Source organism: Rhizobacter koreensis, from assembly GCF_013366375.1.
GTDB lineage: Bacteria > Pseudomonadota > Gammaproteobacteria > Burkholderiales > Burkholderiaceae_C > Schlegelella_A > Schlegelella_A koreensis.
On record NZ_JABWMJ010000003.1, the window covers coordinates 226,396 to 281,646 of the forward strand.

The 55,251-nt window shown below is 70.6% G+C and carries 56 protein-coding genes and 1 tRNA gene (2 of these 57 cut by a window edge); 29 read left to right on the plus strand and 28 right to left on the minus strand.

From position 1 onward, the window contains the following. From HQN59_RS07985 to dusB, 16 genes are all read right to left on the minus strand, one after another. Positions 1 to 231, minus strand: the beginning of a protein-coding gene (locus HQN59_RS07985) for a zinc-ribbon and DUF3426 domain-containing protein (RefSeq protein WP_176068455.1). Its footprint begins 1,590 nt before the window's first position; the window shows 231 of its 1,821 coding nt (coding positions 1–231); its start codon is at positions 229 to 231; its stop codon lies beyond the left edge, outside the window. A 6-nt stretch (positions 232 to 237) separates the two neighbouring features. Further along, positions 238 to 1,164, minus strand: coding sequence for a 50S ribosomal protein L11 methyltransferase (prmA, locus tag HQN59_RS07990; protein WP_176067913.1), 927 nt, complete (start codon positions 1,162 to 1,164; stop codon positions 238 to 240). 14 nt (positions 1,165 to 1,178) lie between these two features. Then, complete coding sequence (gene accC / locus HQN59_RS07995) at positions 1,179 to 2,528, minus strand: acetyl-CoA carboxylase biotin carboxylase subunit (protein ID WP_176067915.1); 1,350 nt, start codon at positions 2,526 to 2,528, stop codon at positions 1,179 to 1,181. Between the two features lie 37 nt (positions 2,529 to 2,565). Continuing rightward, positions 2,566 to 3,051, minus strand: coding sequence for an acetyl-CoA carboxylase biotin carboxyl carrier protein (accB, locus tag HQN59_RS08000; RefSeq protein WP_176067917.1), 486 nt, complete (start codon positions 3,049 to 3,051; stop codon positions 2,566 to 2,568). 163 nt (positions 3,052 to 3,214) lie between these two features. Continuing rightward, positions 3,215 to 3,733, minus strand: a complete 519-nt coding sequence (locus HQN59_RS08005) for a redoxin family protein (protein ID WP_176067919.1) — start codon at positions 3,731 to 3,733, stop codon at positions 3,215 to 3,217. Next, complete coding sequence (locus tag HQN59_RS08010) at positions 3,730 to 4,326, minus strand: hypothetical protein (protein ID WP_176067921.1); 597 nt, start codon at positions 4,324 to 4,326, stop codon at positions 3,730 to 3,732. Before HQN59_RS08010 ends, HQN59_RS08005 begins: the two co-directional genes overlap by 4 nt. Positions 4,327 to 4,348: 22 nt before the next feature. Further along, a complete protein-coding gene (locus HQN59_RS08015; protein WP_176067923.1) occupies positions 4,349 to 5,140 on the minus strand; it encodes a transglycosylase domain-containing protein in 792 nt (263 codons plus the stop codon). Further along, entirely contained in the window at positions 5,137 to 6,003 is an 867-nt protein-coding gene (gene aroE / locus HQN59_RS08020) for a shikimate dehydrogenase (protein ID WP_176067925.1), read from the minus strand. The genes HQN59_RS08015 and aroE overlap by 4 nt, the downstream gene beginning before the upstream one ends. A 109-nt stretch (positions 6,004 to 6,112) precedes the next feature. Further along, positions 6,113 to 6,970, minus strand: a complete 858-nt coding sequence (locus HQN59_RS08025; RefSeq protein ID WP_176067927.1) for an energy transducer TonB — start codon at positions 6,968 to 6,970, stop codon at positions 6,113 to 6,115. Positions 6,971 to 6,979: 9 nt separating this feature from the next. Continuing rightward, the gene (locus HQN59_RS08030; protein WP_176067929.1) at positions 6,980 to 9,169 is read right to left on the minus strand and encodes a ribonuclease catalytic domain-containing protein; all 2,190 of its coding nucleotides are present in this window, start codon (positions 9,167 to 9,169) and stop codon (positions 6,980 to 6,982) included. A gap of 76 nt (positions 9,170 to 9,245) precedes the next feature. Beyond that, on the minus strand, positions 9,246 to 9,803 hold the full coding sequence (gene ruvC / locus HQN59_RS08035; protein ID WP_176067931.1) for a crossover junction endodeoxyribonuclease RuvC: 558 nt from the start codon (positions 9,801 to 9,803) through the stop codon (positions 9,246 to 9,248). Then, entirely contained in the window at positions 9,800 to 10,768 is a 969-nt protein-coding gene (locus HQN59_RS08040) for a phosphatidate cytidylyltransferase (RefSeq protein ID WP_425342697.1), read from the minus strand. The genes ruvC and HQN59_RS08040 overlap by 4 nt, the downstream gene beginning before the upstream one ends. A 124-nt stretch (positions 10,769 to 10,892) precedes the next feature. After that, a complete protein-coding gene (locus tag HQN59_RS08045) occupies positions 10,893 to 11,510 on the minus strand; it encodes a lysophospholipid acyltransferase family protein (protein ID WP_176067933.1) in 618 nt (205 codons plus the stop codon). 117 nt (positions 11,511 to 11,627) lie between these two features. Then, on the minus strand, positions 11,628 to 13,235 hold the full coding sequence (purH, locus tag HQN59_RS08050; protein ID WP_176067935.1) for a bifunctional phosphoribosylaminoimidazolecarboxamide formyltransferase/IMP cyclohydrolase: 1,608 nt from the start codon (positions 13,233 to 13,235) through the stop codon (positions 11,628 to 11,630). After that, on the minus strand, positions 13,232 to 13,474 hold the full coding sequence (locus tag HQN59_RS08055) for a helix-turn-helix domain-containing protein (protein WP_176067938.1): 243 nt from the start codon (positions 13,472 to 13,474) through the stop codon (positions 13,232 to 13,234). The genes purH and HQN59_RS08055 overlap by 4 nt, the downstream gene beginning before the upstream one ends. Positions 13,475 to 13,477: 3 nt before the next feature. Next, the gene (gene dusB, locus HQN59_RS08060; protein WP_176067940.1) at positions 13,478 to 14,509 is read right to left on the minus strand and encodes a tRNA dihydrouridine synthase DusB; all 1,032 of its coding nucleotides are present in this window, start codon (positions 14,507 to 14,509) and stop codon (positions 13,478 to 13,480) included. Between the two features lie 129 nt (positions 14,510 to 14,638). On the opposite strand from dusB, the gene HQN59_RS08065 reads away from it, so the two are divergent. Continuing rightward, entirely contained in the window at positions 14,639 to 15,121 is a 483-nt protein-coding gene (locus HQN59_RS08065; RefSeq protein ID WP_176067942.1) for a YqaA family protein, read from the plus strand. Between the two features lie 16 nt (positions 15,122 to 15,137). On the opposite strand, the gene msrA is transcribed toward HQN59_RS08065, so the two are convergent. Together msrA and HQN59_RS08075 are read right to left on the minus strand one after the other, a co-directional pair. Further along, positions 15,138 to 15,911: a peptide-methionine (S)-S-oxide reductase MsrA gene (gene msrA / locus HQN59_RS08070; protein ID WP_176067944.1), complete on the minus strand. Its 774-nt coding sequence runs from the start codon at positions 15,909 to 15,911 to the stop codon at positions 15,138 to 15,140. A gap of 106 nt (positions 15,912 to 16,017) precedes the next feature. Beyond that, entirely contained in the window at positions 16,018 to 17,391 is a 1,374-nt protein-coding gene (locus HQN59_RS08075; RefSeq protein ID WP_342451156.1) for an FAD-dependent oxidoreductase, read from the minus strand. A 221-nt stretch (positions 17,392 to 17,612) separates the two neighbouring features. Here HQN59_RS08075 and argB point away from each other — a divergent pair, with 221 nt between their 5' ends. The 13 genes from argB (at position 17,613) to tatC (ending at position 25,645) form a co-directional block, all read left to right on the plus strand. Beyond that, positions 17,613 to 18,530 (plus strand): acetylglutamate kinase, encoded by a 918-nt coding sequence (gene argB / locus HQN59_RS08080; protein WP_176067948.1) that lies wholly within the window; start codon positions 17,613 to 17,615, stop codon positions 18,528 to 18,530. Positions 18,531 to 18,597: 67 nt separating this feature from the next. Then, positions 18,598 to 19,335 (plus strand): pyrimidine 5'-nucleotidase, encoded by a 738-nt coding sequence (locus HQN59_RS08085; RefSeq protein WP_176067950.1) that lies wholly within the window; start codon positions 18,598 to 18,600, stop codon positions 19,333 to 19,335. 347 nt (positions 19,336 to 19,682) lie between these two features. Beyond that, positions 19,683 to 20,276, plus strand: coding sequence for a nucleoid occlusion factor SlmA (gene slmA / locus HQN59_RS08090; RefSeq protein ID WP_342451164.1), 594 nt, complete (start codon positions 19,683 to 19,685; stop codon positions 20,274 to 20,276). Between the two features lie 9 nt (positions 20,277 to 20,285). Further along, positions 20,286 to 20,945, plus strand: coding sequence for a ligase-associated DNA damage response endonuclease PdeM (pdeM, locus tag HQN59_RS08095; RefSeq protein WP_176067952.1), 660 nt, complete (start codon positions 20,286 to 20,288; stop codon positions 20,943 to 20,945). A 156-nt stretch (positions 20,946 to 21,101) separates the two neighbouring features. Next, positions 21,102 to 21,980: an ATP-binding protein gene (locus HQN59_RS08100; protein ID WP_176067954.1), complete on the plus strand. Its 879-nt coding sequence runs from the start codon at positions 21,102 to 21,104 to the stop codon at positions 21,978 to 21,980. Then, positions 21,977 to 22,411 carry an NUDIX domain-containing protein gene (locus HQN59_RS08105; protein ID WP_342451157.1) on the plus strand — a complete coding sequence of 145 codons (435 nt, stop codon included), beginning with the start codon at positions 21,977 to 21,979 and terminating at the stop codon, positions 22,409 to 22,411. The genes HQN59_RS08100 and HQN59_RS08105 overlap by 4 nt, the downstream gene beginning before the upstream one ends. 22 nt (positions 22,412 to 22,433) lie before the next feature. Further along, on the plus strand, positions 22,434 to 22,832 hold the full coding sequence (gene hisI / locus HQN59_RS08110; RefSeq protein WP_176067956.1) for a phosphoribosyl-AMP cyclohydrolase: 399 nt from the start codon (positions 22,434 to 22,436) through the stop codon (positions 22,830 to 22,832). Beyond that, on the plus strand, positions 22,829 to 23,182 hold the full coding sequence (locus HQN59_RS08115; protein WP_342451158.1) for a phosphoribosyl-ATP diphosphatase: 354 nt from the start codon (positions 22,829 to 22,831) through the stop codon (positions 23,180 to 23,182). Before hisI ends, HQN59_RS08115 begins: the two co-directional genes overlap by 4 nt. Further along, positions 23,179 to 23,559 carry a DUF4870 family protein gene (locus tag HQN59_RS08120; protein ID WP_176067958.1) on the plus strand — a complete coding sequence of 127 codons (381 nt, stop codon included), beginning with the start codon at positions 23,179 to 23,181 and terminating at the stop codon, positions 23,557 to 23,559. The genes HQN59_RS08115 and HQN59_RS08120 overlap by 4 nt, the downstream gene beginning before the upstream one ends. Next, on the plus strand, positions 23,556 to 23,921 hold the full coding sequence (locus HQN59_RS08125; RefSeq protein WP_176067960.1) for a histidine triad nucleotide-binding protein: 366 nt from the start codon (positions 23,556 to 23,558) through the stop codon (positions 23,919 to 23,921). The genes HQN59_RS08120 and HQN59_RS08125 overlap by 4 nt, the downstream gene beginning before the upstream one ends. A gap of 93 nt (positions 23,922 to 24,014) precedes the next feature. After that, positions 24,015 to 24,263, plus strand: a complete 249-nt coding sequence (tatA, locus tag HQN59_RS08130) for a Sec-independent protein translocase subunit TatA (protein ID WP_176067961.1) — start codon at positions 24,015 to 24,017, stop codon at positions 24,261 to 24,263. Between the two features lie 16 nt (positions 24,264 to 24,279). Continuing rightward, positions 24,280 to 24,765, plus strand: coding sequence for a Sec-independent protein translocase protein TatB (gene tatB / locus HQN59_RS08135; RefSeq protein ID WP_176067963.1), 486 nt, complete (start codon positions 24,280 to 24,282; stop codon positions 24,763 to 24,765). Between the two features lie 88 nt (positions 24,766 to 24,853). Beyond that, entirely contained in the window at positions 24,854 to 25,645 is a 792-nt protein-coding gene (gene tatC, locus HQN59_RS08140) for a twin-arginine translocase subunit TatC (RefSeq protein ID WP_176067965.1), read from the plus strand. A gap of 18 nt (positions 25,646 to 25,663) precedes the next feature. On the opposite strand, the gene HQN59_RS08145 is transcribed toward tatC, so the two are convergent. Then, positions 25,664 to 26,851, minus strand: a complete 1,188-nt coding sequence (locus HQN59_RS08145) for a S1C family serine protease (protein WP_176067967.1) — start codon at positions 26,849 to 26,851, stop codon at positions 25,664 to 25,666. An 83-nt stretch (positions 26,852 to 26,934) separates the two neighbouring features. Here HQN59_RS08145 and pdxA point away from each other — a divergent pair, with 83 nt between their 5' ends. Continuing rightward, positions 26,935 to 27,993: a 4-hydroxythreonine-4-phosphate dehydrogenase PdxA gene (gene pdxA / locus HQN59_RS08150; RefSeq protein ID WP_246294768.1), complete on the plus strand. Its 1,059-nt coding sequence runs from the start codon at positions 26,935 to 26,937 to the stop codon at positions 27,991 to 27,993. A gap of 69 nt (positions 27,994 to 28,062) precedes the next feature. On the opposite strand, the gene HQN59_RS08155 is transcribed toward pdxA, so the two are convergent. Next, positions 28,063 to 30,828, minus strand: a complete 2,766-nt coding sequence (locus HQN59_RS08155; RefSeq protein WP_176067969.1) for a DUF1631 family protein — start codon at positions 30,826 to 30,828, stop codon at positions 28,063 to 28,065. Between the two features lie 308 nt (positions 30,829 to 31,136). Here HQN59_RS08155 and petA point away from each other — a divergent pair, with 308 nt between their 5' ends. From petA to HQN59_RS08185, 6 genes are all read left to right on the plus strand, one after another. Next, positions 31,137 to 31,736, plus strand: coding sequence for a ubiquinol-cytochrome c reductase iron-sulfur subunit (gene petA, locus HQN59_RS08160; protein WP_176067971.1), 600 nt, complete (start codon positions 31,137 to 31,139; stop codon positions 31,734 to 31,736). Between the two features lie 29 nt (positions 31,737 to 31,765). Beyond that, positions 31,766 to 33,223 (plus strand): cytochrome b, encoded by a 1,458-nt coding sequence (locus tag HQN59_RS08165; protein WP_176067973.1) that lies wholly within the window; start codon positions 31,766 to 31,768, stop codon positions 33,221 to 33,223. 22 nt (positions 33,224 to 33,245) lie between these two features. Further along, a complete protein-coding gene (locus HQN59_RS08170) occupies positions 33,246 to 34,019 on the plus strand; it encodes a cytochrome c1 (protein WP_176067975.1) in 774 nt (257 codons plus the stop codon). Between the two features lie 106 nt (positions 34,020 to 34,125). Next, positions 34,126 to 34,737: a glutathione S-transferase N-terminal domain-containing protein gene (locus tag HQN59_RS08175; protein WP_176067977.1), complete on the plus strand. Its 612-nt coding sequence runs from the start codon at positions 34,126 to 34,128 to the stop codon at positions 34,735 to 34,737. A gap of 5 nt (positions 34,738 to 34,742) precedes the next feature. Then, positions 34,743 to 35,264, plus strand: coding sequence for a ClpXP protease specificity-enhancing factor (locus HQN59_RS08180; protein WP_176067978.1), 522 nt, complete (start codon positions 34,743 to 34,745; stop codon positions 35,262 to 35,264). A gap of 54 nt (positions 35,265 to 35,318) precedes the next feature. Further along, positions 35,319 to 35,394: transfer RNA gene (locus tag HQN59_RS08185), tRNA-Thr, on the plus strand. A gap of 132 nt (positions 35,395 to 35,526) precedes the next feature. Here HQN59_RS08185 and HQN59_RS08190 read toward each other — a convergent pair. The 4 genes from HQN59_RS08190 to HQN59_RS08205 form a co-directional block, all read right to left on the minus strand. Next, positions 35,527 to 35,673 (minus strand): hypothetical protein, encoded by a 147-nt coding sequence (locus HQN59_RS08190; protein ID WP_176067980.1) that lies wholly within the window; start codon positions 35,671 to 35,673, stop codon positions 35,527 to 35,529. 69 nt (positions 35,674 to 35,742) lie between these two features. After that, positions 35,743 to 36,267, minus strand: coding sequence for a hypothetical protein (locus tag HQN59_RS08195; RefSeq protein WP_176067982.1), 525 nt, complete (start codon positions 36,265 to 36,267; stop codon positions 35,743 to 35,745). Positions 36,268 to 36,476: 209 nt separating this feature from the next. Beyond that, the gene (gene purU / locus HQN59_RS08200; protein WP_176067984.1) at positions 36,477 to 37,364 is read right to left on the minus strand and encodes a formyltetrahydrofolate deformylase; all 888 of its coding nucleotides are present in this window, start codon (positions 37,362 to 37,364) and stop codon (positions 36,477 to 36,479) included. A 247-nt stretch (positions 37,365 to 37,611) separates the two neighbouring features. Beyond that, entirely contained in the window at positions 37,612 to 38,904 is a 1,293-nt protein-coding gene (locus HQN59_RS08205) for an acetate kinase (protein ID WP_176068467.1), read from the minus strand. 195 nt (positions 38,905 to 39,099) lie between these two features. On the opposite strand from HQN59_RS08205, the gene HQN59_RS08210 reads away from it, so the two are divergent. The 6 genes from HQN59_RS08210 (at position 39,100) to HQN59_RS08235 (ending at position 48,998) form a co-directional block, all read left to right on the plus strand. Beyond that, complete coding sequence (locus tag HQN59_RS08210) at positions 39,100 to 40,446, plus strand: sigma-54 dependent transcriptional regulator (RefSeq protein ID WP_342451159.1); 1,347 nt, start codon at positions 39,100 to 39,102, stop codon at positions 40,444 to 40,446. Continuing rightward, positions 40,443 to 41,444 (plus strand): nicotinate-nucleotide--dimethylbenzimidazole phosphoribosyltransferase, encoded by a 1,002-nt coding sequence (locus HQN59_RS08215; protein WP_176067988.1) that lies wholly within the window; start codon positions 40,443 to 40,445, stop codon positions 41,442 to 41,444. Before HQN59_RS08210 ends, HQN59_RS08215 begins: the two co-directional genes overlap by 4 nt. A 472-nt stretch (positions 41,445 to 41,916) precedes the next feature. Then, positions 41,917 to 45,090 carry a hypothetical protein gene (locus HQN59_RS08220; RefSeq protein WP_176067989.1) on the plus strand — a complete coding sequence of 1,058 codons (3,174 nt, stop codon included), beginning with the start codon at positions 41,917 to 41,919 and terminating at the stop codon, positions 45,088 to 45,090. A gap of 67 nt (positions 45,091 to 45,157) precedes the next feature. Next, the gene (locus HQN59_RS08225) at positions 45,158 to 45,862 is read left to right on the plus strand and encodes a flagellar biosynthesis protein FlhF (protein WP_176067991.1); all 705 of its coding nucleotides are present in this window, start codon (positions 45,158 to 45,160) and stop codon (positions 45,860 to 45,862) included. 12 nt (positions 45,863 to 45,874) lie between these two features. Beyond that, positions 45,875 to 46,564, plus strand: coding sequence for a C39 family peptidase (locus HQN59_RS08230; RefSeq protein WP_176067993.1), 690 nt, complete (start codon positions 45,875 to 45,877; stop codon positions 46,562 to 46,564). Positions 46,565 to 46,598: 34 nt separating this feature from the next. Continuing rightward, positions 46,599 to 48,998 (plus strand): hypothetical protein, encoded by a 2,400-nt coding sequence (locus HQN59_RS08235; RefSeq protein ID WP_176067995.1) that lies wholly within the window; start codon positions 46,599 to 46,601, stop codon positions 48,996 to 48,998. Positions 48,999 to 49,047: 49 nt separating this feature from the next. On the opposite strand, the gene HQN59_RS08240 is transcribed toward HQN59_RS08235, so the two are convergent. Then, positions 49,048 to 49,362: a DciA family protein gene (locus tag HQN59_RS08240; RefSeq protein ID WP_176067997.1), complete on the minus strand. Its 315-nt coding sequence runs from the start codon at positions 49,360 to 49,362 to the stop codon at positions 49,048 to 49,050. A gap of 328 nt (positions 49,363 to 49,690) precedes the next feature. Between HQN59_RS08240 and secA the strand changes: the two genes are divergently transcribed. Beyond that, a complete protein-coding gene (secA, locus tag HQN59_RS08245; RefSeq protein ID WP_176067999.1) occupies positions 49,691 to 52,456 on the plus strand; it encodes a preprotein translocase subunit SecA in 2,766 nt (921 codons plus the stop codon). 75 nt (positions 52,457 to 52,531) lie between these two features. Here the strand turns inward: secA and HQN59_RS08250 are convergent, their stop codons facing one another. Both HQN59_RS08250 and HQN59_RS26025 read right to left on the minus strand, forming a co-directional pair. After that, positions 52,532 to 53,389 (minus strand): helix-turn-helix domain-containing protein, encoded by an 858-nt coding sequence (locus tag HQN59_RS08250; protein ID WP_176068001.1) that lies wholly within the window; start codon positions 53,387 to 53,389, stop codon positions 52,532 to 52,534. Beyond that, entirely contained in the window at positions 53,352 to 53,708 is a 357-nt protein-coding gene (locus tag HQN59_RS26025) for a hypothetical protein (RefSeq protein WP_246294769.1), read from the minus strand. Before HQN59_RS26025 ends, HQN59_RS08250 begins: the two co-directional genes overlap by 38 nt. A gap of 26 nt (positions 53,709 to 53,734) precedes the next feature. Between HQN59_RS26025 and HQN59_RS08255 the strand changes: the two genes are divergently transcribed. Next, a complete protein-coding gene (locus HQN59_RS08255; RefSeq protein WP_246294770.1) occupies positions 53,735 to 54,328 on the plus strand; it encodes a response regulator transcription factor in 594 nt (197 codons plus the stop codon). A 10-nt stretch (positions 54,329 to 54,338) separates the two neighbouring features. Here HQN59_RS08255 and HQN59_RS08260 read toward each other — a convergent pair whose 3' ends face one another. Beyond that, a protein-coding gene (locus tag HQN59_RS08260; RefSeq protein WP_176068002.1) for an ATP-binding response regulator crosses the window boundary here: on the minus strand, positions 54,339 to 55,251 show its 3' portion. Its footprint extends 776 nt past the window's final position; only the last 913 of its 1,689 coding nucleotides appear in the window; its start codon lies beyond the right edge, outside the window — the gene reads right to left on this strand; the stop codon is at positions 54,339 to 54,341.

Below are 55,251 nucleotides of genomic sequence, written 5' to 3' on the forward strand. Positions count from 1 at the left end.
CGGCGACGCTTCCCGGGATTCGGCAACGTCCGGGGTCGGTGCGAACGGGGTTCGGCCCCGCTCTGAAGGATCCGAGGGGAGCGGCTCCGCGCCCAGCTCGATCAGCCCCGCGCGGCCGTTGAAGACCTGGTTGCACTGTCCGCAGCGAACCCAGCCGTCGGAGACCTTGAGCTGGTCCTCGACGACCCGGAATGCCGTTCCGCAGAACGCGCAGCGCGTCGCGAGGCTCATCGCCGCTCAGGCCCGACCGGGCGGGCCGGCGCGCCGGCCGGTCAACAGCACCCAGCCGTCCTCGCGGTCGGCGACGTCGATGTCGAGCCAGGGCGCGTAGGCGGCCTTCAGGGCGTCGGTCTGGCGCTCCAGGATGCCGGCGAGGATCAGGTCGCCGCCGGGCGCGGCGAGGTCCGACAGAAGGGGGGCGAGCAGGGTCAGCGGCGTCGCGAGGATGTTGGCGATCACGAGGTCGTACGGTCCGTTCGCGATCTCGGGCGCGCCGACGTGCACGCGGACGCCGTTCGCCTCGGCGTTGGCACGCGTCGCCTCGAGCGCCGGCGGGTCGATGTCGACCGCGTCGACTGCTCCGGCGCCGCACAGCATCGCGCCGATCGCGAGGATGCCGGAACCGCAGCCGTAGTCGATGACGCGCTGCCAGCGCGCGCCCGGCGCGTCGCCCGGGCCGGCTCGTTCGGCGATCCAGCGCAGGCACATGCGCGTCGTCGGGTGCGTGCCGGTGCCGAACGCCAGCCCGGGGTCGAGCCGGATCACGCGGGTGGCGCCGGCCGGCGGCTCGTGCCAGCTCGGCACGATCCAGAAGTTTTCGGCGACGTGCACCGGCGCGAACTGCGACTGCGTGCGGCGCACCCAGTCGACCTCGTCGACGTCGCGGATCGACTGCACCGCGGCGCCGTCCTCGGCGAACGCGGCCATCACCGCGGCCGCCGCGGCGGTGGCGTGGTCGTCGCTCGCGAACAGCACCTTGACGACGGCGTGCTCCCAGCTCGTGTCGTCGGCGGTGGAGCCGGGCTCGCCGAACAGCGGGCGCTCGTGGTCGGTGCCGGCATCGGCGTCTTCCACCGACACCGACAGCGCGTCGTGGACGTCGAGCAGCAGGTCGGACGCCGCCTCGACGATCGACGCCGGGGCGCTGAAGGTCAGCTCGACCATCGTGCCGCCCGCCCTCAGCGCTTGTGCCGGTCGAGCCAGCCTTCGAGGTAGTGGATGCTGGTTCCGCCCTCGACGAACTTGGTGTCGACCATCAGGTCGCGGTGCAGCGGGATGTTGGTCGAGATGCCTTCGACCACCGTCTCCGACAGCGCGGTGCGCATGCGCGCCAGCGCCTGCTGGCGGGTGTCGCCATGGACGATGATCTTGCCGATCATCGAGTCGTAGTTGGGCGGAACCACGTAATTGGTGTACGCGTGCGAGTCGACCCGCACGCCGGGGCCGCCGGGCGGGTGCCACATGGTCACGCGGCCGGGCGAGGGCGTGAACTTGTACGGGTCCTCGGCGTTCACGCGGCACTCGATGGCATGGCCGCGGCACGGCACGTTGCGCTGCGCGAACGGCAGCTTCTCCCCGGCCGCGATGCGGATCTGCATCTGCACGATGTCGATGCCGGTGACGAGTTCGGTGACCGGGTGCTCGACCTGCACCCGGGTGTTCATCTCGATGAAGAAGAACTCGCCGTTCTCGTAGAGGAACTCGAAGGTGCCGGCGCCGCGGTAGCCGATCTTGCGGCAGGCGGCGGCGCAGCGTTCGCCGATGCGCTCGATCAGGCGCCGCGGCACGCCCGGGGCCGGCGCCTCCTCGATGATCTTCTGGTGGCGGCGCTGCATCGAGCAGTCGCGCTCGCCGAGCCAGACGGCGTTCTTGTGCTGGTCGGCGAGCACCTGGATCTCGATATGGCGCGGGTTCTCGAGGAACTTCTCCATGTAGACCGCGGGGTTCCCGAACGCCGAACCGGCTTCCGCGCGCGTGGTCTGCACCGCCGACAACAGCGCCGCCTCGGTGTGGACGACGCGCATGCCGCGCCCGCCGCCGCCACCGGATGCCTTGATGATCACCGGATAGCCGACTGCGCGCGCCGCCTTGATGACCTCGGAGGGCTCATCGGGCAGGGCGCCGTCGGAACCCGGCACGCACGGCACACCCGACTTGATCATGGCCTGCTTGGCCGAGACCTTGTCGCCCATCAGCCGGATCGACTCGGACGTCGGGCCGATGAAGGTGAAGCCGCTGCGCTCGACGCGCTCGGCGAAGTCGGCGTTCTCGGAGAGGAACCCGTAGCCGGGGTGGATCGCCTCGGCGTCGGTCACCTCGGCGGTCGCGATGATCGCCGGCATGTTCAGGTAGCTCTGCGCCGACGGCGCCGGGCCAATGCAGACGGCTTCGTCGGCGAGCTTGACGTACTTGGCGTCGCGGTCTGCCTCGGAGTAGACGACCACCGACTTCACGTCGAGTTCGCGGCACGCGCGCTGAATGCGCAGCGCGATCTCGCCCCGGTTCGCGATCAGGATTTTCTTGAACATGGATTCTCGGCTCGGCCGCGCGTCGTCCGACGGCGGCTCAGTCGATGATGAGGAGCGGCTGGCCGAACTCGACCGCCTGGCCGTCCTCGCAGAGGATCTCGCGCACCGTACCGGCCTTGTCGGCCTCGATCTCGTTCATGATCTTCATCGCCTCGATGATGCAGATCGGATCGCCGACCTTGACGGCCGCGCCGACCTGCACGAAAGGCGCCGCGCCCGGGCTCGCCGCGCGGTAGAAGGTGCCGACCATCGGCGACTTGACCGGGTGCCCCGGGTCGGGAGCTTCCTCGGCGAGACGGTCGCCGCCCACTGCCGCCGCGCCCGAACCGTTGCCGTTGCCGTTGCCGTTGCCGTTCAGGCCCGCCGGCATGGGTGCCGCGACCCAGGTGCCGGCTGGCGCCGGCGCTGCCGCAGGGCCGGCCTTCACGATGCGCACCTTGCCGTCGGCCTCGACGATCTCGAGTTCGGAGATGTTCGAGTCCGACACGAGATCGATCAGGGTCTTGAGTTTTCGCAGATCCATTCAGCCCGCTCCGCCAGAAAAAGCCGGCGCGAGCGCCGGCTTGAGATCAACACGCCACTGGCCCGTAGAGCCGCAAATCGTTGGCGAAGCGCGAGACTTTACGCCGAATGCTCACCATTCCCGGGCGTTGACAAAGTTTCGTTCGTGCCGCGCGATCACCGTGTCAGACCTCGATCGCCTTCCAGCGTTCGAGGTCGGCGGCCGTCAGCGCCCCGGTCTTTCGCTCGCGCACCCGCCCGTGCGAGTCGAACAGCACGCTGTAAGGCAGGCCGCCGGCGGTGTTGCCGAGCCGACGCGTGAGTTCGACGCCGCCGTAGCCGCCGAGCGCGACCGGCAACGCGAGCGCGTGCTGCTTCACGAACGCGCCGACCGCCTGGGCGTTGTCGATCGCGATCGCGAGCACCTGCCAGCCCTTGGCGCGCTGCTCGGCATGGAAGCGATCGAGCAGCGGCATCTCCTCGACGCAGGGCACGCACCAGGTCGCCCAGAAGTTCACCACCAGCGGGCGGCCGCGCAGGCTGTCGAGCGCGAGCATGCCGGCGTCGCCGGGCCGTTGCAGACTGACCCCGCCGAGGTGTTGCCCGAACTCGTCGGCCGCGCCGGCGCGCCAGACGCCGAAGCCCACGCCGGCGGTGACCGCCCCGCCCGCGAGCGCGCCGGCCAGAAGGCTGCGCCGCTTCACGCGTCGTCGGCCGCGAGCGCGCGCGCCCCGGCCAGGTCGCCGCGCAGCGAGCGGCCGCCCGCGTCGAGCTTGAGCGCGCCGCGCAGATCGTCGTAGTCGAGGATCGTGAAGAGCACCACCACCCGCATGCCGAGCTCCCGGCTCGTCGTCGCGACGCTCAGCACGTCGAGCGTCCTGCCGTTGGGCCCGGTGGTGCTGCCGACCTCGTAGTCGACGTCGAGGTCGAGCAGCGCGAGCTCGGCGGCCTTCGAGTCGTCGCAGAACAGGTCGATGTGGATATCGTTGCGACGGGTCGCCGTGCCGCGCCAGACTGCGCCGGTGAGGTGAGGGCGGAAGCGCTCGAGGCGCTCCATCCAGCGGATCGCGATGCGGCGCAGTTCGGCGAGCTCGGCCGGCTGTGTGTCGGCGCAGAAGAGGGCGATGTACTCGCGCACGTCGTCCTCGACGGCGTCGTTGCCGGGCAGCTCGCTGCTGCGCGGGTTGGCGCCCAGATCGCGCGCCGCGCGACGCTTGGCGGCGCCGTAGTCGAGGCCCTCCTCCACGACGAGGCGGGCCGCGCTCGCGGCGATTTCTTCGGTCAGGCGCGATGGCATCGGGCGATTCTAGGGACCGGCCTCAGGGCAGGTCGACCGCACCCATCCGCGCCGCGATGGTGCCGGCGCGCCCCGTCACGTACGAGGAGCCGGGACGTTTCTCGAAGCGCTTGGGTGCCGGCAGCATCACCGCCAGTTGCGCGGCCTGGCCGGGCGCGAGCTGGCCGGCGCTGCGCCGGAAGTAGTGCCCCGCGGCGGCCTCGGCGCCGAACACGCCTTCGCCCCACTCGACGTTGTTGAGGTAGATCTCGAGGATGCGCGACTTGTCGAGAAAGGCCTCGAGCAGGAAGGTGATCGCGAACTCCTGCGCCTTGCGCGGCAGGTTGCGTTCGCCGCTCAGGAACAGGTTCTTGGCAAGCTGCTGCGTGATGGTCGAGCCGCCGACCACCTTGGGTTCGACGGCTTTGGCCGGCGCCAGCGGCTTGCCGGGGTTGCGTGCGGCCTGTCGTGCGGTGCGCTGCGCCTGGCGCTCGGCGGCGCGCGCGGCGACCTGCTCGGCGCGCTGGTTGCGGCCCCACGCCTTGTCGATCGCGTCCCATTCGACGCCGTCGTGATCGACGAAGCCGGCGTCTTCGGACGCGATCACCGCACGCTTGAGGTGGTTCGAGATCGCCGGGTAGTCGACCCAGCGCTGGCTCCAGCCCGAGCCGGCGCCGGTGGTCGCGAGGCGCCAGGCCTCCGAGCGCTGGAACGCGGTCGACTGCGGGTCCACCACGGCCATCGCGGCGACCCGCAGCGCGAAGTGGATCTGCAGCGCGAGGAAGGCGAGCAGCACCAGCGCCAGCCAACGGCCGAGCGAGGCGCGCAGCGTCATCGCGCGGGTGCCGTGTCGACGCGCTCACGCAGCGCGGCGAGCACCGCGGCGGTGGCGGGGCGCCGCCCGCGCCACATCGCGTACGCCTCGGCGCCCTGCTCGACCAGCATGCCGAGCCCGTCGCGCCCGGTCGCGCCCTGCGCCTCGGCCCACCGCAGGAACCCGTGCGCCGCGGGCCCGTAGGCCATGTCGACCGCGAGCCCGCCGGCTCGCAGCACGCCCTCGGGGAGCGCGAGCGACGCACCTTTGAGGCTGCTCGCGCTCGCGTTGACGACGAGGTCGAAGCCGCTTCCGCAGTCGTCGAGCGGCGCCGCCGCCAGGCGGGTGCGCGATCCCGCCGGCTGCGCATCGACGACCGGCCGGTGACGCTCGACCAGCTCGACCGCGCGCCCGACGCTGCGGTTGGCCACCACCATTTCCGCAGGCCCGGCGCCGAGCAGCGGGCCCAGCGCACCCGCCGCGGCGCCGCCGGCGCCGACCATCAGCACGCGGCGACCGGCGAGCGGCACGCCCGCGTTGCGCTCGATGTCGACGACGAGGCCGATGCCGTCGGTGTTGTCGCCGAGCCAGTCGGCACCGTCGAAGCGCAGCGTGTTGCACGCGCCGGCCAGCCTGGCACGCGGGCTGTGACGCGTCGCCAGCGTGCACGCCTCGAACTTGAACGGCATGGTGACGTTGCAGCCGCGACCGCCGCCGGCCGCGAACGCGCGCACCGCGTCGGCGAAGCCATCGAGCGCGCAGAGCAGGCGACCGTACTCAATGCGCTCGCCGAGCTGCGCGGCGAACGCCTGCTGCATGAACGGCGACTGGCTGTGCTCCACCGGGTTGCCGAGCACCACGTAGCGGTCGACGGCGTCGCTCATCGGCGCGGACCGCTCGCGCGGCCTCGGCTGGGGCAGCAGGCCGCGCGGGGTCCCGGGCACGCGCGCTCGGAAGGAAGGGAAGGGACCGCGGGCGGGATGGAACGTCTCCTCATGACGGTGCACTCAACTTGGCCTCGAAGCCGCCTTCGCGCGAGAAGCGAAAGCGCGAGGTGATGACGAGCTGGTCGGCGCCGCGCCGCATCGCGGGCGTGAAGCGGCCGAACGGCGCCGCGGCGGCGACGATCGCCACGGCCTGGCGATCGAGCACCTTCGACGTCGACGGCCGCACGATCTCGGTCTCCACGAGGCGACCCTCGGCGTCGACGGTGACGTTCATCGTCAGCTCGCCATAGAGCTTCCGGCCGCCGCTCTCGGGAAAGTTGCGCGTGCCCCGGTCCTCGATGCGGCGGCGCAGCGCGTCGTAGTAGAGCGCGTAGACCGCCTCCGTCGTCGCCGGGCTGACGTAGCGCTTGCGCGGCCGCGTGTTCTGCTCGTTGACCTGCTTCTCGATCTCGCCGAGCGTCTGCACGATCTGCCGGTTGCGCTCGTCCTGCTCGCGCTCGGTCGGCGTCGTGACGTCGCGCTGCGGCTCGGCCAGCGGCAGCGTCGCGACCTCGCGGCGCAGCTGCGTCAGGAGCTGCTGCTCGGTCTGCTGCAGCTGCTCGAGCCGGCGCTCGGGCGTGTCCTCGACCGCATCGCCGACCGCGCTGGTCGGCGCCGGCGGCAGGGGCGAGGTCGCGCGCCCTTGTGCGACGTCGCCGCCGCCGGCCAGGTTGGCCTGCGCGATCGCCTGCGCCGTGGTGGGCGCCTCGGCCGAACGCGCGTTGACCAGGATCACCTCGAGCGGCGACTCGCGGAACAGGCGGTCGAAGCGGCCGGGGTCGCCGACGTGAACGCCCAGCAGCGCCGCGTGCGCGCCGATCGAGACGAGCAGCGTCACGTGCAACGTCGACAGGCGCCTGGCCATGGCGGCTCGTCAGGCGGGAACCTGCGGCGACGCCGCAGCGCTGGATGCGGCGCCGGCGGAGTCGCCGATGGAAGCGCCGCGGCTCGCCTCGCGGGCGTCCGGCGAGGCGTCGTCGCTGGCCTCGCCGAGATCGATCGCGATCGCGATCGGGCCCGCGCCTTCGACCGCGTCGTCGGCGTCGTCGGCGATCGCGTCGTCCGGCACCGGGGCGTCGTCGATGCGGCCCACGACGCTCGCGTGCACGTCGAGCGTCAGCAGGTCGGTGCCGCCGATCGCGACGCGCACGTGGGCGCCGCGCGCCAGCGACTCGGCACCGATCGCGCGGAACACCAGCGGCAGGGTGTCGGCACGCACGAGGCCGTCCTTCATGACGACGCCGTCGAGCTGGCGAACGTCGTTCTGCTCGAGGTACTTCAGCGTCCAGTAGCGCTCGAGGCCGGACTGAAACGCGTTGTAGTCCGAGTAGGTCGCATCGAAGTCCGCGATGATCGCGAGCAGCTGCACGTCCTTCGGCTTGAAGGGTGCGGCGAGCGCCGCGGTGCGGCCGTGGCGCGCGCAGGCGATCAGCTGCCACTGGTTCACGAGGTCGACGTAGCGGCGCAGCGGCGACGTCGACCACGCGTACTGGGCGACACCCATGCCGGCGTGCGGCGCCGGCCGCGTGCTCATGCGCACCTTGTTGCCGGGCGCAAGGCTGGCCTGGCTGCGGTAGATGCCGGGCACGCCGCAGGCGGCGAGCCAGCCGCCCCAGGTGCTGTTGGCGAGGATCATCGACTCGGCGACGATCAGGTCGAGCGGCGAGCCGCGCCGGCGCACCGCGATCGCCACGCGTTCGTCGCCGCGGGGCTCGGCGTCGTCGTTGCCTTCGAGGCGGAACGCGTAGTCGGGGCGGTTGAAGAGCTCGGGCTTGCCGCGCACCGCCTCGCGGCCCGCCTTCAGGTGGCGCGCCAGCCGGTAGAGCGTGGTCAGTTCGGCGCGGTACGGGTGCGCGTCGGCGGCGGCCGGCGAGGCGCCGGCTTCGAAGTCGACGGCGGGCTCCTCGTCGCTCGACCGGTCCGATCGGGGGGCGACCGGCGTCGCGGTGCCGGAGAGCGTCTCTTCCGTGATGACGCTGTCGAGCTGGTCGTGGCGCAGATTGGCCGCGATGCGGATGCGCTCGAGGCGGGTTTCGCTCGCGCTCTGTGCGAGCGTCGCCTCGTCGAACGTCACGTAGAGCGACACCACCGGGCACTCGCGGCCCTCGAGCAGCGTGTAGGCGTCGACCACCGCCGGCGGCAGCATGGTGATCTTGTGGCCCGGCATGTAGACCGTCGAGAGGCGCTCGCGTGCGATCGCGTCGACGGGGGTTCCCGGTGCGAGCGCGAGGCCGGGCGCCGCGATGTGGATGCCGAGCGTGAAGCGGCCGCTGCCGATGCCTTGCACCGAGAGCGCGTCGTCGATCTCGGTGGTGGTCGAGTCGTCGATCGAGAACGCCTCGACCGGCGCCAGCGGCAGCTCGCCGTCGACGCCCGGCACGCCGACCGCCGCGAAGCCGGTGCCTTTGGGAAAGTGCTCGAACAGGAACCGGCGCCAGTGGAACTGGTACGGCGAGTCGATCGCGCCGGCATCCTTCAGGATGTCGAGCGGGGCTCGCTGGGCTTGGCGCGAGGCCTCGACCACGGCCTTGTATTCGGGCCCGTTCTTGTCGGGCTTGAAGAGGATCTTGTAGAGCTGCTCGCGGATCGGCGGCGGGCAGTTGCCGGCGACGAGCTCGCCCGCCCAGGCGTCGATCTGCAGCGCGGCCTGGCGCTTGCGTTCGATGCCGAGCAGCGCCGCCTTGACGATCTCCTCCGGCGCTTTCTTGAAGTTGCCCTTGCCGAGGCGCCGGAAATAGTGCGGCGCGTCGAACAGGCCGAACAGCGCGGCGGCCTTCGACTCGATGCCGGCCGACTCGCCGAAGTAGTCGCGCGCGAGGTCGGCGAATCCGAACTCGCCCTCGGGCGCGAATTCCCAGGCCAGGTCGAGGTCCATCTCCTTCGCGAGGCTCTGCGCCTCGGCGATCAGCGCACCGGGCTCGGGCTTGTCGAACTTGAGCAGCACGTTGGCTGCCTTCACCTTGGCGCGCTTGCCGGACTCGAGCTCGACCTGCAGCGAGGCGTCGCTCTCGCTCATCACGCGGCCGGCGTGGAACTTTCCGCTGTCTTCGTAGAGGGCGTACATCGGGGCGGATTGTCGCTTGAAGCCATCCGCCCGGCGCCTGCGCAAGCCTCACGACGCGGGCGGGACGGCGCGGGTTTCATGTCGCGCGGCCCTTGCGATACCGCACCCCCGCGCTCGGGGTGCGGTTCGCGCCGGCTGCGATCGCGCTCAGCGCGCGCGAGGCATGCGCGTGGCAGATCGCCAGGCCGAGCGCGTCCGAGGCGTCGGGGCCCGGCGCGCTCGCGAGGCCGAGCAGCTGCATGACCATGAACTGCACCTGCTCCTTGCGTGCCTGGCCGTGACCGACGATGGCGCGCTTCATCTGCAGCGCCGAATACTCGGCCACCGGGAGCTCGCCGGCGACAAGCGCCGTCACGGCCGCGCCGCGCGCCTGGCCGAGCAGCAGCGTGGACTGCGGGTTGACGTTGACGAAGACGATCTCGACCGCGGCGCAGGTGGGCCGGTAGCGCGCCGACACCTCGCGCACGCCGTCGAAGATGATCTTGAGGCGGGCCGGCAGGTCGAGCGTCGCCGCGGCATCGGTCTTGATGGTGCCGCTCGCGACGTACGCGAGCGCGCTGCCGTCCGACTCGACGACGCCGAAGCCGGTGGTGCGGAGGCCCGGGTCGATGCCGAGGATGCGCGCCGCGGTCATACGCCGAAGTACCAGCGCACGGCATGGAAGAACACCGGCGCGGCGAAGCAGAGCGGGGCGACGCGATCGAGCAGGCCGACCGCGCCCGTGACCGACGCCTTGCCGCTCCACGAGCGCACGCCGGCGTCGCGCTTGAGCGCCTGCATCACGAACTCGCCGAGCAGGCCGGTTCCGCCGGCGATCATGCCCATCGCCACGGCCGGCAGCGGCTTGAACGGCGTCGCCCAGTAGAGCAGGAGGCCCACCACGCCGCCGACGCCGACGCCGGCGAGCCAGCTCTGCCACGAGAACCAGCGGCTGATCGCGCGTGCGACCGGGCGGCGGCGCAGGCGCCGGGCGGTCAGCAGCTGGGCGATGTGCGCGCTCGCGACCACCGCGACGAAGTACAGCACCAGGAATGCGCCGCGCCCTTCGTAGTTCGGCAGGTCGAGCAGCAGCAGTGCCGGTGCGTGGCTCATGCCGTACACGGTGACGGTGATGCCCCACTGGATCTTGGCCGTCCGCTCGAGGAAGCGCTGCGGGTCGTTCGCCAGTGCGCTCAGTACCGGGATCGCGAGGAACACGTAGACCGGGATGAACACCGTGAACAGGTTGAAGAAGCGCGACCCGACGAGCACGTACTGCAGCGGCAGGACGACGAAGAAGGCGAGCAGCAGGCTGCGGTGATCGCCGCGCCGGGTGTGGGTGAGCGTGACGAACTCGCGCAGCGCGAGGAACGAGACGACGCCGAACAGCAGCGTCGAGACGAGCGCGCCCGACGCCCACGCGATCCAGAACAGCACCGCGGTCGCCCACACCGGGCGCAGCTCGCGCCGGAAGCGGTCGAGCGCGGCTTGCCGCTCGGGCGTGCCTTCGCGGAAGGTGCGGCTGAACGCGACGATGGTGACGAGCGAGAGCAGTCCGAACAGGGTGACGAACAGCAGGCCGACCTGCTGGGTCACGGTAAGGGAACGGAGGGCGCCCATCAGGCGGGCTCGTATTCGCCCGCTGCGGCGCGGCGGGGCGCTTGCGCCCCGCCGGCTCGTTCGAGCGCGAGCACGGCGAGCCGCGGGTTGACCCTCAGGGCCGGCTGCGCGTGCATGAGCCCCGTCATGCCACCGCCCGCAGCGCGACCACCGCCGCACGCGCGCGTTCGAGAAAGGCACGGCGCTCCTCGCGGGCGTGCAGTTCGATCGGCGCGCCGAAGGTCACCGAGCAGAGGATCGGCACCGGCACCACTTCGCCCTTGGGCATGACGCGCTGCACGTTGTCGATCCAGGTCGGGATCAGTTGCACCTGTGGAAAGGCCTGCGCGAGCGCGTAGAGCCCCGACTTGAACGGTGCCGGCTCGCCGGTGTGGCCGCGCGTGCCCTCCGGGAAGATCACCAGCGAGTCGCCGTTGCGCAGCGCTTCGAGCAGCGGCTCGAGCGGGTCCTCGTCGGCGCTGCGCTCGCGGCTCACGTAGACCGCGTTGAAGATCTCGCGCGTGATCCAGTGCTTGAGCGGCGTCGCGGTCCAGTAGTCGCGCGCCGCGATCGGGCGCGTCACCGCTCGCAGGTCGCGCGGCAGCGCGGCCCAGAGCAGCACCCAGTCGAAGTGGCTCTGGTGGTTGGCGAAGTAGATGCGCTGCTCGGCCTTGGGCGGGCAGCCGTACCAGTGGCCCTGCGCGCCGGTGATCAGGCGGGCGAGGAACGCCAGGAACAGGCCGGTGGCCTCGGGGAGCTTCATGGGTGGCGCGATTCTCGCCGCCTTCGGCCACGCCCTTGGAGTGCGGCGTGCGAGATGTCCGGCCGAAGACCGGCGCTCGCGTCGGTCCGCGTCTTCAGCCGCCGGCGTGTCCTGGGGTCAGTGGCGGAAGTGCCGCACCCCGGTGAACACCATCGCGATGCCGCGCTCGTCGGCGGCCGCGATCACCTCGGCGTCGCGCACCGAGCCGCCGGGCTGGATCACTGCGGTCGCGCCGGCGTCGACGACGACGTCGAGGCCGTCGCGGAACGGGAAGAAGGCATCGCTCGCGACGGCGGTGCCGGCGAGCGCGAGGCCGGCGGCCTCGGCCTTGATCGACGCGATGCGCGCCGAGTCGAGCCGGCTCATCTGGCCGGCGCCGACGCCCATCGTCATCGCGTCGGCGCAGAAGACGATGGCGTTGCTCTTGACGTACTTGGCGACCTTCCACGCGAACATCAGGTCGCGCAGCTGCGCGTCGGTGGGCGCGCGCTTGGTCACCACCTTGAGCGCCGCCGGGTCGAGCACGTGCGCATCGGCGCTCTGGATCAGGAGGCCCGAGCCGACGCGCTTGGTGTCGCGGAATGCCCGAGCCGCGGCGGCGGCGGCGGCCGGGTCGGTGGGCAGCGCGATGCGCAGCACGCGGGTGTTGGCCTTGGCCGCGAACACCTCGAGCGCCTCGGCCGTGTACGACGGCGCGATCAGCACCTCGACGAACTGCCTGGCGACGAGCCGCGCGGCGGCGCCGTCGAGCTCGGTGTTGAACGCGATGATCCCGCCGAACGCCGACGTCGGGTCGGTCTTGAACGCCTTCGAGTACGCCTCGGCGGCGTCGGCGCCGAGCGCCACGCCGCACGGGTTGGCGTGCTTGACGATCACGCAGGCGGCGGCGGCGTCGCCGGCGAAGCTCTTGACGCACTCCCACGCCGCGTCGGCATCGGCGATGTTGTTGTACGAGAGCTCCTTGCCCTGCAGCTGCTCGGCGGTGACGAGCGAGCCCGGCGCCGGGTCGAGGTCGCGATAGAACGCCGCCTGCTGGTGCGGGTTCTCGCCGTAGCGCAGGTCCTGCAGCTTGACGAAGCGGCCGTTCGCCTGCGCCGGAAACGCGCTGCGTGCCGAGACGTCGCGCGTCGCCGGGTCGAGCGACGACAGGTAGTCGCTGATCGCGGCGTCGTAGTTCGAGATGCGGTTGAACGCGGCGACGGCGAGCTTGAAGCGCGTGGTCTCGCTGACCTGGCCGTGCCCGGTGAGCTCGGCGAGCACCTCGGCGTACTGCGAGGCGTCGGTCAGCACGGCGACGTCTTTCCAGTTCTTGGCCGCCGAGCGGACCATCGCCGGCCCGCCGATGTCGATGTTCTCGATCGCGTCGTCGAGGCTGCAGGCGGGCTTGGCGACCGTAGCCTCGAACGGGTAGAGGTTAACGACGAGGAGGTCGATCGTCGCGATGCCGTGCGTCTCGAGCGCGGCCATGTGCTCCGACACGTCGCGGCGCGCGAGCAGGCCGCCGTGGATCGTCGGGTGCAGCGTCTTGACGCGGCCGTCGAGCATTTCCGGGAAGCCGGTGTGCGCGGCGACTTCGGTGACCGGCAGGCCGGCGTCGGCGAGCAGCTTCGCGGTGCCGCCGGTCGACAGCAGCGTGCAGCCGAGCCCGTGCAGGGCGCGCGCGAGGTCGAGCACCCCGGTCTTGTCGGACACCGAGATCAGCGCGTGCAGCGGCTTCGTCGTCATTTGATGAGCTTGTGGTCGACGAGCTTGCGTCGCAGGGTGTTGCGGTTGATGCCGAGCCATTCGGCAGCCCGGCTCTGGTTGTTGTCGGCCTCGCGCATGACCACCTCGAGCAGCGGCTTCTCGACCACCTTGAGGATCATCTCGTACATCGCGGCCGGCTCGACGCCGCGCAGGTCGCGGAAGTACGCCTCGAGGTTCTCGCGGATGCACTCCTCGATGTGCGGCTTCTTGCTGCTCATGCGTCAGGCGACCTCGGCGTCGAGCCAGCCCGGGCGGGCGCTCGGCATGCGGGCGTCGTTGGCGGCGAGCGCGTCGAACCAGTCGCCGACCACGCGGACCTGCTCGTCGCAGGTCTCGATGCGGTTCATGCGGTCGCGGAAGGCGTCGCCGCCGGGCAGGCCGCGAACGGTCCAACCGATGTGCTTGCGCGCGCTGCGCACGCCGGTCGACTCGCCGTAGAAGCGGTAGTGATCGTCGAGGTGCTCGAGCAGCCAGGCGCGCGCCTCGGCCACCGACGGCGGCGCGAGGTGCTCGCCGGTGTCGAGAAAGTGCGCGATCTCGCGGAAGATCCACGGGCGGCCTTGCGCGGCGCGGCCGATCATCAGCGCGTCGGCCCCGGTCGCGGCGAGCACGTCACGCGCCTTCTCGGGCGAATCGATGTCGCCGTTGGCGACCACCGGCACCGCGACCGCCTGCTTGACCGCGGCGATGGTCGCGTACTCGGCCTGGCCCTTGTAGCCCTGCTCGCGGGTGCGGCCGTGCACCGTGATCATCGCGACGCCGGCCTGCTCGGCGGCCCTCGCGAGCACCACCGCGTTGCGCTCGGCGTCGCACCAGCCGGTGCGCATCTTGAGCGTCACCGGCACGCGGTGCGGCGCGCACGCCTCGACCACCGCCCGGACGATCTCGAGCGCGAGCGCCTCGTCGCGCATCAGCGCCGAGCCGGCCCACTTGTTGCAAACCTTCTTGGCCGGGCAGCCCATGTTGATGTCGATGATCTGGGCGCCGCGGTCGATGTTGTAGCGCGCGGCGTCGGCCATCATCTCGGCATCGGTGCCGGCGATCTGCACCGCGATCGGCTCGACCTCGCCTTCATGATTGGCGCGCCGGCTCGTCTTGAGCGAGTTCCACAGGTCCTTGCGCGAGGTCACCATCTCGCTCACTGCGTAGCCTGCGCCGAGCCGCTTGCAGAGCTGACGGAACGGGCGGTCGGTGACGCCGGCCATCGGTGCCGCGAACAGGCGGTTCGCCAGCGTGATGTGGCCGATGCGCATGGGAAAGGAAGGGTGGCTGCTGAAAAGAGAGGCAGCAGTATAGCGGCGGCCCCCCGGCCGAAGCCGCGCCGCCGGGGCCGCGCTTACCCCGTCAGGACGGCCCCGATCGCCTGTTCATAATCGCCCCCGATGAGTGGATGGTTCGACACCATGACCGGGCTCCTGGCGCTGCCGCAGTACGGGCTCAGCACGGTGTTCTTCGTCGCCCTCGTGTCGGCGACGCTGCTGCCGATCGGCTCGGAGTTCGCCGTGGTCGGGCTGCTCAAGCTCAACCCCGACCTCTTCTGGCACGCGATGGCCGTGGCGACCGCCGGATCGGTGGTCGGCGGCGCGATCACCTGGTGGATGGGCTACGGCGCCGAGCGTGCCTACGAGCAGCTCGCGCATCACCACCCCGACAACCGTGCGCTGCGCTGGCTCGAGCGCTTCGGCCCGAAGGCGTGCCTGCTGTCGTGGCTGCCCCTGGTCGGCGATCCGCTGTGCGCGGTCGCCGGCTGGCTCAAGCTTCCGTTCTGGCCGTGCGTCGGCTACATGGCCGTCGGCAAGTTCGCGCGCTACTTCGTGATGACGGCCGCCGTGCTGTGGGCCTGGCCGGGCGTCTACGTGCGCTGAAGCGTCGCGGCGCCGCTCAGGACTTGCTGGCGAGCGCGCCGGCCGCGTTGACGAGCACCGGGTCCTTGCGGAACAGCTCCGGGAACATCGTTCGCATGTTCTCGATCTTGGGCCGATCGAACCGCGCGATGTACGGCTGCGTGGGATGCAGCGTCGCGTAGTCCTGGTGGTACGCCTCGGCGGCGTAGAAGCCCTTGAGCGGCTCCAGGCTCGTCACGATCTTCGCGGGCCAGGCGCGTGCCGCGTCGAGCTGCGCGATGTAGCGCTCGGCCACCTGCTTCTGCTGCGGGTTCGCGACGAAGATCGCCGAGCGGTATTGCGGGCCGGTGTCCGGGCCCTGGCGGTTGAGCTGGGTCGGGTCGTGGATCACCGAAAAGAAGATCTGCAGGAGCTTGCCGTACGAGACCTTGCGCGGGTCGTAGGTCACCTGCACCGCCTCGGCGTGCTCGGTCATGCCGCTGCTGACCAGCGGGTACTTGGCGCTCTGCTGGTTGCCGCCCGCGTAGCCCGAGACCGCCTGCAGCACGCCGTCCGTGTGCTGGAACACCGCCTGCACGCCCCAGAAGCAGCCGCCGGCAAACACCGCGACCGCGCGCTGCGTGCCGGCCGCATCGGCAGCGTCGAACGCCGGCGGCGCGATCTTCACGGCTGCCTCGCCGGTCTCGCCGGCCTGGCTGGTCGGCAGGTGCAGCAACGACGCCCCGGCGAGCAGCACGGTGGCGCCGACGAGGCCGCGCAGGATCAGACGGCGGCCGGCCGCCACGGGCGCTTCGGGGTGGGTCTCGTTCATCGCGGTCTCCTGCGCGCGGGCTCACGACCCGGCGGCACGGAGCTTACAAGAGCCTCGGTCCGATCGGACCCGCAAAGCCCTGCTGCGCGCAGGCGCCGCCGACCTTTCAGCCGAGGAACGCGCCCTGGTCGGCGAGGGTCTGCTGGAGCGACTCGGGCGCGAGGTCGTGCGGCGAGACGCCGGCGCGGACCGCCAGCGCGGCGGCGGTGCCGGCGGCCTGTCCCATCACGAAACAGGCTCCCGAGACGCGCGCGGCCGAGTGCCCTTCGTGCGTCATCGACGCGCAACGCCCGGCGGCGAGCAGGTTGTCGACGCCGCCGTGCGTCGCGCGGCGCGGCAGCAGCATCCGGTAGGGCAGCTGGTTGTAGCCGCGCGACGCGGGGATCGGCGGCCAGCGCCAGACCACGTCGCCGGCGACATGCATCTCGAGCGGCCAGCCGTTGACGCCGATCGAGTCGGCGAAGTCGGCGCAGCCGACGACGTGCTCGCCCGTGAGGGCGACCTCGCCGACGAGGCGGCGCGTCTCGCGGATGCCGAGCTGGGTCGCGATGTCGAGGAGATAGGCGTTCTCGAAGCCCGGCACCTCGGCGCGCAGGAAACGCAGGTAGTCGACGATCTGGCGTCGCCCCTCGACCTCGCCGGCGCTCAGCGACCGCGCGTCGGTGCCGTCGGTCGCGCTGCCGTCTGGGTTGCGCAGCTGCGTCACGTTGACGCGCCATTCGTAGGCGCGTTTCTGCGGTCGCACGATCGCGCCGCGGCGCGGGAACGCGTAGGCGCCCGACGCCGCCGCCGCGTCCATGCGGGCCGGAATGGTCGCCCAGGCGTCGCCGGCGCGCGCGGCGTCGACATCGCCGACGCGGAACATCAGCGTCGGGTACAGCAGGCTCCCGCCGGCGTCGCCCTTTTCCATCGGCACGTCGGTGTGCTGCGCGAGGTCGCCGTCGCCGGACGCGTCGACGAACACGCGTGCGCGCACCGCGCGCCGCCCCGACTTGGTCTCGACCAGCAGCGCGTCGAGGCGACCGTCGGCGTCACGGACGGTGCCGACCGCGAGCGCGTGGAACAGCAATTCGACGCCGGCGGCGACGAGCAGCGCGTCGGCGGCGCACTTGAACGCCGCCATGTCGTATGCCTGCGCGTGGATCTTGCCGAAGATCAGGTGCGGCTCGTTCAGGCCGTCGAGCGCACGCATGCGATCGAGCAGCTCGTCGGCCACGCCGTGCACGACCTGGCGGATCTCGCCGTGCACGTTGGCGTGCAGGCCGCAGAAGTTGGTCACGCCGGCCGCGGTACCCATGCCGCCGAGGAAGCCGTAGCGCTCGACGAGCAGCACGCGCGCGCCGTTGCGCGCCGCCGAGGCGGCCGCCGCGATTCCGGCCGGCCCGCCGCCGAGCACCGCGACGTCGTATTCGCCGTGAAGCGGCGTGCGGCGCGCCGGCTCGTCGAGGGTGGCGGAGAAGGTGGGGGATCGTTCGGTCACGGGACGGGTGCTGGGCGTGGGAGTGCGGCGATCTTGCCTCGGCGCGGCCGGCACGGTCGCCCGACGGCGCGTGGTGCGCGCGCTTCGAACGAGCAACGCCCGACCCGCCCGACCGCCCGGGTCGTCCCGACGGCTCGGCCAGAGCGCCCCGCGTGTACGATTCCGCCGCCCTTCGAAGTCCCCGCGAAGCCCTTCCGCGCCCATCAGAAAGCCGAGCCGCCATGACCGCCGCGCCCTCCGACAACGTTTCCGACTCCGTCGCCAGCATCGCGCCGCGCGACAAGGCCGAGATCCTGGCGCAGGCGCTGCCCTACATCCGCAAGTTCCACGGCAAGACGATCGTCATCAAGTACGGCGGCAACGCCATGACCGACCCGGCGCTGCAGCAGGACTTTGCCGAGGACGTGGTGCTGCTCAAGCTGGTCGGCATGAACCCGGTGGTGGTGCACGGCGGCGGTCCGCAGATCGAGGACGCGCTCGCCAAGATCGGCAAGAAGGGCACCTTCATCCAGGGCATGCGCGTCACCGACGCCGAGACGATGGAAGTCGTCGAGTGGGTGCTCGCCGGCCAGGTGCAGCAGGACATCGTCGGCCTCATCAACGTCGCCGGCGGCAAGGCGGTCGGCCTCACCGGGCGCGACGGCGGCCTCATTCGCGCCAAGAAGCTCGTGATGACCGACCGCGACGACCCCAGCAAGATCCACGACGTCGGTCAGGTCGGCGAGATCGAGTCGATCGACCCGAGCGTCGTCACCGCGCTGCAGGACGACCAGTTCATCCCGGTGATCTCGCCGCTCGGCTTCGGCGCCGACAACGAGAACTACAACATCAACGCCGACGTCGTCGCCGGCAAACTGGCCGAAGTGCTGCGCGCCGAGAAGCTGATGATGCTGACCAACACGCCGGGCGTGCTCGACAAGTCGGGGCAGCTGCTCACGGACCTCAGCGCGCGCGAGATCGACGAGCTGTTCGCCGACGGCACCATCTCCGGCGGCATGCTGCCGAAGATCCAGTCGGCGCTCGACGCCGCCAAAAACGGCGTCAACACGGTCCACATCATCGACGGCCGGGTGCCGCACGCGATGCTGCTCGAGGTGCTCACCGAGCAGGCGTTCGGCACCATGATCCGCTCGCGCTGAGCGCCCGCCCGCCGGCAACCGGCGCCGGGCTTGCGCCACGTCCAGCGCGACCGCGCGTGACCGCCCGATGAGCGTCGTCTGGCTGTTCGATCTCGACAACACGCTGCACGACGCGAGCCATGCGGCGTTCGCGCCGACCAGCGCAGCGATGTCCGAGTACATCGCGCGCCACCTCGGCGTCAGCGCCGACGAGGCGCACGCGCTGCGCCGCGCCTACTGGCTGCGCTACGGCGCGACGCTGCTCGGCCTGGTCCGGCACCACGGCGTGCGCGCCGCGCACTTCCTCGACGAGACGCACCGCCTGCCGGGGCTCGAGGCGCGCCTGCGCACCAGCGCGCACGACCGCGCCGCGCTGGCGGCGCTGCCGGGCCGCAAGGTCATCGTGACCAATGCGCCGCGCGCCTACGCGATGCGCGTGCTCGACACGCTCGGCCTCACGCGCTCGTTCGACGCGATCGTGACGATCGAGGACATGACGATGTTCGGTCAGCACCGGCCCAAGCCCGACGCGCGCATGCTGCGGCGCCTGTGCGCACGGCTCAAGGTCGCGCCGAGCCGCTGCGTGCTGGTCGAGGACACCCTGGAGCACCAGAAGGCGGCACGGCGCGTCGGCATGCGCGCGGTGTGGATGCAGCGCTACCTCGACGGGCGCTTTCGCGGCGTGCCGTGGCAGCGCCGGCGCGCCGCGCGCGAGGCCGGCGCCGAGCCGCCGCAGCCCTCGGCGCAGGGGCGCCGCCCGGGGGCGAGGCCGGCGTATGTGTATGCCAGAATCCGGGCGCTCCGAGAGCTGCCCTGCCTGCGATGACGCCGCCCGCCGATCTGCCTGCCGCGGGAACCGACCCCGGCGCCGCGCCGAGCGAACGGGCGCCGGCGCAGCCGGCAGGCGTCGCAGCGATGCAGCCGTCGAACGGCGATCCGGCGCCGCCGGAGCGGGTGGCCGGCGGTTCGGCACCCGGGCCGACGCCGCCGGCGGGCCGCGAGCCCCTGCGCAGCGAGCCGGCCGACGGCGCCCCGACGACCCCGCCGCTGGACGCGACCGCCTCGGCCGAGCCCGACGGCGTCCGGGTCTTGGGCGACCTGACCGCGGAGTCGACCGGCGGCGCCGGTCTTGCGGCACTCGTCGCCGATCCACTCGCCGGCGCTCTCGGGCAGGTGCGGCCCGCGGCGCGCAAGCGCCCCAAGCCCGGCGAACGCCGGGTGCAGATCCTGCAGACCCTGGGCTCGATGCTCGAGCGACCGGGCGCCGAACGCATCACCACGGCCGCGCTGGCGGCGCGCCTGGGCGTCTCCGAAGCCGCCCTGTACCGGCACTTCGCGAGCAAGACGCAGATGTTCGAGGCGCTGGTCGAGTTCATCGAGCAGAGCGTGCTCGCGGCGATCGAGCCGATCGCGCGCAACGAGCCCGACCCCGCGCGGCAGGTGTCGGGCGTGGTGACCGCCCTGCTCGAGTTCGCCGCCGCGAACCCCGGCATGGCACGGGTGATGGTCGGCGACGCGCTGGTGCTCGAGAGCGAGCGCCTGGTGGTGCGCATGAGCGGGTTCTTCGACCGTATCGAGGCCATGCTTCGCACGAGCCTCGAGGCGGTGCCCGGCGACGTCGCGACGCCGTCCGGCGCCGACCCTGCGATCCGCGCCGCGGTGCTGACCGCGTTCGCGATCGGGCGCCTGCAGCGCTTCGCGCGATCGGGCCGCGCGCACAGTCCCACCGAGCACCTCGAGACCGCGCTGCGCCTCTTCGTTGCTTGACGCTCGGCCGTGCTGACGATCCTGGCCGGCGGCCAGCCGCTCACCTTGCTGCCCGAAAAGGCGATCCACCTCGCCGCGAGTCGCACGCTGCTCGTGGCCGACGCGCACATCGGCAAGGCGGTGAGCTTTCGCGCCTGGGGCGTGCCGGTGCCGCGCGGGACGACCAGCGAGACGCTGGCGACGCTGACGGCGGCGATCGAGCGCGTCGGCGCGAGGCGGGTGGTGTTTCTCGGCGACTTCCTGCACTCCGCGCGCTCGCACGCGCGGGCGACGCTCGAGGCGGTGGCGCGCTGGCGCGCCACGCACGCGGCGCTCGACCTCGTGCTGGTGCGCGGCAACCACGACGACCGCGCCGGCGACCCGCCCGCGCGCCTCGACATCCGCGCCGTCGACGAGCCGTACCTGCTCGACGGCCTGGCGCTCTGCCATCACCCGCGTCCGCTGGCGGGTCACTACGTGCTCGGCGGCCACCTGCACCCGTGCGTGACGGTCGGCGGGCGCGCGTTCGACCGCCTGCGTCTGCCGTGCTTCTGGTTCGGCGATTCGGTCGGCGTGCTGCCGGCCTTCGGCGCCTTCACCGGCATGCATCCGATCCGGCCGGCGAGCGGCGACCGCATCTATCCGGTCGCCGACGATGCCGTGATGGCCATGCCGGCGGTGGCCGCCTGAGGCGGCCGGCGCTCGCGGCGCCCGGCCGGGGCGCAAGCCGCTGGGGCAGGGCACTCGAGCGCCCGCGGCGACCCGCACGTGCCAGGGAGCGCCGCGCCGAGGGCCGGCGTCGACGCGACCTACACTGCCGCCTCCCCGCTCCCACCCGCTTTCCCGATGACCGTGCCCCCCGACTCCCTGCAGCACCTGATCGATCGTGCCGAGGCCTTCCTGGACCGCCTCGAGGCGGTGCTGCCGCATCCGCCGCGGGCGCCCGACTGGAATGCCTCGATCGCGTTCCGGTACCGCAAGCGGGGCGCCTCCGGCGTGATCGAGCCGGTGCGCCACGTCGCGACGATCCGCCTGGACGCGCTGGTCGAGGTGAGCCAGCAGAAGGAGCGGCTGCTGCGCAATACCGAGCAGTTCGTCGCCGGGCACGGCGCCAACAACGTGCTGCTGACTGGCGCCCGCGGCACCGGCAAGAGCTCGCTCGTCAAGGCCTGCCTCACCGAGTTCGCGCCGCGCGGGCTGCGCCTGATCGAGGTCGACAAGACCGATCTCGTCGACCTGCCCGACATCGTCGACCTGGTCGCCGAGCGGCCTGAGCGTTTCATCGTGTTCTGCGACGACCTCAGCTTCGACGAGGGCGAGGTCGGCTACAAGGAGCTGAAGTCGATCCTCGACGGCACGGTGTCGCAGTCGTCGGAGAACGTGCTGATCTACGCAACCAGCAACCGGCGCCACCTGCTCCCGGAAAAGATGAGCGAGAACCTCACCTACCGGCATACCGAGGACGGCGAGGTCCACCCCGGCGAGGTGGTCGAGGAGAAGATCTCGCTCAGCGAGCGCTTCGGCCTCTGGCTGAGCTTCTATCCGTTCAGCCAGGACGAGTACCTGGCGGTGGTCGCGCAGTGGCTGCAGCACTGGGGCGTGCCGGCCGACGCGATCGCCGCCGCGCGGCCCGTATCGCTGGTGTGGGCGCTCGAGCGTGGCTCGCGGTCGGGCCGCGTCGCGTTCCAGTTCGCCAAGGACTACGCCGGAAGGCATCACGCGTGAGCGCGGCGGCGCGCGAGCCGGTCGACGTTGCGGTCGGCGTGCTGTTCGACGCCGCGGGCCGCTTCCTGCTCACGTCGCGCCCGCTCGGCAAGGTCTACGCTGGCTACTGGGAGTTCCCGGGCGGCAAGGTCGAGCCGGGCGAGAGCGTCGAGGCGGCGCTCGGCCGCGAGCTCCACGAGGAGCTCGGCATCGCGATCGGACCGGCCGAGCCGTGGCGCATCGAGATCGTCGACTACCCGCACGCGCTCGTCCGCCTGCACTTCTGCAAGGTCCGCGAGTGGCGCGGCGCGTGCGAGATGCGCGAGGGGCAGCAGATGGCCTGGCAGACGCTGCCGGTCGAGGTCTCGCCGGTGCTGCCCGGCACCGTACCGGTGCTGCAATGGATCGCCGCCGAGCGTGGCTTTGCCGGCGCCACCCATGGCGCGGTCTGAGCGGGCCCTAAACTTCGCGCCCATGAACTGGCTCGACGAGGTCAAGTGGGACGCCGACGGGCTTGTCCCGGCGATCGCCCAGCAGGTCGGCAGCAACGACGTGCTGATGTTCGCGTACATGAACCGCGACGCGCTCGCGCGCACCGCCGAGACCGGCGAGGCGGTCTACTACAGCCGCTCGCGCGGGCGCCTCTGGCACAAGGGCGAGGAGAGCGGCCACGTGCAGAAGGTGCACGAGCTGCGCCTCGACTGCGATGGCGACGTGATCCTGATGAAGGTCGAACAGCTCGGCGCCGGCGCCGGGCTCGAGGCGATCGCCTGCCACACCGGCCGCCACTCGTGCTTCTTCAAGCGCTGGAACGACGGCCGCTGGGACGTCGTCGAGCCGGTGCTCAAGGATCCGGCGGGGATCTACAAGTGAGCGCGGGCGGCAACGACACCCTGGCGCGTCTCGCGGCGGTCATCGAGAGCCGGCGCAGCGGCGACGCCTCGACGAGCTACGTCGCGCGCCTGCTGAACAAGGGCCCCGACGCGGTGCTCAAGAAGATCGGCGAGGAGGCGACCGAGGTGGTGATGGCGTGCAAGGACGCCGACCGCCCGAAGATCGTCGCCGAGGTCGCCGACCTCTGGTTCCACACGATGGTCGCGCTCGCCCAGTACGACCTCGCGCCCGCCGCCGTGCTGGCCGAGCTCGAGCGTCGCGAAGGCGTCTCGGGGCTCGACGAGTTCGCGGCGCGCCGCATGCAGGCGAGGGAGGCCGACGCCTCATGAACGAAGAGATCGTCGAGCTCGACCCGCGCCAGCGGTCGCTGCGGAACATCGGCCACGTCAGCTACCTGCTGCACACGATCGTCGCGGTCGGCGCGGTGCTGCCGGGCGTGCAGGCGAGCGTGCTGCTGCTGATCGCCGCGTTCGCGCTCGACATGTTCAAGCGCGACGATGCGGTCGGCTCGTGGCAGGAGACGCACTTCCGCTGGCGCATCCGCTCGGTGCTGTGGGCCGGCGCGCTCTACCTGGTGACCGCGCCGCTCTGGCTGCTGCTGCTGGTGCCCGGCTGGATCGCCTGGGCGCTGATCTCGATCTGGTTCCTCTACCGCATCATCCGCGGCTGGATCAACCTGACCACCCAGACTGCGATGCCCACATGAGCGACGCCGCCACGCTGAAGCACGACCCGAGCTGCATCTTCTGCAAGATCGTGTCCGGCCAGATCCCGAGCCGCAAGGTGCTCGAGACCGACGAGTTCATCGTGTTTCATGACATCGCGCCATGGGCGCCGGTGCACGTGCTGATGGTCCCGAAGGAGCACATCGCCACGCTCTACGACAGCCAGGATCGGCATGCCGGCATGTGGGGCCGCATGCTCGCCCTCGCGCCCGGCCTGATGCGCGACCTCGGCGTCACCAACGGCTTTCGCACCATCGTCAACACGGGCCCCGACGGACTGCAGGAAGTGCAGCACGTCCACATCCACGTGATGGGCGGGCCGCGTCCCTGGGCCAAGGGCTGAGCCCCGCCGGCAAGCCCTTTCGGAGTCAAGACCCTCAGCCGGTGCTGGCGGGGGGCTCCACTAGAATTCGCCGATTCATCTGGAGGTAAGGCCATGGGTTCGTTCAGCGTCTGGCACTGGCTCATCGTGCTGCTCGTGGTGGTGCTGATCTTCGGCACGAAGAAGCTGAAGAATCTCGGCAGCGACCTCGGCGGCGCGGTCAAGGGCTTCAAGGACGGCGTGCGCGACGGCAGCGCCGACGAGACCACGACCACCACCACGGCGGCGCCGCCGCAGCAGGTGGCGAGCCGCAACACCGTCGACGCCAACACGGTCGACGTCGAGGCGCGTCACAAGCCCTGAGCCCGCGCGCTTCGGCATGATCGACTTCGGCTTCGACAAGCTCGCGCTCATCGGCGCCGTCGCGCTCGTCGTGATCGGCCCGGAGAAGCTGCCGCGCGTCGCCCGCACCGTCGGCACGCTGCTCGGCAAGGCGCAGCGTTACGTCGCCGACGTGAAGGCCGAGGTCAACCGCTCGATCGAGCTCGAAGAGCTCAAGAAGATGAAGACCGACTTCGAAGGCGCCGCGCGCGACGTCCATTCGACCGTCGCGTCGGAGTTCGCGCAGACGTCCGCAGACCTCAATAGCGCGTGGAACGCGGACGCGGCGGCGATCGACAACCCCACCTCGGCGGTGGCGGCGCCGCTCGCCGAGCCGCCGGGCTACCGCCGTCCGCGCAAGAACTGGCGCCTCAAGCGCACCGCGGTGCCGAACTGGTACAAGCAGAAGAACGGCATCCGGGCGAAGGCGCAGTCGGGTGCCGCGCGCGTGGCGCGCTTCAGGCCGCCGCGCGCGTCGGCGTGAAGAGCGCACCCTTCTTCGGCTGCGGCCGACGCCCGATCGCGCCCGGCCGGCGCCGTGCCAGCGAACCGCAGCGCTGCGGCTCCTTGGCGTGAAGAACGCCAGCGGCGGGCCCGAGCGCGACGAACTCGAAGGCACCGAGCAGCCGTTCGTCTCGCACCTGATCGAGCTGCGCGATCGCCTGATCCGCGCGTGCATCGCGGTCGGCGTGTGCTTCGCGGCGCTCTCGTTCTGGCCCGGCCCTGCCGGGCTCTACGACCTGCTCGCTGCGCCCCTGGTCGCCAACATGCCGCACGGCGGCACGCTGATCGCGACGAGCGTGATCTCGCCGTTCCTGGTGCCGCTCAAGATCACGCTGATGGCGGCGTTCCTGCTCGCGCTGCCCGTGGTGCTGTACCAGGCGTGGGCGTTCGTCGCGCCCGGGCTCTACCTCCACGAGAAGAAGCTGGTGCTGCCGCTCGTGGTGTCGAGCACCGTCCTCTTCTTCCTCGGCATCGCGTTCTGCTACTTCTTCGTCTTCAAGCAGGTCTTCCGCTTCATCCAGGGCTTCGCGCCGACCAGCGTGTCGGCAATGCCGGACATCGAGGCCTACCTGAGCTTCGTGCTGACGATGTTCATCGCCTTCGGCGCGGCATTCGAGGTGCCGGTGGTCGTGGTCGTGCTGGCGCGCCTGGGCATGGTGAGCATCGAAAAGCTGCGCGCGTTCCGCAGCTACTTCATCGTGCTGGCGTTCATCATCGCCGCCGTGCTGACGCCGCCCGACGTGGTGTCGCAGCTCGCCCTGGCGGTACCGATGGTGCTGCTCTACGAGGTCGGCATCTGGGCGGCACAGATCTTCATCCGCCACACCCAGCCGCCCGACGAAGAGCCGCCGGCGGCCTGAGCCGGCCGAGCCGCGCCTTCAGCGCTCGCGCGGCATCGGTCGCGCCGGCGGCCGCTCGGCGATCACCACCGGCACGTCGACGGTCTCGGAGCCGCGCTGCACGCTGATCGACGCGGTCTGACGAGGTTTCAGCGCTGCCACCGCGTTGAGCAGCTGCGACGTGCTCGTCACCGGCTTGTCGGCGATCTTCACGACCACGTCACCCGGCGTGATGCCGGCGCGGCTCGCCGGCCCGTTCTGCAGCACCCCGGTGATCAGCACGCCGCGCTCGACCTTGAGGTTGAGGGTGCGCGCGATCTCGGGCGTGAGGTCGCGCGGCTCGACGCCGATCCAGCCGCGCGTGACGCGCCCTTCGGTGATGAGGCTCTCCATGACCTGCCGTGCGGTCGTCACCGGGATCGCGAATCCGATGCCGAGGCTGCCGCCGCTGCGCGAGTAGATCGCGGTGTTGATGCCGAGCAGGTTGCCGGCGGCGTCGACCAGCGCGCCGCCCGAGTTGCCGGGGTTGATCGCGGCGTCGGTCTGGATGAAGTTCTCGAACGTGTTGATGCCGAGCTGATTGCGGCCCAGCGCGCTGACGATTCCGGAGGTGACGGTCTGGCCGACGCCGAACGGGTTGCCGATCGCGAGCACGACGTCGCCGACCTGCACGTGATCGACGTCCCCGAAGTTGACCACCGGCAGCTCCTTGAGGTCGATCTTGAGCACCGCGACGTCGGACTCGGGATCGGTGCCGACCACGGTGGCACGGGCGGTGCGGCCGTCGCCGAGCGCGACCTCGATGTCGTCGGCGCCTTCGATCACGTGGTTGTTGGTGATCAGGTAGCCCGCCGGCGAGACGATCACGCCCGAGCCGACGCCGACCTGGCGATCCTGCTCCGGCGGCTGCCCGCGGTTGCCGAAGAAGAAGCGGAACATCGGATCTTCGCCGCGCCCGCTGCGGGCCGACGCGCGACTCGCGGTGATGCTGACCACCGCCGGTGCCGCGCGCTTGGCGGCCTCGCTGTAGCTCGTGACCGCGCGAGTGCCGCCGATCGTCACGCTCTGCACCGTCGGCGCCATCGGCACCACGGTGGTGGTCGCGGCGGCCGGCGCGGCCGGGCGCATGGACGCGGGCAGCCACGCCGGCTTGAGCGTCGAGACGACGAACAGTGCCGCCAGCGCCACCGTCACGCCTTGGGAAAAGAGGAGCCAGATCTTGCGCATGAACGTCGCGGAGTGGACCGGTGATTATCAAGGGCACGTTGCGAGCCCGGCGGCCCGCGCCGGCCCGCGGCGACAATCGCCGGATGCCGGTCACTCCCCCGCTTCCGCTCGCGATCACGATGGGCGACGCCTGCGGCATCGGGCCCGAGATCGTCGCGCGGCTGTTCCGCTCGGCGACGCCGCCTGACGCGTTCGTCATCGGCGACGTCGGGGTGATGCGTCGCGCCGCCGCGGCGACCGGCGGCCTGCTCGCGCTGGCGCCGATCGAGCGCCCGGCAGACGTCGCCGACGTGCCGCCGAACTGCATCCCGGTGCTGCAGCCGCCGAACCTGCCCGGCGATCTGATGGAGGCACCCGTCGGGCGTGTCGACGCGCGGGCCGGCGCCGCCGCGGCGCGCTGCATCGAGCACGCGGTCGCTCTGGTGCGCGGCGGCGACGCCGCGGCGATCGTGACCGCGCCGATTCACAAGGAGGCGCTCGCCGCGGCCGGCATCCGCTACCCGGGCCACACCGAGATGCTGCAGGCGCTCGCCGCCGACGCGGGCGGCATGCCGCCGGTGCGCATGATGCTGGCCAACGACGAGCTGCGGACCGTGCTCGTCACCATCCACCAGTCGGTGCTCGACGCCATCCGCGCGATCACGACCGAGTCGGTGCTCGAAACGATCCGCATCGCGCATGCGAGCGCGCTCGCCTGGGGCATCGAGCGGCCGCGCATCGCGGTCGGCGGACTCAACCCGCACGCCGGCGAGGGTGGACTCTTCGGCGACGAGGAGCGGCGCGTGATCGCGCCGGCCGTCGAGGCGGCGCGTGCCGAGGGCATCGACGCCACCGGCCCGCATCCGCCCGACACCGTGTTCATGCGCGCGCGCGACGCCGCCGGTCACGCCGGCGAGTTCGACATCGTGATCGCGATGCTGCACGACCACGGCCTCATCCCGGTGAAGTACCTCGGTGTCGAGCACGGCGTCAACGTCACGCTCGGCCTGCCGTTCGTGCGCACCAGCCCCGACCACGGAACCGCGTTCGACATCGCCGGGCGCGGCATCGCGAGTGCGGCGAGCCTCGCGTACGCGGCGCAGGTGGCGCGGCGGCTGGTGCGCGGCCAGGCGTTGCCGGGGGGCGCCAGCGACGGCCGCTGAGCGGCCCGGCCGGGGCCGCCGGATCGTAAGAGCGATGCGCCGGTCGCCGCGCAGGCCGGGCCGAGCGCCTCAGGACCGCGTCGTCGTCGCGGACAGCTCGGCGAGCTGCTTGCGCGCGCGGTGCGTCGCGCGCTCCATCAGGTACTCGTTCTCGAACGCGCGCAGGCGCCCGGTCTCGCACATGCGGGCGACCATGCGCGAGGTCATCGAGATCGTCTCGTGGTGCTTGCCGCCCCGCGTGAAGACGAAGAAGCTCCGCCCCGAGCTGACGTGGGCGAGGCGCACCTTCTGCCACTCGTTCTTGAGGTGCATCTGGTAGGCGAAGCCGAGCTTGATGTGATCGATGAGCTGGGCGCCGGGTACCGGTTCGGGCGCGGCCCCTGACTCGCCGGGTGTCGGCGGCGACTCTGCCTCGGGGTCGACGGCCGCGATGGTCGCCGCGGGCGCGACCGGTTCCGGCGCGGCTTGCGGCGTGGCCGGCTCGGCCGGCGCGGCGAGCTCGACCTTCTCGCTCCAGTCGATGGCCTTTTCCGAGACCAGGCCGACCTGTGCGACCTCCTCGGGCGTGAAGCGCTGCTCGATCACCGCGGTGTCGACCTCCGGCAGGGTATCGATGCGCGAGAACGCCTCGACGGTCGGCACCGGGATCGCGAACACCGCCTCGAGCTGCTTGACGAGCAGGTTGTAGTCGAGTTCCGAAAGCGGCTGGCCCTTCAGCGATTCGGCGTGGGCCGGCAGGAGCTTGCCGAAGAACTCCTTGCGCGCGGCGTCGGGCCAGCCGATCAGCTGCATGCCCTCGTTGAGGTCCTTCATCAGCGTCGGCAGCTGCATGAGGAACTTCTTGCGCAGGGTGGGCGAACCCTTCGGCTGCACGCTCATCACCAGGTCGACGCCGACGCGGCGGAACCGCTTCGCGCGGTCGGATTCGGGACCGTCGCGCCGGGTCGCGAGCACCATCGCCTGGCTCCACACCTGCGGCAGGAAGTCCTGCAGGTAGTTGGGCAGCGGCAGCGGGGCGAGGGCGGCGCGCAGCTGCAGCATGTAGCGCTGCTGCACGCGCAGCTCGGACTCCTTGGCATCGAGCGTGGTCGCCGCACCGGTCTGTTCGACCTCGCCTTCGGTCTGACGCGCGACGAAGCTCTCGAGCTCGCTCACCTTGGCGGCGTAGAGGTCGATCTGGTCGAAGTCGCCCTGGACGATGTCGTCGACGAGCTTGCGCACCTGGCCGAGGAACTCGGCGCCGGGACCCGCGCCGAAATCGTCGAACGCGCAGGCGAGCGAGGCGATTCGGTTGACGAAGCGGCGGACCGGGTGGCGCCGGGTCGAGAAGAAGGTCGAGTCGTTGAGCGCGACGCGCAGCACCGGCAGCTGCAGGCGCGCGATCTCGCGCGCCATCTGCGGCGGCACCTTGGAGTCCGAGAGGATCTGGTCGAACAGGCTGCCGACGACGTCGATCACCATGTGATCGAGCTTGCCGGTGGACGCCTTCATCAGCTCTTCACGGTGTGCCCGGATCAGGTTCACCGCCATCAGCTGGGTGAGCTGGCCACCCGGCTCCGAGCCGGTGATCGGGCCGCGCACGCTGCCCGGTCCGGTGCTCGGAGCGCCGATTCCCGGCGAGGCCGAGTCGGCGGCGAACGCCTGGGCCCTTTGCGCTGCGAGGCCGCCGCTGCCGCTGCGCAGCCCGCGTTGCAGGTCGCCGGAGTGCAGCACGCTGGCCATGTCGCCGCTGGTGCCGAGCGGAGCGCCACCGCGCGAGACCGCTGCGGCGGACGCGTCCTCTGCACGGTCCTGTGCGGTTGCCAGGCGGCGCAGCAGCGTCATCAGCTCGGCGTCGGCAGCATGCTCGCCGCGCGCGCGTCCGCCGGCGTGGCTGCTGCGCGCGAAGTCGCTGCGACCGGAAGGGGCGTCGCCGCGACCGCTGTCACGCACCGGCGCGTCGGGGCGCCGCGGCAGCCCCGTGCCCGGATCGTTCAGCGTCACCGGTCCGCGCCCGGTGATCGCGCCGTGTCCGCTGTCGGGCGCCGCAAAACCCGGAAATGCCTGCGCGAGGGCGCGCCGGTGCGCCGACAGCAGGTCGTCGTCGCCGCCGGCGAGGTCGCCGAACGCGCTGTTGCTGGAATTGCGCCCCTCGCGCGCCGTCGTGTAGCCGGAGTTGACGGCGCCGCCGAGCTGGTTGCCCGGGCCTTCGACCGTGCGCACCGTCAGGTGCACCGGCTGAACGCCGCGCTCCTGCAGGCTGCGCAGGATGTCGGCGTAGCACGCGGGCATCGCCTGCGCCATCGCATGGCCGAACTCGCGGGTCAGGATCTTGCGGCTCTCGCGATCGTTGCTGACCGACTCGATCGCGCGATAGAGCGCCGAGCCGACCACCTCGGCGCGCAACGGGTTCGATTCGTCGTCGGCGCGTCCATTGCCGAGCACGCTGCCCATGTAGGCGGCGAGGTCGCGCAGCTGCCAGTCGCACTCGTGCGAGATCATCTGCCCGAGACGCACGAAGTTCATGCGCTCCTCGACCTCGCGGTCCTCGACGAGGCTCAGCGACTGCCAGTCGGCGCTGTCGAGCTTGCGGCGGTTGTCGGTGCGCGGCGAGAGCTGCTGGCCGACCTTCTCGCGCAAGGCTTCGTGGAACGCGCTCTGGAATACCGCCATGTTGCGGCGCAGGTCGATCTGCGCGGCATGGAGCAGTTCACGCTCGGCGATCTTGATGCCGGTGACCTGGATCTGCGCCCCGAGCAGGTCGGCCACGCGCAACGCCACCGCCGCCGCGGTGTCCCGGATCTTGTGGATGGCTGCGTCGAGTGCGGCTGGCGGGCGTGCGTCGGTCGGGGTCATGCTCGAAGAGGTCCGCGAACGGTGCGGCGAGGGCGGCTGCCGGTCCGCGGCCAATCCGTCACGAGAGCAAAGTATGAGCCCAAACCGCAGGCCTCGACATGGCAGTGCATCACGCCCAGGCAAGCCTTCGCAGGGCCTCGCGCGCGGCCTCGGTGGTATAGGCGGGCAGCCCGTGCGCACGCGACTTGCCCGCGCGTGGGTGAGCGCGGTCCGGCCCTGGTGCGCCGGGGCTTCGATGTTGACGCCTCCATTAGAATCGTCGGTTGACCCCTTTTTGACCTCCTGTCTTTTCAGTCCCGAGGATCTTCATGAGCGACCAGCAGATCGATGGCGGAAAGCGCACCTGGCTCATCGCGTCGAGTTGTGCCGGCGTCGTCGGTGCCGGCTTCGTCGCCGTCCCGTTCGTCAGCAGTTTCCAGCCCTCGGAGCGCGCGCGCGCCGCAGGCGCCCCGGTCGAGGCCGACATCAGTGCCCTCAAGCCCGGCGAGAAGATGACCGTCGAGTGGCGCGGCAACCCGGTGTGGATCATCCGCCGCACGCCCGAGCAGCTCGCTGCGCTGCCCAAGCTCGACGGCGAACTCGCCGACCCGAAGTCGGAGCGCAACCCCGACGAACTGACGCCGGCGTACGCGCGCAACGAGAACCGCTCGATCAAGCCCGAGATCTTCGTCGCGGTCGGCATCTGCTCGCATCTCGGCTGCTCGCCGACCGACAAGTTCACCCCTGGCGCGCAGCCTTCGCTGCCGCCCGACTGGCCGGGCGGTTTCCTGTGCCCCTGCCACGGCTCGACCTTCGACATGGCCGGCCGCGTCTACAAGAACAAGCCGGCGCCCGACAACCTGCGCGTGCCGCCGCATCGCTACGCCAGCGACACCCGGCTGGTGATCGGCGAAGACACCAAGGCGTGAGCCGATGACGGCACCTGGAGATACGACGAATGGCTGAGTTCCAGAACGTTCCCGCGAACGCCCCGGTCGGCACCAAGCTGCTGAACTGGGTCGACAACCGCTTCCCGCTGTCCAAGCTCTGGAACGAGCAGTGGGGCCAGTACTACGCCCCGAAGAACTTCAACGTCTGGTACATCTTCGGCTCGCTGGCGGCGCTGGTGCTCGTGATGCAGATCCTTACCGGGATCTTCCTCACCATGCACTACAAGCCCGACGCGGCGCTGGCGTTCGCATCGGTCGAATACATCATGCGCGACGTGCCGTGGGGCTGGCTCGTGCGCTACATGCACTCGACCGGCGCTTCGGCATTCTTCGTCGTGGTCTACCTGCACATGTTCCGGGGGATGATCTACGGCAGCTACCGCAAGCCGCGCGAGCTGATCTGGATCTTCGGCTGCGCGATCTTCCTGGTGCTGATGGCCGAGGCGTTCATGGGCTACCTGCTGCCCTGGGGCCAGATGAGCTACTGGGGCGCCCAGGTCATCGTGAACCTGTTCGCCGCCGTGCCGTTCGTGGGCCCCGACCTTGCGCTGCTGATCCGCGGCGACTATGTCGTGGGTGACGCCACGCTCAACCGCTTCTTCAGCTTCCATGTCATCGCGGTGCCGCTGGTGCTGCTCGGCCTCGTCGCCGCGCACCTGATCGCGCTGCACGAAGTCGGCTCGAACAACCCCGACGGCGTCGAAGTGAAGGACTATCGCGGTCCCGACGGCAAGCCGCTCGACGCGATCCCGTCGCACCCGTACTACACGGTGCACGACATCTTCGGCGTCACGGTGTTCCTGTTCCTGTTCAGCGCAGTCGTGTTCTTCATGCCCGAGATGGGCGGCTACTTCCTCGAGTTCAACAACTACATCGAGGCCAACCCGCTGAAGACGCCGGCGCACATCGCCCCGGTCTGGTACTTCACGCCGTTCTATTCGATGCTGCGTGCGACCACCGACGTGCTGATGGGCGTGATCTCGCTCATCGTCGTGCTCGGCGCCGTCATGGCGATCCTGCGCGGCGGCTTCTCGGCGCGCATGAAGATCGTGATCGCCGTCGTCGCCGCCGTGTGCGTCTGGCTGTTCGGCGGCATCAAGGCGCTGCTGCTGGCGCTCGGCATGTCGGGCGTGCCGACCTGGCTGAGCGGCTGGGACGCCAAGTTCTGGGGCGTCGTCGTGATGGGTGGCGCGGTCATCATCCTGTTCTTCCTGCCCTGGCTCGACCGCAGCCCGGTGCGCTCGATCCGCTACCGGCCGGGCTGGCACAAGTGGGTGTACGGGGTCTTCGTGTTCTTCTTCCTCGTGCTCGGCTATTTGGGTGCGCAACCGCCGTCGGCCCCTGCCAACCTGGTCTCGCAGATCGGTACCTTCGTCTACTTCGGCTTCTTCCTGCTGATGCCGTGGTGGAGCCGCCTCGGCACCTTCAAGCCGGTGCCGACGCGCGTCACCTATTCCGGCCACTGATCGGACCGCACGAGCCCGCACGATGAAAAAACTGCTCCTCTCCCTTCTGATGTCGCTCGGCCTCATCGCGGGCCCGGCAGCGGCCAGCGAAGGCGGCTATCCCTGGGACACCTTCCCGGTGTCCAAGCTCACCGACATGGCGGCGCTGCAGAACGGCGCGAAGATCTTCGTCAATTACTGCCTCAACTGCCACTCGGCGCAGTACATGCGGTTCAACCGCCTGCACGACATCGGCATCACCGACGACCAGATCAAGAACAACCTGCTGTTCGCGACCGACAAGGTCGGCGACACCATGAAAACGGCGCTCAACCCGCGCCAGGCCAAGGAATGGTTCGGCTCGCAGCCGCCCGACCTCTCGGTGATCGCACGCTCGCGCTCCGAGATCGGCAAGGGCACCGGCGCCGACTACCTGTTCACGCTCTGGCGTTCGTACTACCGCGACGACAGCAAGCCCACGGGCTGGAACAATCTCGTCTTCCCGGACATCGCGATGCCGCACGCGCTCTGGCAGTTGCAAGGCCAACGCACGGCGCGGTTCGTCGAGGAGAAGGACCCGCACGACGCGACCAAGACGGTTCACAAGTTCGCCGGGTTCGAGACGATCACGCCGGGCGAGCTCACGCCGCTGCAGTACGACGAGACGATCGGCGACCTGGTCGCCTATCTGCAATGGATGGCTGAACCCGCGCAGGGCAAGCGCGTGCGCGTCGGCGTATGGGTGCTGATCTTCCTCGGCCTTCTGGTCATCTTCACCTGGCGGCTCAGCTCGTCCTACTGGAAGGACGTCAAGTAGCCCCGGCGTGGCCCGGCGCGCCGCCGGGCCAGCGCCCCCTGCCGGGCTGCGCTCCTCGCGGGCGCAGCCCGCGCACGCTTTCTAAATTCCCCTGGGAGTCCGCTCGATGATGGTTCTTTATTCCGGGACGACGTGTCCCTATTCGCATCGCTGCCGCTTCGTGCTGTTCGAGAAGGGCATGGACTTCGAGATCCGCGACGTCGACCTGTTCGCCAAGCCCGAAGACATCGCGCTGATGAACCCGTACAACGAGGTGCCGATCCTCGTCGAGCGCGATCTCATCCTGTACGAGTCGCACATCATCAACGAGTACATCGACGAGCGCTTTCCCCACCCGCAGCTGATGCCCGGAGATCCGGTCGCGCGCGCGCGCGTTCGCCTGTTCCTGCTGAACTTCGAGAAGGAGCTGTTCGCGCACGTCAACGTGCTCGAGGGCCGCGGCATAAAGGGTACCGACAAGCAGCTCGAGAAGGCGCGTTCGCAGATCCGCGACCGTCTCACCCAGCTCGCGCCGATCTTCCTGAAGAACAAGTACATGCTGGGCGACGACTTCTCGATGCTCGACGTCGCGATCGCGCCGCTGCTCTGGCGCCTCGACTACTACGGCATCGACATGTCGAAGAACGCGGTGCCGCTGCTCAAGTACGCCGAGCGCATCTTCTCGCGCCCGGCCTACATCGAAGCGCTCACCCCGTCCGAGAAGGTGATGCGCAAGTAAGTCGCATGGGATCGCTGCCCACCGCTCCCGTCAGCGCCGGCACGTCGACCCGGCCGTACCTGCTGCGCGCGCTGCACGACTGGTGCACCGACAACGGCTTCACGCCGTACATCGCGGTGTTCGTCGACGCATCCGTGCAGGTGCCGACGGAGTACGTCAAGAACAACGAGATCGTCCTCAACGTCGGCTTCGAGGCGACCAGTGCGCTCAAGCTCGGCAACGAATTCATCGAGTTCAAGGCGCGCTTCGGCGGCACCTCGCGCGAGATCATCGTCCCGGTCGATCACGTGATCGCGATCTACGCGCGCGAGAACGGGCAGGGCATGGCGTTCCCGATGCCGACCGATGCCGGCGCAGCGCCGGCCGACGGCGAAGCCGCTGCGCCGGCCAAGCCGGTCGCCCGCGGGCCGCGCCTCGCGCGCAGCGACGGCGAGGCGACCGCGCCGGAGGGCGATGCCGGCGGCGAGGACGAGCCGCCGCCGGAGCCGCCGACCCCCGGCCGACCGGCGCTCAAGCGCGTCAAGTAGCGCCTGAAGGGCCGCGAGCCGGCCCCTATACTGCCCGCGCGACGCAGCGCACATGCCGGCTTAGCTCAGTTGGTAGAGCACCCGCCTTGTAAGCGGAAGGTCTTCGGTTCGATTCCGAAAGCCGGCACCAGGCGGATATCGACAAGCATCGCCTCGCGGCTTCCGCTGCATCGGTCCGGACGCCAGGACGAAATGCGTGACGGGCCGGGAAGACTCGTGGCGCGACGCCGCGCCGCGTGACGGGGGTCTCGGAGCGACCGGTTCAGCGCGTGGTCGAACCTGATGCCGATCTCGTTCGCGAGCCGCGCCGGCTCGCTCGCCGCTGGCGGGCGTCGCGACGTTCCCGTTGCCAGAGGTAGAGCACCCCGGCAAACGCCAGCAGCAGGCCCAGCATGATCCACATTTCCATGGCCGCGATGCTAGGAGACAAGCTCCGCCAGCCACTGCGCTGCGCGGGGATCCCGCGCGCTCCCTCGGGTTATCGCGCGGCGAGGGTCTTGGACCGTCCGGCGTCACGCGCGCCTGGCCGCGGCGTGCCCCCCGGTTGCGCCGGTTCCAGTCGATCGGCGAGCAGCGCCTCGAAGCCGTCCGCCCCGAGCTTTTCGAGTTGCAGCACGACGCGGCCCGCGGGCGCGCTGCCGCGCTGGAACGCGCCAAGGCGCGGTACGTCGGCGCGCTTGTAGACCAGCAAGCCGGCGCGGCTCAGCCCCGCCGCGCGGCGCCGAATATCGCGAAAGAGCTGCCGCCGCCGCCACCCGAACAGCAGCGTCAGCCCGCTGCCGACGGCGAACACGAGTGCGCCGATGGCTCCCGTCGTCAGCAGCACGTCGGCGTCGCCGAACCAGGCACTCGCGAGCGCGGCGAGGAACCACGCCCCCGCGACGACCATCGAAGCGCCGGCGCTCCACGCCTGCCAGCGGCAGGCGAGCTCGAACTTGCGGCATTGCGCGTTCAGGGCCTGGAGCCGGGGCGGGTCGGCCGTCGGGTGGGGCGTCGTCGTCATCGGGACGCGGGTCGCACAAGGGCGGGCTGCAATCGGAAGCCTTGCGCGAAGCAGGTTCCGCGCCACACGCAGCCCCTCAGAGGAAGCGAGCGCGTCAGCGACGTCGAAAGCCGGCTCCGGTGCGGCGACCTGTCAAACGCACCGACAGACCCGACGGCGGCGGTGCCGCGTGCCGGGCCCGCCGAGCTCGGACGCCGACGCAGGGGCGTCTACTCGAAGACCACCGTCCGGATGCCGTTCATCAGCACGCGGTGCTCGGCGTGCCAGCGCACCGCACGGGCGAGGACCACGCATTCGACGTCGCGTCCGACCGCGGCGCAGTCCTCGGGCGTCATCGCGTGGTGAACGCGGGCGACGTCCTGCTCGATGATCGGCCCCTCGTCGAGCTCGGCGGTCACGTAGTGCGCCGTCGCGCCGATCAGCTTGACGCCGCGCTGATGCGCCTGCTCGTAGGGGCGCGCGCCGCGGAAGCTCGGCAGGAAGCTGTGGTGGATGTTGATCGCGCGGCCGCGCAGATAGCCGCAGAACTCGGGGCTCAGGATCTGCATGTAGCGCGCGAGCACGACGAAGTCGACCCGCTCGGCCTCGATCAGCTGCTGGATCTGCAGCTCCTGCGCGCGCTTGGCCTCGGCCGACGCGCCCGCGGCGAGCGGGAGGTGATGGAACGGCAGACCGAAGCCCTTCGCCAGGCCTTCGAAGTCGGGGTGGTTCGAAACCACGCCGCAGATGTCGACCTTGAGCTGACCCGAGTGCCAGCGGAACAGCAGGTCGTTGAGGCAGTGGCCGTGCTTGCTGACCAGCAGGATCACGCGCGGGCGCACCGCGACGGCATGGACCTGCGCGTTCATGCGGAAGCGCTCTCGTACCCCCGCGAACAGCGCCTCGAGCTCGGCGACCGAGCGCAGGTAGGGCGGCGTGTCGAAGTGCACCCGCATGAAGAAGAGGCCGGTGCTGCGCTCCGTCGAGACGTCGCCGAACTGCTGTGAATCGACGATGTTGCAGCCTGCGGCCGCAAGCACACCCGACACCGCGTGGACGATGCCTGGCGTGTCGGCGCACGACAGGGTGAGGATGAATTCGTTGTCTCGAATGGTCACGGGATCGTCAGGAGAGGTGTGCGGAAGATCGCGCCGGGAGCGTGCGACCTGAGCGTTCCGCCGTCGAGCCCGCCAGAGCCCACTGCAACGAGCCCGCGCCAGCGTGCCGCCGTCCGGCGAACCGTCGATTGTGCGCGGCGTGTCGACTCTGCCATGCGGGCGCAGCCCGCGCCCGCGTGCGGTCCGCCGCGCTTTCGGCGTTCGGCGACGTGCGACGTTCGCCCTGCGGGGCGCGAACCCGCGGAACCTAGAACGAAACCGGCGTGCGGACCGTGAGCGTGAGGTCGGGCGTGTCGCGGGTCAGGCCCGCGCCCAGCGAGACATTGAGCGTGCGCTTCTCGCCCAGGCGATACGAGTAGCCGAGCAGCAGGGTGCCGAGCTGGATGCGCACCGATTCTTCCGGCGTGCTGCCGTTGATCTTGGTGCGGCCCACCGACGCGTGGTCGTAGCCGATGCTGAACGAAGACTTCTCGTTGAGCCCGAGGCCCATGCCGAAGTTGAAGCCCCAGATTCCGCCCGGAGCGACCTTGCCGATCACCTCCGGCCCCTCACTGGTGTTGCGCACGATGTTGTTGCGCGCGAACGTGTGCAGATAACTCACGGTACCGAAGAACACCGCCGGATCGGACGGGAAGAGCGCCGTCATCGCGCCCTGCAGGCCGTGGAAACCCGACCCGGTCGGCAGCTCGGTCTGGATGCCGTCGCTGCGGAAGCCTTGCACCCCGCGCGACGTGCGCACCTCGAACGGATCCTTGCCGGTGCGCGACTTGTAGCGGAGGCTTCCGATGTAGTACGGCCGATCCATGCCGCCGTCGTTGAGCTGGTAGCGCGCGGTGACCTCGACGTCGCCGATGCCCTTGCCGTTGGTGTCGAACGCGCCCGCCGTCGCATCGCCCTGGAGGATCTCGCGGCCGACGTTCGCGTCGGCCCGATAGACGTACGGCAGCTTGGCCTCGACCTCCAGCCGGTTGGTGATGCCGAAGCGGCCGGTGAGCGCCGCCGTGACGGTGTTGCGACGCACCTCGCGGATGTCGATCAGCCCGACGAGGATCGCCGGGATGACTGTGTAGCCGACCAGCGCGACCCGGTTGCTCGACGAGTACGAGTACTGCACCGACGGCTCGAGCACGAACTTGCCGCGCGGCGTCAGCACGCCGGGCTGCTCGAAGATCGGCGCCACCTCGGGCCTGCGTGTCGACTCGTCCGGCGGCTGGCCCACCTGCGCCGGCGCGGCCGCGGCGGCAGGGCCTTGCGCCACCTGCGGCGGGGCCGGGTTCCCGCTGCCGCCCCGCTGGGCAGCGAGCGCCTCGCTGCCCAGCGCGCGTCGCATCTCGTTGATGCTGGTTTCCTGCTCGGCGAGCGCGCGCTTGAGCGCGTTCAGCTGCCGGGTCTGCTCGTCGATGCGCTGACGCAGCTCGCCCAGCCGCGCGGCGGCGGCCTCGGGGGTTTCGACGTTCTGCTGCGCAGAAGCAGCTGCGGTGAGCACGGCAAGGGTGGAACAGCCGATCGCGCGGGCCGTGCCGCGCCGGTTCTTCTGGATCAAGCGAGTCTCCTGGTCGACGGCCCCGATCACACCCGCAGCGCGCATTGCCGGCAAGGCATTCCAAAGCAACAGGTTGTGACGTCCCCATTCGGTGTGACGTGCTTCACGCTTTGCTCGCGTATGTTCGACGTACCGTTGCAGGCCTGTGTCGCCGCCGCATCCGCACGACGCGCGACAGGGCAGGGAGATCCCGTGGGCACCGCAAAGAAGAAGATCCTGTGCATCGGCACGAGTGCGCTGACCTCGCCCATCGCCGAGCGCCTCCGCGCCAGCGACTGGGACGTGCATCGTGCCAACGACCTGCGCAGTGCGCACCGGCTCATCGTCGAGCACGGCCTGCGCGTCGGCCTGCTCGTGATGGGCGACGTCGACGAGCCCCGCTGCGCGGAGCTCGACACCTTTTTGGGCGCGCACGCGCAGCTCGAATGGGTCGGCTGCTTCGACGCCGACTCGCTCGCGAGGCCCTGCTGCCGTGACCTCATCCTCGCGCACCTGTTCGACCATCACACGCTGCCGCTCGATATCGCGCGCGTGCTCAGTTGCGTCGGTCATGCGCACGGCCGCGCCGCCTTGCGCGAGTTGTCCACGCCCGAACTCGATCGGGCCGACGCGGGCATCGTGGGGCAGAGTGCGGCCATCGTGAACCTCATGCGCCAGGCGCGCCGCATCGCACACGCCAGCGCCCCGGTGCTGATCCACGGCGAAAGCGGGAGCGGGAAGGAGCTGTTCGCGCACGCCATCCACCTCAACTCGCCGCGCGCGAGCGGCCCCTATGTGCCGATCAACTGCGGCGCGATCCAGCCCGCGCTGATCCAATCGGAACTGTTCGGCCACGAGCGCGGCTCGTTCACGGGCGCGGTAAGCGAAAAGCGTGGCTTCTTCGAGGCAGCAGACGGCGGCACCGTGTTCCTCGACGAGATCGGCGACCTGCCGCTCGACCTCCAGGTGAACCTGCTGCGCTTCCTGCAGGAGGGGACGATCACCCGGGTCGGCTCGACGCGCGAGGTGCGCCTGGACGTGCGCATCGTCGCCGCCACCAACGTCGACCTCGAGAAGGCGGTCGCGGCGGGGCGCTTCCGCCAGGACCTCTACTACCGCCTCAACGTGTTGCCGCTGCACGTGGTCCCGCTGCGTGACCGCCGCGAGGACATCCGCCTGCTCGCCGAGCACGTGTTCCGCACCTATTCGGCGGAGAAGCGGCCGAGCCTCAAGGGCTTCAGCCGGAGCGCGCTGCAGGCGATGGACGCCTACAACTGGCCCGGCAACGTGCGCGAGCTGATCAACCGCGTGCGCGCGGCCATGATCACCGCCGAGCGCAACCTCATCATGCCGAGCGATCTCGGCCTCAAGATGCCGCAGGACGTGCAGCTCATCAACGTGCTCGACGAGGCGCGGCTGCAGGCCGAGCGCAGCGCGATCCGGTCGAGCCTGCAGCAGAGCGGGCGCAACGTGGCGCTCTCGGCACGCCAGCTGGGCGTGTCGCGCATGACGTTGTATCGGCTGATGGCCAAGCACGGCATCCACGTTCCGAACGGATGAGCAGCGCCGCGGCGTTGATCGCGCCGACGGCTGACGCACGGCTGGCAGCCGCTCTCATGGCGCGCCTGCGTCGCCACGCCCGCTTCGGTTCGATCGGCGAGCTCGAGCCGATCGCGCTGCGCCTGGGCATGGTTCAGGCGACGCTCGAACCGCGGCTCGAATCTCCCCGCCTGCTCGTCTTCGCGGCCGACCACGGGCTCGCGCTCGAGGGGCGCCAGCCCGGCGACCCGCGCGACGGGACGCATGCGCTGCGCAGCCTGCTCGACGGCAGCGCCCTTGCCGCGACCTTCGCGCGCGTCAACGGCGTCGAGCTGACCGTCGTCGACAGCGGCATCAGCGAGTCCTTCACGCACCCACGCCTGCTCTCGCGCAAGATCGGTCACGGCACGCGCAACGCGCGCGTTGCAGCGGCGATGTCGGTCGAGCAGGCGCATGCGGCGATCCGCGCGGGAATGGAGATCGCCGACACGCTCCGCGGCAGCGTGATCGCCTGCGCCGGCATCGGCAACGGCGCGCCGGCGAGCGCGGCGCTCGTGCTGTCGTGCCTCTCGGGCGTCCCGGTGCACGACTTCGTCGACTCGGCGCCCGGCACCCTCGATCTTCCGCTCGAACAACTCGCCGGCCTCCTCGAGAGCGCCCGCGCCCGCCATGCGCAGCGCAGCGATCCGGTCGAGGTGCTGGCGGCGGTCGGCGGTTACGAGATCGCCATGATGGCCGGCGTGATGCTCGCGGCGGCGAGCCGGCGCCGCGTCATCGTGCCCGATGGCAGTGCCGCCTGCGCCGCCCTGCGAGTGGCCGCGTCGATTGCGCCGGCGGTGCTCGAGTACTGCCTGTTCGCGCGCAGCAACTGGCACCCGGGTCTGGATCGCGCGCTCGAGCTGTTCGACGCGCAGCCGATGCCGAGCGCGATCGTCGACGCGATGGACGGCACCGGGGCCACGCTCGCGTGGCCGTTCATCCGCGCGGCGGCGGCGTTGCTCGGCAGCGTCGACGGCTGACCCGCTCTTGAGCGCGGCACGCCGCGCAGTGGTCGAGACGGCTCCGCGGCACTCGCAACCCGACCGTTCGAGCGCGTCCGACTTTCGGGTGACCGGACGCGTCGCGAGCTGTGCGCGAGTCCGGTCGCACACCTGTCGTTCACCCTTGCGAGTTAACCCTGGGTCGCATCGTCCAGGACTCTTTTCCGAGCTGCGTGCGTCTCAAACTTGAGACGGATCGAACGTGCAAGAAGTCACGTGCGTCGACGGTCGCCGAGCAGCCATCTCACCAAGTTACCGGTTGCTGTCACATGTCTGATGCAGTTGTCGGACAACGTGCCGTCGACTTGTGGGAAGCATCGCCTTACAACAAAAAAACCTTGGTCTGACAGGGACTTGGCGAAGTGGTGGTGGTTGGTATTTTTCTTGCGGTAGCGCCGTTCGGACAGGCGTCAGCGCCTTCCCATCAGCAACTACCTTTGAGGAAACAACCATGAAGAAAACGCTACTCGCGTCTTCCATCGCGCTGGCCCTGAGCGCGTATGGGACGGCGTGGGCCAACCCGACCAACAACGGTCCGAGCGGTCTGGGCTCGACCGGCTCCCAGACCGCGACCGCGACGGCAACCCAGGGCGGCAACGGCAGCCCGCAGGCCAACGAGTTCTCGACGGCCACTCAGACCAGCAACTCGGATCTGAACAACAACAAGAGCACCAACAACTCCGACCAGAACAACAACAAGAGCACCAACAACGCCGATCAGAACAACGACAAGAGCACCGGCAGCAATCGTGACAACACCGGCCGTGCGCGCGCGCAGGGCCAGGGTACGGCTGCGGCCAACAACGGCGGCACCGCGTCGGCATCGCTCGCGAACTCGTTCAACACGAACACCGCGATCGCCCGCAGCCAGCTGAACGGCACCGTCACCGGCAACACCGTCAGCGGCCTCGGCAACACGGCCATCAACAACGGCACCGCCAACGGTGCCGCCGGCGGTACCGGCGGCAACGGCACCGGCGGCAACGCGCAGGGCGGCACCACGAATGGCGGTGCGGCCGGCAATGGTTCCGGCGCGGTCGGCGGCGCCGGCGCGACGGGCGGCACCGGCGGCACCGGCGGCTCGAACACCAACGGTTCGATGACCGCGGGCAGCCAGTCGAGCAGCGCGACCAACGGCAGCTCCACCGCGGGTGCGGGCGGCATCGGCGGCACGTCGACCGGCGCGACCGGCGGTGCGGGCGGCGCGGGCAACGCCACCGGTGGCGCGGTGGGCAGCACCAGCGGCGGCGTCGCTCCCTCGGGTGGCGCGGCCGGCAGCACCGGTGGTTCGACCACCGCGGCGACCGGCAGCACCAGCGGCGCAGGCGGTGGCAACACCAGCGCCGGCGGCAGCGCGTCCGGCTCGGGCGGCGGCGCGACGAGCGCCAGCGGCAGCACCAGCGGTGCCGGCGGCGGCGCGACCAGCGCGAGCGGCAGCACCAGCGGCGCCGGCGGTGGCAACACCAGCACGGGTGGCGGTGCCACGACGTCGACGGCCTCGACCGGCGGCGCGGCGACGGGCAGCACGGGCACCAGCGGCGGCGCCACTGGCACCGGCGGCGCGGCCAACGGCGTCGGCGGCGCAGCCGGCAGCACCGGTGGTGCGTCGGCTGGCCTCGGCGGCAACCAGACCGGCACCGGCGGTGGCGCGACTTCGACCGGTGGCGGCTCGACCGGCACCGGCGGTCTCTCGGTCGGCGTCGGCGGCTTTGCCGCCGGCACGAGCGGCGCGGCGGGCGGCACGGGCGGTGGCGGCACGGGCGCCAGCGGGGCTTCGGGCAGCACGGGTGGCATGGCTGCGGGCACGAGCGGCGCGGCCGGTGGCACCGGCGGCGGCGCGACCGGCGCCGGCGGTGGCGCGACGGCAAGCAACTCGCAGGGCACAGGTGCGGCGGGTGCGACCTCCGGCGGCGCTACGGGTGGTGGCACGACGGCATCGAACGGCTCGGCGGGCGGCGCTGGTGGTGGCACCAACGGCTCGGCCGGCGGCCTCTCGGCGTCGGGTCAGACTGCGGGCACGGGTGCGCTCGGCGCCGGTCTCGGCGTCGGCGGCTCTGGCTTGGCGGGTAGCGGCGCCGCAGGCGGCGGCAGCAATGCCGGCGGCGGCGCGGGCGGCCCGGCCAGCTCGTCGGCCAGCGGCGGCGGCACGGGTGCCGGCGGCGCGGGTGGCATGGGCGGCACTGGCGGCACGGGCACCCCGACGGCGGGGACCGGCGGCGTCGGCGGCGCGGGTGGCGGTGGCGGCGGCACCGGCGGTGCCGGCACGTCGACGGCCAGCGGCGGCGCGGGCGGCACGGGCACGAGCACCAGCGGTGCCACGACGGCTGGCGCGGCGACCGGTTCGGGCGCTGCAGGCTCGGGCACCGGCACGGGCACGGCAGGCGCGGCGACCAACACCGCGACCAATACCGGCGGTGCAGCGACGGGCACGGCGACCGGCACGGGCGGCGCGGCCACGGGCAGCGCGACCGGCACCAGCGGTGCAGGCATGAGCGGCACGGCGACCGCTGGCTCCGGCGCGAACACCGGCACGACCACCGGCACTGGCGGCGCGGCCACCACCTCCGCAGGCGCGGGCACCGGCACGTCCGGCGCCGGCACCGGCACGGGCGGCGCGGCGACCGCAAGCACCGGCACCGGCACCGGCACCGGCGCGGCAGGCACCGGCACGTCCGGCGCAGGCACCGGCACCGGCGGCGCGGGTTCGAGCACCGCAGGCGCGGGCACGAGCACGGGTGGCGCGGCGACGGCGAATGCCGGCGCGAACAGCGGCACTGGCGGCGCGGGCACCAGCACCAGCGGCGCGACGACCGCCACGGCCGGCAACGGCGCAGGCACGGCGGGTTCCGGCACCGCGACCAGCGGCACCGTCACCGGTTCGGGCGGCACGAGCACGACCAGCGCGGGCGCGGCCACCGGCACGGCAGGCGCGGCGACCGGCACGGGCGGCTCGAGCACCAGCACGGCGGGTGCGTCGACCGGCACGGGCGGCGCCAGCACCAGCACGGCGGGTGCCTCGACCGGCACGGGCGGCGCGGCCACCAACAGCGGTGGCGCGGCGACCGGCACGGGCGGCTCGAGCACCAGCACGGCGGGTGCAGCGACCGGCACGGGTGGTCAGTCGACCGCCAGCGGCGGCGCGGCGACCGGCACCAGCGGCACGGCGACCGCCACCGGCGGTAGCACGAGCGCGACCGGTGCATCCGGTGGCATGGCCAGCAACAGCGGCGGCAACGGCGGCGCGGGCGGCTCGGCGACGAACGGCAGCGCGACCAACGGCAGCGCGACCAACACCCAGACGCAGGGCAACCAGACGGCTGGCGTGGGCGCGACCGGTGGCAACGGCGGCTCGGGCGGCGCGGGCGGTTCCGGCACGGGTGGCACGGGCGGCGCGGCGACGGCTGCGGCGACCACCGGCGGCGTCGGCAACGGCGCGACCGGTGGCACCGGTGGCGCCGGCGGCAGCAATGCCGTCAACGCTGGCTCGTGGGCCATGTCCAACACGATGGGCTCGGCGGCGCAAACCGCGGCCGGTATCACCGTGATGGCGCAGACCACCGGCGTTGCGAACCTGGTGCAGCAAAGCGTCAACGTGCAGGCCAACCTGAATCTGGGCGGCCGGTAAGTTGAGCGAGGGCGCCGGCGGCCTCGGGTCCGCCGGCGCCCATTTCCAACCCGACAGGACACCAGTCATGTCACACGCAATGCGTACAGGCGTCGCCGGTTTGATCGCCGCGGCGCTGTTGATGGCGGCTCCCTGGGCTGCGGGCGCGGACAGCGCGCCCGAGCCCGCGGTGACGCCGCCGGCTGCCGACGCGGCCAAGCCGGCGCTGCCGCAGGCCTCCGTCGTCAGGAGTGAAGCGGCGACGCCAGTGCCGAGCCCCGCGCTCGTCGAGGCGGCGCCGCTGCAAGGCAGGGCTCCGACGGCACTCGTGGCACGCGCCGAAGGCGCGCCGAACAACTCGCCGGCAGCCTCTGAAGCGGTGCCGGCGGATGGCGCAGCGACCCCGCCGGGCGCCAAGGAGATGGCCGACGCGCCGCCGACGGACTCGACCGCCGCGTCGGAGGTCAAGAAGGAAGCCGCAGCGCGCGCACCGAAGAGCGATGTGGCGAGCGCCGATCCCGCCAAGCCGAAGGTCGCACGCGGCAACCCGCTCGGCCTGCAGGCCCTCGACTCGAGCGCGCTCGCGAACCGACGCGGCGCTGCCGACGTGTTCAGCGACATGCAGCTCAAGGCCGTGGTTGCCGAGAACCAGGCGGTGAACGTGAGCACCGGCAACAACGTGATCAGCGACAACGCGTTCTCGCACGCTTCCGGGGTGCCGATGGTGGTGCAGAACACCGGCAACAACGTGCTGATCCAGAACGCCACCATCCTGAACGTTCAGGTCAAGTAGGAAGCCAAAGCGATGCTTCTCCTGCGCGCCGCGACTGCCGCCGTCCTGGCCGGCCTGGCTGTGGCCGACGCTTCGGCGGGCACGGTCGAGTTGCCGTTCCAGATCGGCGGCGCGTATGCGGTGCCTGCGACCAGCATCAAGGAGGCGCGCTTCAAGACGATGATTCGGCAGCAGTACGACTTCAGCTGCGGGTCGGCGGCGCTCTCGACGCTGCTCACCTTCCACTACGGCATGCCGGTCACCGAGCAGAAGGTGTTCGAGGCGATGTATGCCCTCGGCGAGCCCGAGAAGATCAAGAAGGAAGGCTTCTCGCTGCTCGACATGAAGCGCTATCTCGAATCGCACGGCTTCGCCGCCGACGGCTACGAGGCGCCTCTCGAGAAGCTGGCGGGCGCGAGCATTCCGGCGATCGTTCTCATCAACGACAACGGCTACAACCATTTCGTGGTCATCAAGGGCATCCGCGACGAGCGCGTGCTGCTCGGCGATCCCTCGGGCGGCACGCGCGCGATGTCGCGCAAGGCGTTCGAGGCGATCTGGGTCAACCACATCCTGTTCGTGATCACCAGCCACCAGGAGACCGCGCGATTCAACGACGCGGCCGACTGGCGTGTCGCGGTCCGCGCGCCGTTGGGCGACGGCATCGATCGCGACAGCGCCGCACGGCTCGTGATGCCCAAGTTCGGCGCCGGCGACTTCTGACACAGCCATGGGACCGACTCCGAAGAGGCTTGCCTTGCTGATGTCCGCCGCCGGCCTGGGCATGTCGCTCGGCGCCCCTGCGCTGGCACACACCCAGGCGCTCGCGCCGGCGCTGCTCGGCAGCGCGCTGGGTCTGCCGAGCAGCTGGCACAACCGCTACGACCCGAGCGTCGATGCGGACCTGTCGGCCCTGGCCGGTTTCAAGGCCGCCGACTTCGCCACACTCGGCCGGGCACTGGGCGACGCCGATCCGCTGGTGGTCGCTTCCACCCGGCGCGCCTTCGCCGATGCGAACAGCCGGGCCTATGCGCCCGCACCCGGAGCGCGCCCGCCGGTCATGTCGGCAGAAGACCGCGCGGCCATCGCCCTCGCGCTGGTATCGATCGCCGAAGGCTGGCCGGCCGACGGCGAACTCGATTTCGCGGAGCCGGAAATTCAATCGTCGCCCGTGCCGGTACGTGGCCGTGAGACGGCGAGCGTGCGGGCGGAGGCGACCAAGCCCTCGGTGGCGGCGCTTGCCGGTGCGAGCGCGGACCCGGCCGTGCCGGCGGTGCTCGCCCCGATCGCCGAGCACGCAACCGCGAGGGTTTCCGCTGCCGCAGGTTCGTCCGCCCAGGAGCCGCTGGCGGCGGCTGCAGTGCTGGCGGTGCCCGCGCCGGCAGTGGACCTCAAACGAGACGGCGCGCGGCCGAACGCCGCACCGGGCCTGCATTCCCTCGACCTCGACCTCGAGGCGCTCGAGCCGATGGCGTCAGCTGCCTCGGCGGCGACCGGCGCGCGGGTCGAGCGACTCGATCTGGACCTCGACTTCGACATCGATCACGAGTACGCGGCCACGCACGCGGGAGTCGCGCGGCCGGCGATCGATCTGGACCTGGGCGCGCTCGCGGCCGGCTCTTCGGCCGGCGAGCAAGCGGCCGGTGACGCGGCAGCCCACGGCGGCGCGCCGGCCGTAGATCACGCGGCCAATGTCAGTCGCGAAGGGGTTCAGCGGGCCGGCGGCAGTTCGGCGCCCTACGACACCGCCGCGGTCGCACCGACGACTGGAATCGACCTCGATCTGGATCTCGACGTCGGCCTCGATCTCGACCTGTCTGGCGGCGCGGTTGCAGCCCACAGCACCGGCTCGCTCGCGGCTCCTGCGGCCTCCAGAGCGTCCGTCGATCTCGGGCTCGCCCTCGACCTGTATGCGCCGGCGGGGCCGACCGCGCGCAGCGCAGGATCTGCCGTGACGCCGACGCCGGCGCACGCGGTGCAGGCAGCTGCCGCACCGGTGGCAGCGCCAGTCGCAACGGCGCCGGCGCGGGCTGGCGCCGAGCCGGCGCCGGCGCTCGCGACCGCCACGGCACACGCGCAAGCAGAGGGTGCACGTCCACTTGCACGCGCGAGTGACCTCCCCTCGAATGCGTCGCCGGTGGAGCCTGCGCGTGCCATCGCGGCGACGTTCGCCGCCCCTGCCGACGCATCACGCAATGCCGCCGCTGCCGACGCACCACGCGGCCTCGACGCGAGCACGTCGGTGGCAGATGCTCGCGCGACGTCCGCACGAAGCACTGTCGAACCGCAAGCGCAGCCGAGTCGCGGCTGGCGCGGTCGGCAGCCGGTCAGTGCGCCCGACCTCGCGTGCGCCGGGGACGACGACGAGACGACCGCACACATCGTGGTCGCCTCGCACAGCGAGCGCGTACTGCGCAGCCTCGAGGTACTGCTCGCGGGCGATGACGCGAGCGCCGGGCGCTTCGGCGCGCAGCCGCCGGAAGCGTTCGCCGCGTCGCATGCCGAAAAGGCCTTGATGATGCTGGCGGGTGCGCGCCAGAAGGGCCGCCAGAGCTCGGCCGACGCCGAGGTCGAGCCCGGTGCCAGGAACGCCCGGGCCCCGTCGGCGATCGCGCCCTCCGAGGTCCCTCTCACGCCGGGCACGCGACGGGCGAGCGTCGACGCTGCATCCGGCCAGACGCGTGCTGCCGCCGAGCCTGTGTCGGCACGCCCCGATCGCAAGTCGGTGCTCGGCGACGACGTAGTCGCGATGGGCGAACGCTCGCTCGACGACGTGCGGGGCGGCTTTCAGACGCCGGGCGGATTGCAGGTGTCGTTCGGCATCGAACGCGCGGTGTACATCAACGACAAACTGGTGACGACCACCAGCCTCAATGTCAGCGACCTCGGCAAGGTCGCCGGCGGCGCGGCCGCTGCAGGTGCGGTCACCAGCGGCACCGGCAACCTAGCCCTGGTGCAGACGGGCAACGGAAACACCGTCATCAACGGACCGCTCTCGGGCAATGCGCTCGGCACCATTGTCCAGAACACGCTCGACAACCAGAAGATCCAGAGCGTGACGTCGATTAACGCGACCGTGAACAGCATGCAGATGCTGAAGTCACACAACTTCGTGTCGTCGTTGCGCGGTGCGGTGATCGATTCGCTGCGTCGCTGAACACCCGCGAGCCGGAGTTCAGTACGGCGCTGACGCGCGCGATGCAGCGTCAGCCGACGACCTTGATGCGGATCGTGCGCGCCGGCCAGCCAGCTTCGCGCAGGGCCGACTCGAGCACCGGCTGTAGCTGACGCAGCTTGGCGCCGACTGCGCCGTTCGGCACCAGCAACGACCAGCTCTCGTCATCGAGCGGCCCGGGCTTGACGTGCGGCGCGAGCGCGCGCGGCAACTGGCGCTGGATCGCCGCAAAGCGGCCGTTCGACGCGTCGATCCGCTCGCGCAGCCGTGCCAGCGGCACGCTCTGGCGCAGCGCGTCGTCAAGCGTGAGCGGGTCGGGCACTTCGCGGCGCCGGGTCGGATTCATTCGTGCGATCTTCGCAGGTCGTTCGAGGCACTAGGTGCCGCTGCGCCGGCAAGGGTTGCCGCCAAGGACGGGAGCGCAGACCCGCTGACGCGGTGGCGTCCCCGGAGAGCTGCCGGCGCATCGCCCGTCACGCCACCAAGGGAGGCGGCATGGGCGGGCCGGACGGTCAGGACGCGAATGGTAAAATTCGCGGCTTTGCCGGCCTTGCGACGCTTGCTTTCAGGGCGCGCGCCAGCATCTCACTGCATTGCCATGGGGCGGTGGGCTCGCTCGTCGAGACCGTCGCGGCTGTGCGCGTCTGGCTCCGGCCCTCTACACCCCCGATCCCATGCTGCCAAAGATTCTCACGTCGATTTTCGGAAGCCGCAATGACCGGCTCCTGAAGCAATACCGCGGCGTCGTTGCGCGCGTCAACGCGCTGGAGCCGACGTACGAGGCGCTGAGCGACGAGCAGCTGCGAGCCAAGACCGACGAGTTCCGCGGCCGTGTGGCCAACGGCGAGTCGCTCGACAGTCTGCTGCCGGAGGCCTTCGCCGTGGCGCGTGAGGGCTCCAAGCGCGTGCTGAAGATGCGCCATTTCGACGTCCAGCTGATTGGCGGCATGACCCTGCACGCCGGCAAGATCGCCGAGATGCGCACCGGGGAGGGCAAGACGCTGATGGCGACCCTGCCGGTCTACCTGAACTCGTTGTCGGGCAAGGGCGTCCACGTCGTCACGGTCAACGACTATCTGGCGCGTCGCGACGCCGAGTGGATGGGGCGTCTCTACAACTTCCTCGGCCTGAGCGTCGGCGTCAACCTGCCGCAGATGGCGCGCGAGGAGAAGCAGGCCGCCTATGCGGCCGACGTCACCTACGGCACGAACAACGAGTTCGGCTTCGACTACCTGCGCGACAACATGGTGCAGGACGTTGCCGACCGCGTCGCGCGCGGCCTCTCGTACGCGATCGTCGACGAGGTCGACTCGATCCTGATCGACGAGGCGCGCACGCCGCTCATCATCAGCGGCCAGGCCGAGGACCACACCGACCTCTACGTGCGCATCAACGCCGTGGTGCCCGGCCTCAAGAAGCAGATCGGCGAGCTCGACTTGCGCACCGGCGAAGGTGTGATCGAGCCGGGCGACTTCACGGTCGACGAGAAGACGCACCAGGTCTACCTCACCGAGGAAGGTCACGAGAACGCCGAGCGCCTGCTCACCGAGGCGGGCCTGCTCGCACCGGGCGCGAGCCTCTACGACCCGTCGAACATCGCGCTGATGCACCACGTCTACGCGGCCTTGCGCGCGCGTCACCTCTACAACCGCGACCAGCACTACGTGGTGCAGAACGGCGAGGTGATCATCGTCGACGAGTTCACGGGCCGCCTGATGACCGGCCGGCGCTGGAGCGACGGCCTGCACCAGGCCGTGGAAGCCAAGGAAGGCGTCGAGATCCAGAGCGAGAACCAGACCCTCGCCTCGATCACCTTCCAGAACTACTTCCGCATGTACGGCAAGTTGTCGGGCATGACCGGCACTGCCGACACGGAGGCGTACGAGTTCCAGGAGATTTACGGCCTCGAGACGGTGGTGATCCCGCCGAACAGGCCGACCATCCGCAAGGACGAGCTCGACCTCGTCTACAAGACGTCGCGCGAGAAGTTCGACGCGGTCATCGAGGACATTCGCGACTGCCACACGCGCGGTCAGCCGGTGCTGGTCGGCACCACGTCGATCGAGAACTCCGAGCTGATCTCGAACCTGCTGCAGAAGGCGAAGTTGCCGCACCAGGTGCTCAACGCCAAGCAGCATGCGCGCGAGGCCGAGATCGTGGCTCAGGCCGGTCGGCCGGGCGTGATCACGATCGCCACCAACATGGCGGGTCGCGGCACCGACATCGTGCTCGGCGGCAACGTCGAGAACCAGATCAAGATCATCGAGGCCGACCCGGCGATCAGCACCGAGGACAAGGCTGCGCGCGCTCAGCAGCTCAAGGACGAGTGGCAGGGCCTGCACGAGGCGGTGAAGGCCCAGGGTGGTCTGCGCATCGTGGCCACCGAGCGCCACGAGTCGCGCCGCATCGACAACCAGTTGCGCGGCCGTTCCGGCCGCCAGGGCGACCCGGGCTCGTCGCGCTTCTATCTGTCGCTCGACGATCCGCTGATGCGCATCTTCGCCGGCGATCGCGTGCGCGCGATCATGGAGCGGCTGAAGATGCCGGACGGCGAGGCGATCGAGGCCGGCATCGTCACGCGCTCGATCGAGAGCGCGCAACGCAAGGTCGAGGCGCGCAACTTCGACATGCGCAAGCAATTGCTCGAGTACGACGACGTCGCGAACGACCAGCGCAAGGTCATCTACCAGCAGCGCAACGAGATCCTCGAGGCCGAGGGTCTCGAGGATCAGATCACCAACCTGCGCCACAGCGCGATGCACGACGTCGTTCGCACCTACGTGCCGAAGGACAGCGTCGAGGAGCAGTGGGACCTGCCGGCGCTCGAGAAGGTGCTGCGCGAGGAATGGCAGCTCGAGGTGCCGCTGGTCGCCGAGGTCGAGAGCAGTGCCGCGATTACCGACGAGGATCTGGTCGAGCGCGTACAGCAGGCCGCCGACGCGCTGTTCCAGTCGAAGGTGGACCGCGTCGGCCTTGAGCAGTTCACGCCCTTCATGCGGATGATCCTGCTGCAGTCGATCGACTCGCACTGGCGCGAACACCTCGCGGCGCTCGACTACCTGCGCCAGGGCATCCACCTGCGCGGCTATGCGCAGAAGAACCCGAAGCAGGAATACAAGCGCGAGGCGTTCGAGCTCTTCGCGCAGCTGCTCGACGTAGTGAAGCTAGAGGTCACGCGCGTGTTGATGACGGTGCGCATCCAGTCCGAGGAAGAGGTCGCGCGTGCCGCCCAGGAGATCGAGCAGCGAGCCGAGCAGATCAGCAACGTGATGTACACGCATCCCAACGACGACGGCAGCGTATCCGAGGAAGCCGCCGCCGCGGTGGCGGCCGGAGCGGCCGGGGTCGCTGCCGCCGGTTTGCCGAAGGTCGGCCGCAACGACCCGTGCCCGTGCGGGAGCGGCAAGAAGTACAAGCAGTGCCACGGCAAGCTCGTCTGACGCGCCGGGAGGCGCGCGAGATCGGCTGATGCATCGGGGAACGGGCGCCGGAAGGCGCCCGTTGCGCTGATGACGTCAGCTCGTCGCGAACGCGCGGGCCAGCGACGCCGACAGGATCGCCATGCGGACCGGCTTTTCGGCGAAGACGAGGTTGTAAGCCGCGACGGCGTCGGCAATCTCGCTCTCCTGCACCATGCCGGTCAGCACCTGCGCGGTGAGCACGACGATCGGGGCGCTCGGGTGCTGCGCCCGCAGCGTGGCGATCAGGTCGAGCGCGCTCGACTCGCCGACCAGCCAGTCGATGACGAAGCCCTCGAAGCTCGTGGTCTGCGCCGCTGCTTCGAGATCGGCGGTCCGATAGAAGGCGCGCGGGTCGTAGCCACTGTCGCCCAGGTGCGAGCAGATCGACCCGGCCAGATCCTGGTCGTCGTCGAGAACGGCGATCACGCGGCGCGACGGTGCGCTCGGCGTCGCCTCGAGCCGTTCGACCCGGTAGGCGACGTGTTCAGCCGCCTCGCTGGCGGTAAGAGCGGTCCAGCCGGTAGCGGTGCGGATCGCGACGAGATCGTTCGGCCGCGGGTTCTCGGCGGTGGAGCCGAGCCAGAGCTGGCAAGGCAGGTTGGCCGGGCCGAGCTTCATCACGCCCGCGACGCTGCTGCGTTGAGGTGCACTCACGAGGTCGGCGAGGGACTCGCCGAACATGGCGGCGACGCGTTCCAGGTCTTCAAGCGACCACGGCGACGCGCCGTTCAGACGTCGATGCGCCTGGGAGTAGGACAGGCCCGTCGCGTCGGCGAGCCATGCGGACTGCCGGTACTTCGGCAAGCCGTGACGCTCGAGCAGCGCGCGCACGTAGCGCACGGCGAGGGGGACGGTTGCGGACGGTTCGTCGGTGTCAGGCGCCGCATCGGCGTCCAAGCTCAGTTCGGACATTCGTGAAAACCCGTTTGTTGCGCCGATTGTGAGAGAGCGGCAACAAGTCGATGGTTCGAGGCGAAAAGGTTTCCTTGATCTGCAAGTGGGTGCGGCGTAGAGTGTTTGGAAGTGTTAAGGCCCACGTCGTGATCGCGCGTGTCGCCTTCAGGCTTCCCGGCACCAACTTCGAGGTGACATTGCAATGAAGGCTCTGCTGATCGACGACCACCCACTCATTCTCTCGGCGCTCCAAGCCGTGATCCAGGGCCTCGGGCCCGACGCCAGCGCCATTGGCGTCAGCAGCGTCGAGGCCGCGCGCGAGGTGCTGGCCACCCACGCCGACCTCGACCTCTGCCTGCTCGATTGCAGCTCGGCGACACCGACGGATTCGACCTGCTGGTCGAGTTCCGTGCGGCGTATCCCGCGCTGCCGATTGTCGTCGTGTCGGCGGCCGATCAGCGTTCCGACGTGTTGCGAGCCATCGATCTCGGCGCGATGGGGTTCGTGCCCAAGGTGGCGAGCAACGAGACCCTGTTCGAGGCGTTGCGCATGGTGATGTCGGGCGGCATCTACGTGCCGCCGACGATCATGCGCACCCGCCGCGAGCCCGAAGCGACACCCGACAACGACCGTCGTCGCGGGCCGAGCTGGGGCGTGCAACCGCGCTCAGGCGCCGGGCCCCTTCCGCTCAAGCCCGGGGCCCCGCTCGCCGCGCTCGGCCTCACGCCGCGCCAAACCGACGTGCTCGCGCTGCTGCTCGAAGGTCAGCCCAACAAGGTGATCGCTCGCCAGCTCAACCTGTCCGTCGAAACCATCAAGGATCACGTCGCCGCCGTGCTCCGCATCCTCAACGTCAGCACCCGCACGCAGGCGGTGCTGGCGATCAGCGAGATGTCGCAGCAAGCGAACTTGATTGCTTGGCGGGAGGCGCGGCAGAGAGAGCCGCGCGACAAGTAGGTCCGGGCGATCAGCTCAGCCGGGCAGCGGCTGGAGCGTGCGGCGCGAGTTCTTCAAGTACGCTCCTCACCGAGCGCCCGTCATAAGGGTCTACGAGCGTGGCTGCAAAACCTTCCCGCCGCCCAGCGCCGTATTCGTCTCCGGCCAGCGCGACGAACGCGGTTTGCACGTTGAGCCCTAACGCGGCACGCACCTCGGTAACAAACTGGGCAGCGTCCTTTTTAGGCAGCGCCAGATCTACGAAGACCAAACCGTAGTTACGGAGCGCCAGACGGTTCGCAGCGATGGCTGCCGAGCTGGCGACCTCGCATGTGATCCCTGCCTCTTCAAGCAAACTCGGGAAGCGCGACCTCAACCGATCGCGGTGGATGACTGCGAGAACGGGTGCACTTGTAATGCGCGAAAAGGAGGGAGCAGCGTGGACGTCAGCCACTTCGGCCGGAATGGCGATGCGGGAACTCGTTCCGCCCGAGCTGCCTCGCGGGGTTGTTACGCTGATCGAGCCGTCCAAATGGTCGACCAGCGTCCTGACGATGATCAGGCCCAGTCCGTGCGTGCGCGACCCTAGATCGTCACTCGACTCGATCGGAACCGACAGCGTTTCTAGTGCGGCCGCCGGCAACCCGGGCCCTGAATCCTCCACGCGGAAAACCACGCATCCCTGCGCGGGATCGTAGCCGTCGAGGTACACGGCGATGGATCCGCTCTCGATATGACGAATGGAGTTCATGACCAAATTTGTGAGAATCTGGTCGATGCGTGCTGCATCGGCGACCAGGAACAGCGGCTCGGGCGGCAGCACGACCGAGAGCTTCAGACCCTTCGCATCCGCCAGCTCCTGGGTCACGCCGGCTAAGGCGGAGACGAGTTCGCGGGCGTCGAAAACTTCCGGGCGAAGTTCAAGGCGACCGACTTGGCCGCGG

What these genes read in the sequence shown, in the direction of transcription:
- prmA (WP_176067913.1), bottom strand. Translation starts at nt 1,164, where the DNA reads ATGGTCGAGCTGACCTTCAGCGCCCCGGCGTCGATCGTCGAGGCGGCG.
- accC (WP_176067915.1), bottom strand. Translation starts at nt 2,528, where the DNA reads ATGTTCAAGAAAATCCTGATCGCGAACCGGGGCGAGATCGCGCTGCGC.
- accB (WP_176067917.1), bottom strand. Translation starts at nt 3,051, where the DNA reads ATGGATCTGCGAAAACTCAAGACCCTGATCGATCTCGTGTCGGACTCG.
- HQN59_RS08010 (WP_176067921.1), bottom strand. Translation starts at nt 4,326, where the DNA reads ATGCCATCGCGCCTGACCGAAGAAATCGCCGCGAGCGCGGCCCGCCTC.
- HQN59_RS08015 (WP_176067923.1), bottom strand. Translation starts at nt 5,140, where the DNA reads ATGACGCTGCGCGCCTCGCTCGGCCGTTGGCTGGCGCTGGTGCTGCTC.
- aroE (WP_176067925.1), bottom strand. Translation starts at nt 6,003, where the DNA reads ATGAGCGACGCCGTCGACCGCTACGTGGTGCTCGGCAACCCGGTGGAG.
- HQN59_RS08025 (WP_176067927.1), bottom strand. Translation starts at nt 6,970, where the DNA reads ATGGCCAGGCGCCTGTCGACGTTGCACGTGACGCTGCTCGTCTCGATC.
- HQN59_RS08030 (WP_176067929.1), bottom strand. Translation starts at nt 9,169, where the DNA reads ATGTACGCCCTCTACGAAGACAGCGGAAAGTTCCACGCCGGCCGCGTG.
- ruvC (WP_176067931.1), bottom strand. Translation starts at nt 9,803, where the DNA reads ATGACCGCGGCGCGCATCCTCGGCATCGACCCGGGCCTCCGCACCACC.
- HQN59_RS08040 (WP_425342697.1), bottom strand. Translation starts at nt 10,768, where the DNA reads ATGGGCGCCCTCCGTTCCCTTACCGTGACCCAGCAGGTCGGCCTGCTG.
- HQN59_RS08045 (WP_176067933.1), bottom strand. Translation starts at nt 11,510, where the DNA reads ATGAAGCTCCCCGAGGCCACCGGCCTGTTCCTGGCGTTCCTCGCCCGC.
- purH (WP_176067935.1), bottom strand. Translation starts at nt 13,235, where the DNA reads ATGACGACGAAGCCGCTGCACGCGCTGATCTCGGTGTCCGACAAGACC.
- HQN59_RS08055 (WP_176067938.1), bottom strand. Translation starts at nt 13,474, where the DNA reads ATGAGCAGCAAGAAGCCGCACATCGAGGAGTGCATCCGCGAGAACCTC.
- dusB (WP_176067940.1), bottom strand. Translation starts at nt 14,509, where the DNA reads ATGCGCATCGGCCACATCACGCTGGCGAACCGCCTGTTCGCGGCACCG.
- HQN59_RS08065 (WP_176067942.1), top strand. Translation starts at nt 14,639, where the DNA reads ATGAGTGGATGGTTCGACACCATGACCGGGCTCCTGGCGCTGCCGCAG.
- msrA (WP_176067944.1), bottom strand. Translation starts at nt 15,911, where the DNA reads ATGAACGAGACCCACCCCGAAGCGCCCGTGGCGGCCGGCCGCCGTCTG.
- argB (WP_176067948.1), top strand. Translation starts at nt 17,613, where the DNA reads ATGACCGCCGCGCCCTCCGACAACGTTTCCGACTCCGTCGCCAGCATC.
- HQN59_RS08085 (WP_176067950.1), top strand. Translation starts at nt 18,598, where the DNA reads ATGAGCGTCGTCTGGCTGTTCGATCTCGACAACACGCTGCACGACGCG.
- HQN59_RS08100 (WP_176067954.1), top strand. Translation starts at nt 21,102, where the DNA reads ATGACCGTGCCCCCCGACTCCCTGCAGCACCTGATCGATCGTGCCGAG.
- hisI (WP_176067956.1), top strand. Translation starts at nt 22,434, where the DNA reads ATGAACTGGCTCGACGAGGTCAAGTGGGACGCCGACGGGCTTGTCCCG.
- HQN59_RS08120 (WP_176067958.1), top strand. Translation starts at nt 23,179, where the DNA reads ATGAACGAAGAGATCGTCGAGCTCGACCCGCGCCAGCGGTCGCTGCGG.
- HQN59_RS08125 (WP_176067960.1), top strand. Translation starts at nt 23,556, where the DNA reads ATGAGCGACGCCGCCACGCTGAAGCACGACCCGAGCTGCATCTTCTGC.
- tatA (WP_176067961.1), top strand. Translation starts at nt 24,015, where the DNA reads ATGGGTTCGTTCAGCGTCTGGCACTGGCTCATCGTGCTGCTCGTGGTG.
- tatB (WP_176067963.1), top strand. Translation starts at nt 24,280, where the DNA reads ATGATCGACTTCGGCTTCGACAAGCTCGCGCTCATCGGCGCCGTCGCG.
- HQN59_RS08145 (WP_176067967.1), bottom strand. Translation starts at nt 26,851, where the DNA reads ATGCGCAAGATCTGGCTCCTCTTTTCCCAAGGCGTGACGGTGGCGCTG.
- pdxA (WP_246294768.1), top strand. Translation starts at nt 26,935, where the DNA reads ATGCCGGTCACTCCCCCGCTTCCGCTCGCGATCACGATGGGCGACGCC.
- HQN59_RS08155 (WP_176067969.1), bottom strand. Translation starts at nt 30,828, where the DNA reads ATGACCCCGACCGACGCACGCCCGCCAGCCGCACTCGACGCAGCCATC.
- petA (WP_176067971.1), top strand. Translation starts at nt 31,137, where the DNA reads ATGAGCGACCAGCAGATCGATGGCGGAAAGCGCACCTGGCTCATCGCG.
- HQN59_RS08165 (WP_176067973.1), top strand. Translation starts at nt 31,766, where the DNA reads ATGGCTGAGTTCCAGAACGTTCCCGCGAACGCCCCGGTCGGCACCAAG.
- HQN59_RS08170 (WP_176067975.1), top strand. Translation starts at nt 33,246, where the DNA reads ATGAAAAAACTGCTCCTCTCCCTTCTGATGTCGCTCGGCCTCATCGCG.
- HQN59_RS08175 (WP_176067977.1), top strand. Translation starts at nt 34,126, where the DNA reads ATGATGGTTCTTTATTCCGGGACGACGTGTCCCTATTCGCATCGCTGC.
- HQN59_RS08180 (WP_176067978.1), top strand. Translation starts at nt 34,743, where the DNA reads ATGGGATCGCTGCCCACCGCTCCCGTCAGCGCCGGCACGTCGACCCGG.
- HQN59_RS08190 (WP_176067980.1), bottom strand. Translation starts at nt 35,673, where the DNA reads ATGGAAATGTGGATCATGCTGGGCCTGCTGCTGGCGTTTGCCGGGGTG.
- HQN59_RS08195 (WP_176067982.1), bottom strand. Translation starts at nt 36,267, where the DNA reads ATGACGACGACGCCCCACCCGACGGCCGACCCGCCCCGGCTCCAGGCC.
- HQN59_RS08215 (WP_176067988.1), top strand. Translation starts at nt 40,443, where the DNA reads ATGAGCAGCGCCGCGGCGTTGATCGCGCCGACGGCTGACGCACGGCTG.
- HQN59_RS08220 (WP_176067989.1), top strand. Translation starts at nt 41,917, where the DNA reads ATGAAGAAAACGCTACTCGCGTCTTCCATCGCGCTGGCCCTGAGCGCG.
- HQN59_RS08225 (WP_176067991.1), top strand. Translation starts at nt 45,158, where the DNA reads ATGTCACACGCAATGCGTACAGGCGTCGCCGGTTTGATCGCCGCGGCG.
- HQN59_RS08230 (WP_176067993.1), top strand. Translation starts at nt 45,875, where the DNA reads ATGCTTCTCCTGCGCGCCGCGACTGCCGCCGTCCTGGCCGGCCTGGCT.
- HQN59_RS08240 (WP_176067997.1), bottom strand. Translation starts at nt 49,362, where the DNA reads ATGAATCCGACCCGGCGCCGCGAAGTGCCCGACCCGCTCACGCTTGAC.
- secA (WP_176067999.1), top strand. Translation starts at nt 49,691, where the DNA reads ATGCTGCCAAAGATTCTCACGTCGATTTTCGGAAGCCGCAATGACCGG.
- HQN59_RS08250 (WP_176068001.1), bottom strand. Translation starts at nt 53,389, where the DNA reads ATGTCCGAACTGAGCTTGGACGCCGATGCGGCGCCTGACACCGACGAA.